Source organism: Lewinella sp. (assembly GCF_050633125.1).
In the GTDB taxonomy this organism is placed as follows: Bacteria; Bacteroidota; Bacteroidia; order Chitinophagales; family Saprospiraceae; genus Lewinella.
The window spans coordinates 1-53488 of the sequence record NZ_JBOEFX010000140.1 but is presented as its reverse complement, the minus strand read 5'-3'; the positions used below and the strand labels follow the sequence as shown (position 1 = coordinate 53488).

The 53488-nt window shown below is 45.6% G+C and carries 40 protein-coding genes; 26 read left to right on the top strand and 14 right to left on the bottom strand.

Annotated elements, in window-relative coordinates; genetic code table 11:
* Positions 1–291: 291 nt before the first annotated feature.
* The 3 genes from der to ACRBG0_RS25505 all read left to right on the top strand — a co-directional run bounded on the left by der (position 292) and on the right by ACRBG0_RS25505 (position 3759).
* Entirely contained in the window at positions 292–1593 is a 1302-nt protein-coding gene (gene der / locus ACRBG0_RS25515; RefSeq protein WP_431489662.1) for a ribosome biogenesis GTPase Der, read from the top strand.
* 197 nt (positions 1594–1790) lie between these two features.
* On the top strand, positions 1791–2375 hold the full coding sequence (locus tag ACRBG0_RS25510) for an RNA polymerase sigma factor (RefSeq protein WP_431489661.1): 585 nt from the start codon (positions 1791–1793) through the stop codon (positions 2373–2375).
* Complete coding sequence (locus ACRBG0_RS25505) at positions 2368–3759, top strand: carboxypeptidase-like regulatory domain-containing protein (protein WP_431489660.1); 1392 nt, start codon at positions 2368–2370, stop codon at positions 3757–3759. Before ACRBG0_RS25510 ends, ACRBG0_RS25505 begins: the two co-directional genes overlap by 8 nt.
* A gap of 381 nt (positions 3760–4140) precedes the next feature.
* Here ACRBG0_RS25505 and feoB read toward each other — a convergent pair whose 3' ends face one another.
* Together feoB and ACRBG0_RS25495 are read right to left on the bottom strand one after the other, a co-directional pair.
* Positions 4141–6285, bottom strand: a complete 2145-nt coding sequence (gene feoB / locus ACRBG0_RS25500) for a ferrous iron transport protein B (protein WP_431489659.1) — start codon at positions 6283–6285, stop codon at positions 4141–4143.
* Positions 6282–6533: a FeoA family protein gene (locus ACRBG0_RS25495; RefSeq protein WP_431489658.1), complete on the bottom strand. Its 252-nt coding sequence runs from the start codon at positions 6531–6533 to the stop codon at positions 6282–6284. Before ACRBG0_RS25495 ends, feoB begins: the two co-directional genes overlap by 4 nt.
* Positions 6534–6752: 219 nt before the next feature.
* Here ACRBG0_RS25495 and ACRBG0_RS25490 point away from each other — a divergent pair, with 219 nt between their 5' ends.
* Positions 6753–8189, top strand: a complete 1437-nt coding sequence (locus tag ACRBG0_RS25490; protein ID WP_431489657.1) for a T9SS type A sorting domain-containing protein — start codon at positions 6753–6755, stop codon at positions 8187–8189.
* Between the two features lie 88 nt (positions 8190–8277).
* On the opposite strand, the gene ACRBG0_RS25485 is transcribed toward ACRBG0_RS25490, so the two are convergent.
* Positions 8278–8637, bottom strand: a complete 360-nt coding sequence (locus ACRBG0_RS25485) for a hypothetical protein (RefSeq protein WP_020538734.1) — start codon at positions 8635–8637, stop codon at positions 8278–8280.
* A 413-nt stretch (positions 8638–9050) separates the two neighbouring features.
* Between ACRBG0_RS25485 and ACRBG0_RS25480 the strand changes: the two genes are divergently transcribed.
* On the top strand, positions 9051–11492 hold the full coding sequence (locus ACRBG0_RS25480; protein ID WP_431489656.1) for a PEP/pyruvate-binding domain-containing protein: 2442 nt from the start codon (positions 9051–9053) through the stop codon (positions 11490–11492).
* Positions 11493–11700: 208 nt separating this feature from the next.
* Positions 11701–15354, top strand: a complete 3654-nt coding sequence (locus ACRBG0_RS25475) for a T9SS type A sorting domain-containing protein (RefSeq protein WP_431489655.1) — start codon at positions 11701–11703, stop codon at positions 15352–15354.
* Between the two features lie 80 nt (positions 15355–15434).
* Here ACRBG0_RS25475 and ACRBG0_RS25470 read toward each other — a convergent pair whose 3' ends face one another.
* Positions 15435–16628: an amidohydrolase family protein gene (locus ACRBG0_RS25470; protein ID WP_431489654.1), complete on the bottom strand. Its 1194-nt coding sequence runs from the start codon at positions 16626–16628 to the stop codon at positions 15435–15437.
* Between the two features lie 242 nt (positions 16629–16870).
* On the opposite strand from ACRBG0_RS25470, the gene ACRBG0_RS25465 reads away from it, so the two are divergent.
* The 6 genes from ACRBG0_RS25465 (at position 16871) to ACRBG0_RS25440 (ending at position 26184) form a co-directional block, all read left to right on the top strand.
* Positions 16871–18514, top strand: a complete 1644-nt coding sequence (locus ACRBG0_RS25465; protein ID WP_431489653.1) for a hypothetical protein — start codon at positions 16871–16873, stop codon at positions 18512–18514.
* Between the two features lie 286 nt (positions 18515–18800).
* On the top strand, positions 18801–20132 hold the full coding sequence (rmuC, locus tag ACRBG0_RS25460; RefSeq protein ID WP_431489652.1) for a DNA recombination protein RmuC: 1332 nt from the start codon (positions 18801–18803) through the stop codon (positions 20130–20132).
* Positions 20133–20143: 11 nt separating this feature from the next.
* On the top strand, positions 20144–21385 hold the full coding sequence (locus ACRBG0_RS25455; protein WP_431489651.1) for a M43 family zinc metalloprotease: 1242 nt from the start codon (positions 20144–20146) through the stop codon (positions 21383–21385).
* A 144-nt stretch (positions 21386–21529) separates the two neighbouring features.
* On the top strand, positions 21530–22267 hold the full coding sequence (locus ACRBG0_RS25450; RefSeq protein WP_431489650.1) for a DUF6438 domain-containing protein: 738 nt from the start codon (positions 21530–21532) through the stop codon (positions 22265–22267).
* 5 nt (positions 22268–22272) lie between these two features.
* Positions 22273–22704, top strand: coding sequence for a YciI family protein (locus ACRBG0_RS25445; RefSeq protein WP_431489649.1), 432 nt, complete (start codon positions 22273–22275; stop codon positions 22702–22704).
* A gap of 582 nt (positions 22705–23286) precedes the next feature.
* On the top strand, positions 23287–26184 hold the full coding sequence (locus ACRBG0_RS25440; protein ID WP_431489648.1) for a zinc-dependent metalloprotease: 2898 nt from the start codon (positions 23287–23289) through the stop codon (positions 26182–26184).
* A gap of 184 nt (positions 26185–26368) precedes the next feature.
* Here ACRBG0_RS25440 and ACRBG0_RS25435 read toward each other — a convergent pair whose 3' ends face one another.
* Positions 26369–27592 (bottom strand): MFS transporter, encoded by a 1224-nt coding sequence (locus ACRBG0_RS25435; protein ID WP_431489647.1) that lies wholly within the window; start codon positions 27590–27592, stop codon positions 26369–26371.
* 228 nt (positions 27593–27820) lie between these two features.
* Here ACRBG0_RS25435 and ACRBG0_RS25430 point away from each other — a divergent pair, with 228 nt between their 5' ends.
* Positions 27821–28264 (top strand): nuclear transport factor 2 family protein, encoded by a 444-nt coding sequence (locus ACRBG0_RS25430; protein WP_431489646.1) that lies wholly within the window; start codon positions 27821–27823, stop codon positions 28262–28264.
* A gap of 120 nt (positions 28265–28384) precedes the next feature.
* Here ACRBG0_RS25430 and ACRBG0_RS25425 read toward each other — a convergent pair whose 3' ends face one another.
* Together ACRBG0_RS25425 and ACRBG0_RS25420 are read right to left on the bottom strand one after the other, a co-directional pair.
* Positions 28385–29665: an NAD(P)/FAD-dependent oxidoreductase gene (locus ACRBG0_RS25425; RefSeq protein ID WP_431489645.1), complete on the bottom strand. Its 1281-nt coding sequence runs from the start codon at positions 29663–29665 to the stop codon at positions 28385–28387.
* Positions 29666–29680: 15 nt separating this feature from the next.
* Entirely contained in the window at positions 29681–30355 is a 675-nt protein-coding gene (locus ACRBG0_RS25420; RefSeq protein ID WP_431489664.1) for a deoxynucleoside kinase, read from the bottom strand.
* Between the two features lie 401 nt (positions 30356–30756).
* Here ACRBG0_RS25420 and ACRBG0_RS25415 point away from each other — a divergent pair, with 401 nt between their 5' ends.
* From ACRBG0_RS25415 to ACRBG0_RS25405, 3 genes are all read left to right on the top strand, one after another.
* Positions 30757–31209: a pyridoxamine 5'-phosphate oxidase family protein gene (locus ACRBG0_RS25415; protein ID WP_431489644.1), complete on the top strand. Its 453-nt coding sequence runs from the start codon at positions 30757–30759 to the stop codon at positions 31207–31209.
* A gap of 139 nt (positions 31210–31348) precedes the next feature.
* Entirely contained in the window at positions 31349–31534 is a 186-nt protein-coding gene (locus ACRBG0_RS25410) for a hypothetical protein (protein ID WP_431489643.1), read from the top strand.
* Between the two features lie 96 nt (positions 31535–31630).
* Positions 31631–33439: a PQQ-dependent sugar dehydrogenase gene (locus ACRBG0_RS25405; RefSeq protein WP_431489642.1), complete on the top strand. Its 1809-nt coding sequence runs from the start codon at positions 31631–31633 to the stop codon at positions 33437–33439.
* Positions 33440–33616: 177 nt separating this feature from the next.
* Here ACRBG0_RS25405 and bshC read toward each other — a convergent pair whose 3' ends face one another.
* Positions 33617–35209 carry a bacillithiol biosynthesis cysteine-adding enzyme BshC gene (gene bshC, locus ACRBG0_RS25400; RefSeq protein ID WP_431489641.1) on the bottom strand — a complete coding sequence of 531 codons (1593 nt, stop codon included), beginning with the start codon at positions 35207–35209 and terminating at the stop codon, positions 33617–33619.
* Between the two features lie 102 nt (positions 35210–35311).
* Between bshC and glpK the strand changes: the two genes are divergently transcribed.
* The 3 genes from glpK (at position 35312) to ACRBG0_RS25385 (ending at position 38156) form a co-directional block, all read left to right on the top strand.
* Positions 35312–36814: a glycerol kinase GlpK gene (glpK, locus tag ACRBG0_RS25395; RefSeq protein ID WP_431489663.1), complete on the top strand. Its 1503-nt coding sequence runs from the start codon at positions 35312–35314 to the stop codon at positions 36812–36814.
* A gap of 43 nt (positions 36815–36857) precedes the next feature.
* Positions 36858–37256 carry a hypothetical protein gene (locus ACRBG0_RS25390; protein WP_431489640.1) on the top strand — a complete coding sequence of 133 codons (399 nt, stop codon included), beginning with the start codon at positions 36858–36860 and terminating at the stop codon, positions 37254–37256.
* A gap of 69 nt (positions 37257–37325) precedes the next feature.
* On the top strand, positions 37326–38156 hold the full coding sequence (locus ACRBG0_RS25385) for an ion transporter (protein ID WP_431489639.1): 831 nt from the start codon (positions 37326–37328) through the stop codon (positions 38154–38156).
* An 8-nt stretch (positions 38157–38164) separates the two neighbouring features.
* Here ACRBG0_RS25385 and ACRBG0_RS25380 read toward each other — a convergent pair whose 3' ends face one another.
* Positions 38165–38929, bottom strand: a complete 765-nt coding sequence (locus ACRBG0_RS25380; protein WP_431489638.1) for a LytR/AlgR family response regulator transcription factor — start codon at positions 38927–38929, stop codon at positions 38165–38167.
* Between the two features lie 89 nt (positions 38930–39018).
* Between ACRBG0_RS25380 and ACRBG0_RS25375 the strand changes: the two genes are divergently transcribed.
* The 4 genes from ACRBG0_RS25375 (at position 39019) to ACRBG0_RS25360 (ending at position 43413) form a co-directional block, all read left to right on the top strand.
* Positions 39019–40692 carry a serine hydrolase domain-containing protein gene (locus ACRBG0_RS25375; RefSeq protein ID WP_431489637.1) on the top strand — a complete coding sequence of 558 codons (1674 nt, stop codon included), beginning with the start codon at positions 39019–39021 and terminating at the stop codon, positions 40690–40692.
* Positions 40693–40780: 88 nt separating this feature from the next.
* Positions 40781–42247 carry a potassium/proton antiporter gene (locus tag ACRBG0_RS25370; RefSeq protein ID WP_431489636.1) on the top strand — a complete coding sequence of 489 codons (1467 nt, stop codon included), beginning with the start codon at positions 40781–40783 and terminating at the stop codon, positions 42245–42247.
* An 84-nt stretch (positions 42248–42331) separates the two neighbouring features.
* Positions 42332–42700 (top strand): hypothetical protein, encoded by a 369-nt coding sequence (locus ACRBG0_RS25365; RefSeq protein WP_431489635.1) that lies wholly within the window; start codon positions 42332–42334, stop codon positions 42698–42700.
* A gap of 224 nt (positions 42701–42924) precedes the next feature.
* A complete protein-coding gene (locus tag ACRBG0_RS25360) occupies positions 42925–43413 on the top strand; it encodes a hypothetical protein (RefSeq protein ID WP_431489634.1) in 489 nt (162 codons plus the stop codon).
* A gap of 48 nt (positions 43414–43461) precedes the next feature.
* Here ACRBG0_RS25360 and ACRBG0_RS25355 read toward each other — a convergent pair whose 3' ends face one another.
* The 3 genes from ACRBG0_RS25355 to ACRBG0_RS25345 form a co-directional block, all read right to left on the bottom strand.
* Positions 43462–44439 (bottom strand): Gfo/Idh/MocA family protein, encoded by a 978-nt coding sequence (locus ACRBG0_RS25355; RefSeq protein ID WP_431489633.1) that lies wholly within the window; start codon positions 44437–44439, stop codon positions 43462–43464.
* Positions 44440–44444: 5 nt separating this feature from the next.
* Positions 44445–45407 (bottom strand): NAD(P)-dependent oxidoreductase, encoded by a 963-nt coding sequence (locus tag ACRBG0_RS25350; RefSeq protein ID WP_431489632.1) that lies wholly within the window; start codon positions 45405–45407, stop codon positions 44445–44447.
* A 201-nt stretch (positions 45408–45608) separates the two neighbouring features.
* Positions 45609–46076 carry a hypothetical protein gene (locus tag ACRBG0_RS25345; RefSeq protein WP_431489631.1) on the bottom strand — a complete coding sequence of 156 codons (468 nt, stop codon included), beginning with the start codon at positions 46074–46076 and terminating at the stop codon, positions 45609–45611.
* A 156-nt stretch (positions 46077–46232) separates the two neighbouring features.
* Here ACRBG0_RS25345 and ACRBG0_RS25340 point away from each other — a divergent pair, with 156 nt between their 5' ends.
* Together ACRBG0_RS25340 and ACRBG0_RS25335 are read left to right on the top strand one after the other, a co-directional pair.
* Positions 46233–47633 (top strand): arginine decarboxylase, encoded by a 1401-nt coding sequence (locus ACRBG0_RS25340; protein ID WP_431489630.1) that lies wholly within the window; start codon positions 46233–46235, stop codon positions 47631–47633.
* 264 nt (positions 47634–47897) lie between these two features.
* Entirely contained in the window at positions 47898–50426 is a 2529-nt protein-coding gene (locus tag ACRBG0_RS25335; protein ID WP_431489629.1) for a gliding motility-associated C-terminal domain-containing protein, read from the top strand.
* Positions 50427–50640: 214 nt separating this feature from the next.
* On the opposite strand, the gene ACRBG0_RS25330 is transcribed toward ACRBG0_RS25335, so the two are convergent.
* Positions 50641–51090: an META domain-containing protein gene (locus ACRBG0_RS25330; RefSeq protein ID WP_431489628.1), complete on the bottom strand. Its 450-nt coding sequence runs from the start codon at positions 51088–51090 to the stop codon at positions 50641–50643.
* 237 nt (positions 51091–51327) lie between these two features.
* On the opposite strand from ACRBG0_RS25330, the gene ACRBG0_RS25325 reads away from it, so the two are divergent.
* A complete protein-coding gene (locus ACRBG0_RS25325) occupies positions 51328–51852 on the top strand; it encodes a hypothetical protein (RefSeq protein ID WP_431489627.1) in 525 nt (174 codons plus the stop codon).
* A 97-nt stretch (positions 51853–51949) separates the two neighbouring features.
* On the opposite strand, the gene ACRBG0_RS25320 is transcribed toward ACRBG0_RS25325, so the two are convergent.
* Positions 51950–53488: DUF7619 domain-containing protein (locus ACRBG0_RS25320; RefSeq protein ID WP_431489626.1), on the bottom strand; the 1539-nt coding region annotated here is incomplete at its 5' end.

Below are 53488 nucleotides of genomic sequence, written 5' to 3'. Positions count from 1 at the left end.
ACAGAGTTTAAGGTGATTTGTCCTGAGTAGTTGTATGGTATAAAGTAGAAGGCAGAACGACTGAATTACCTTCTATTAGGTATATGGATCCCGAATCTTTGGTATAGGCCAAGGTTCGGGATTTTTTAATGGAGGAATCAAAAGCTATGATATATACTCCAACCAAATTATCAATACTCCAACCATTAAACTAATAAAGCCCACCATCCAACCTTTTTCCGTACCTTTGCCCGCTGTTTTGGGATTAGCTAAGAAGTCCTTATTTTCCCGAAGCATAGAATACAAGAAGAAATGGGAAATATAGTTGCAATTGTTGGTCGCCCTAACGTGGGTAAATCTACGCTCTACAATCGAATGGTAGGAGAGCGTCAGGCCATTATTAATGATGAGAGTGGTGTTACCCGCGACCGCCAGTACGGCACCAGTAATTGGAATGGGAAAAACTTTACCATCGTTGATACGGGTGGGTTCGTTCGCAATTCCGATGATGTTTTTGAGGCAGCTATCCGCTCGCAAGTTCAAATCGCGATTGAAGAAGCTGCTGTACTCATTTTTATGGTGGATGTAACCACTGGTCTTACTGACCTCGACGAGCAGATCGCCGCTATGATACGGCGCACCAAGCAGCCAGTTTTGCTGGCGGTTAATAAGGTAGATAACAGCCAACGGCAGCTCGATGCCAATGAATTTTGGAGTCTGGGCTTTGAGCACACTTATTTTTTATCTTCTGTCACAGGCAGCGGTACTGGTGAAATACTGGATGCCCTCGCCGAATTCATTGAAGAAGAGGAAGAAGAGGAGACCGACCTGCCACGTCTGGCAATCGTAGGGCAACCAAACGTAGGTAAATCCAGCCTTACTAATGCACTTTTGGGCGAAGATCGCAATATCGTTACCGATATTGCTGGTACTACGCGAGATTCGATCAATACCCATTACAATAAATTCGACAAAGAATTTCTACTTGTTGATACTGCCGGTATTCGCAAGAAGAGTAAAGTACATGAGGATTTAGAGTTCTATTCCGTCATGCGAGCTATTAAAGCCATTGACGAATCAGACGTTATTATCTTGATGATTGATGCCACTTTGGGCGTAGAATCTCAGGATATGTCGATCTTTAGCCTTATTCAGAAACGAAATAAAGGAGTCGTCATACTGATCAATAAGTGGGACCTCATGGAGAAGGAAACCAACACGGCCCGTGACTACGAAAAGGAAGTTCGCCGCCGTTTTGAGCCTTTTACCGATGTGCCTATTGTTTTCGTTTCTGCCCTCGAGAAGCAACGGATATTCAAAGCCGTTGAAGTTGCGCTGGAGGTCTATGAGAACCGCTCCCGCAGAATTTCTACTTCTGTCCTCAACGACAAGATGCTTACGGCTATCGAACGCCACGGCCCTCCTGTTCACCGCGGGCGTGTTGCTAAAATCAAGTACGTCACCCAATTGCCGATTGCCTACCCTGCATTCGCGTTTTTCTGTAACAATCCTAAACATATCAAGGACAGTTACAAGAATTACCTTGAAAACCAAATCCGGTTCCATTTCAATTTTACCGGGGTGCCAATTAGCGTATTTTTCAGAAAGAAGTAGCGGTTTACGGTAACTGTTCCCATTAATAGTAATAAAAGCATAACTTTTTTAATCACCTCTTTCTTTTACCATTCAGGTGGCCTGTTGTTATTTTTTGGTGTTTACGCTTTGATCATGCCTCCTTTCAGCGAATCACTTCCTATATTGCCAAAAATCTGGCCATGTGGAGTAATCATCGGTCGGGAAAATGAGCTCGCATGTTGCGTTTTTTACGTACTCAAAAGGAGGATACTTCGGATGCTGAATTGCTGACCCGTTTCCAGCAAAAGGAAGATCGTCAGGCCCTGGCCGTCCTTTTCGATCGCTATATCGAACTCATCTATGGCCTTAGTTTACAGTATCTAAAGACGCCCAGTCGTGCAGAAGATGCGACCCTGGCGATCTACGCCGAATTGCAGCAAAAGCTACCTCACCACGAGGTGAAAAATTTCAAAAATTGGCTCTATACCTTTATTCGTAACCATTGTTTGATGCAGTTGCGGAAGGAGAAAAAAATGATTACCGTAAATTATGATCCGGCTTTTATGCAATCCGATGCCAATTGGCATCTAAGCGACGGCCCGTCTGAAGAAGAGGAGCGAGAATCGGCCTTGGATTTCTGTTTGGAGCAGCTTAATGATCAGCAGAAAGCCTGCGTTCAGTTGTTTTATTATAAAGGCCACTCTTATAAAGAAATTGCGACCATGCGTAATGAAGATGTAGGTCGAATCAGGTCTAATATTCAAAATGGTCGACGTAATCTAAAAAATTGTATCGAAGGACAGGAACAGCGGAATGAATAAAAAGGAACAACATATCAGGGATTTACTCCAACGTTGGACCACGGGCGAAATTACCGCCCGGGAAGAAGCTGAGCTGCTTACTGCTGCTAAGCAAGACCCTTTTCTACAAGAAGCATTGGCCGCTTACCAAGGACAAGCTGACCATGATCATGCTGCCCGTTTAGATCGCATTCGAAGTAAAACGTCCCAACGTCAGCCGATTGTACGGATGATTGGCCGTTGGACAGCCATTGCAGCCAGTGTGTTACTACTCGTTACGGTAAGTTGGTGGACGTTGCGCCAACAAGCGTTTAGCGATATGTCCTCGCCTGTTGCGATGGAAAAATCAGCAACAGCTCCTTCTTCTCCTACAACCTCTGAAGACCAGACAGCCGAGTCTCCGGCTTTTGCCGAAGCAGAAGAATTAAGTACAACGGACCCCATCGCACAATCGTCTCCTTTAAAGGAAACGACTACTCTCAAGGATACTCAAGAAGACAAGCTGCTTTCTCGTAAAGATGAATTGCCACCAACAACGGATGCAATAAGGCCACCAGCGACTTATGATTCAGCGAGAGGTTTAGGTGCAGGAGCTGCTTCGGATGAGATACAGGCAGATAGGGAGGAAGAAAATGTTTTCAGTAGCCGTACGCTTTCCGTTGATTCCGAGGCAATTGTTTTGCAAACGAGAGATGCTGTTGAAGCCGATGAATTGTCGCCCCCTCCAGCACCGATGGCTGCTCCTGCTGCAAGTCCAACTTATCCTGCTCAAAACCAAGCTTACGCTCGTCAAGATGACCCTACCCGAATATCCAATAGCGGTATCCCTGTACCAGCTACCGGCTACCGGATCATCGAAGGATACGTGACAGATGCGGAAGGTTTTCCCTTGATTGGCGCTAGTATTGTGACGCCAGGGGCTGCCAATGGAACGGTGACTGACTTGGATGGTTTTTACCGGATTACGGTCGCTAATGAAATAAAGACATTATCTATCAGTTACACGGGTTTTGCATCCACACAGGTTAGTATTGAGGAGGAAAATCAATTAGATGTAGCACTGGCCGAAGCAGTAGCTTTAGACGAGGTTGTGGTAACAGGTTATGCCTCCAAAAAACGGGAACAAGCTCAAGCTAAACCCTCCACAGGTACGGCTCAACCCAGAGGAGGTGCAGGAGCATTGCGAGACTACATCGCTGCTAACACGCCCGATAATACGCCCAGAGCTAGAATTAAGCTCCGTTTTCTAGTACAAGCAGATGGCAGCCTAACAGATTTTGAGGTTCTTAAAAGTACCAATGTTGGGCAAAATAGCCTGGCCATCCAATTACTTGAGCAAGGCCCTAAGTGGGAGGTTACTGAAGGTAGCGCACCTGTAGAAACGGTTTATGTCGTCAGGTTCTAGGAGCATATGACGAATTTAAGAGGACCGTTTTTTTGAACCATATAAGGGGTTCTGAGGATATTTAAGGGCCAGCTTGCTACAGGCAATTCACGAATTTAGCAAATTGTAAGAGGCGTGTCGGTGAAGGTATAACCTATGCCGAACAGAGGCCAGCCTGCACAGGTTAAATTCACGAATTTAACTCGCGCCATTAACGAACCCTACCATCCGCCAATACAGCAATTGCCGCGCAGGCCATGAGGCCGGAGCTCGGCGGACGGAGGAGCAGGACAAGGGATGGGCAGGAGCGGTAGCGACAGACAGCCTGGTGCCGATCCCGTCCCGGCTAGAAAAGTCGGGACGGGAGATGGCATGGCCCCAAATAATAGGAAAAGGCTCAACTTATGCCAACCACTGATATACTGCAAAGCTCGCGAGGTAGGCAATTCCCGTCATTAAGAAAAACTGAAAAATGGGCCACTTCCAGCTTTTGGTTTCCCGCTTAACAACAGCTAACGTACTCATGCACATCATAGCAAAGACGTAAAAAATCAGCAGCGAGGCCGAGGTGGCTGTGGTGTAAACCTGTTCTCCGGTGACGGGATTTCGCTCGTTGGTCAAACGTTCGATAATGCCAGATTCATCATCGGCAGCACTACCTACGCTGTAGAGGGTGGCCATGGTTCCGACAAAAACTTCCCGCGCAGCAAAACTACAGATAATCGCTACGCCCATTTTCCAATCGAAACCCAAGGGTTTGATAACGGGTTCAATATATTTACCCATTTGGCCGGCGTAACTCGCCTCTAGTTTTAGAGATGCCTCCAAGTCTTCTTTGGCGGTAGCATCCAGGTTTTGTGCGGTAGCTATAGCGGTGGTTTGAGCTTCTACAGCGGCCATTTTATCAGCGGGCCCATAGCTGGCAAGTGCCCAGAGAACGATAGATATAATTAGAATAACCTTACCGGCTTCAATCACAAAACTGCGAACTTTATCCCATACATTTAATGTTACATTCCGGAAAAGTGGCCGCCGGTATTCAGGTAGTTCGAGCATGAGGGTACTCCGTTCTTCTGTTTTTAAAATGTATTTAAAGAAAAGCGCGGTGCCCAAGGCTGCTATGATCCCCAATAGGTAGAGTCCCATAAAGGCAAGGCCTTGTTGATTGAAAAAGCCATCGCCATCTCCGGCTGGAACGACAAAGCCGATAAGGACAACGTAGACGGGTAATCGCGCAGAGCACGAAATAAAGGGGGCTACGAGTATGGTGATGAGTCGTTCCTTCCAATTGGCGATTGTACGTGTACTCATGATGGCCGGAATAGCACACGCACCACTGGAAATGAGGGCTACCAAGCTACGGCCATTGAGCCCAAAGAAATGCATCAGAGAGTCGAACATGTAGGCAGCTCTGGCCATATATCCGACCTCTTCCAGAAGGTTGATCAAGAAAAACAGAATGGCAATTTGCGGTATGAAAATGACGACGCCACCTAAGCCTGCGAGTATACCGTCCGTCAATAAATCAGTCAACCAGCCGGCGGGTAACACAGCTTTTACAACATCGTTGAGTTGGCCAAAAATCCATTCGATACCATCCATCGGATAGCCTGCCCAAGCATAGATGGCCTGGAATACGAAAAGCATTAGTAGCAGGAAAATAAGGGGCCCGAAAACCTTATGTGTCAGAATACGGTCTACTCGTTCAGTGAATCCCGGGTTGTCGGTGGCCGTTTCCTTGATGGTTGCTTTTGCTACAGGCTCAAATTGATCAAAACGGGCCATCGTCTCCTGGACCTGGTGGCGTAGTGTTTTGAAATCATGTTCCTCGGTTACTCGTTCGATCAACTGTCGTTTGTCGTCGGAGAGAAAGGGAAGCCATTGATAATGATGGGCGAGCAAAATGTTTTGGTAAATAGTATTGGTAGGAAAAGCCTGTTCCAAATCTAGTGCCACCCGTTTTTCAATCGCATTTGGGCGATAAAAAGCAGTAGTTTTATTGGAGGTTTCTACTTGGGTGAGTTGGTCTATATATCCTTCAAGTTCTTGGAAACCTTCACCGCTGTGGCTACTAAGCACAACTACCGGAGCATCAATTTTTTTACTTAGCAGCGCGGTATCCACTTCTCGGCCACGCTCTTCAGCCATATCTGCCATATTTAGGCCCAAGATAGCCGGTAGGCCAAGATCTTTGATCTGGGTAAAGAGCAGTAAATGCTTCTCCAGGCGAGTGAAATCCGCTATGTAAAGAATAGCATCAGGATAGTTTTCATCTAATGGGTTGGCCAAGGTTTGAACGACAATCCTCTCATCTTGAGCAGAAGGGTAGAAACTATAAGCACCCGGAAAATCAATAAGGTTGATTTTCTCTCCATTGGAAAGCTCGTAACTGCCTAGTTTTTTATCAACGGTAACACCGGGAAAGTTGCCTACTTTTTGTTGTAGGCCGGTGAGTCGGTTGAAAACACTGGATTTACCACTATTGGGGTTTCCTATTAAAGCTAAACGAAACGGACGGGAATGTGTTTGGGAAGAGCTGTTGTTCATTTGCGGATTACTATCGCCTCAAATTCTGTTTGTCTTAAAGCCAGGAAATGATGATCAATGGCCAGGTAAAAAGCTCCTCCGAAGGGAGCACGACGTACATAACGTATTTTACTGCCGGGCAAGACGCCCATTGCCATTAAGCTAGCTGCCAACTCTTGGCGAGTAAAGCCAACGATAACACCTTCTTCGCCAGGCTGTAGCAAATAAGCGTTGGGCTCAACAATAGGGGAAGATAAGATCGCCGTCATGTTTTTTTTCGTTTTTACTTTCTTTACAAAAGTGGCACTATAGCTTGATTATCATCAGGAGTTATCCCGGAATTTCAGCAAAGGTACAGAAAGTTTCTTATTTAGATTAAGTCTAAGTAGGGTCTACAAATTTATTACTTTAGCTTGACTATCTTTGGTGACAAGAATCATCATAAAGAGGGAATAAAACAGCTTTCTTTTTTCTAAAAAAAATATATCATGGTTTCTTCTAGAATTAGCCTTATTGTTTTGTTGGCTGCCTTTGTGTCTACGACGTTGGTTGGCCAGACCTTAATAAGTATATCCTATAAAGGGCAACGTTCCCAAGAGGCGCTTGCCCAGGATTATGGCTTTTTGATCCAGAATGGGGTAGAGATGTGGAAGGTTACCTATACTACTCCAGATGTTTTTAACCAATTGGATACTGCTTCCGGTTTACTGATTTTGCCGGTCAGGGAAGAGACGACCATTTATCCGACGCTGATTTACCAGCATGGCACGGTGGATGGCCCGCAGGATGTGCCTTCCAATCTTCAGGGAGGGTATCAGTTGGCACTTGTTTTTGGAGGTTTAGGTTATGCTACTTTGGCCCCGGATTTTCTGGGAGCGGGCACGTCGAGGGGCTTTCACCCTTATGTACATGCTGACTCAGAGGCATCTGCTGCAATAGATATGCTGCGGGCAGTTCGTGGCTATGCCCCGCAGATTGATCTACTTCTTAGTGATCAATTGTTTGTAACGGGCTACTCACAGGGAGGACATGCCAGTATGGCGCTGCACCGTGCATTAGAACTGGATCTGACCAGTGAATTTAGTTTGACGGCTGCTAGTCATATGTCTGGGCCATACAGTATAAGCGGAGTAATGAGAGAGTTAATGGTGAGTGAAGAACCTTATAATTTTCTGGCTTATTTGCCAAACACTTACCTTTCTTACGATTACGTCTATGACTTTTATGATGATTTGGAGCAGTTCTTTAAACCGACCTACACCAATGCGATTCGGAATTTTTACGAAGGGAATATTGGTTTATCCAATTTGAATAATTTCCTAATCTCTAATCTGACTAATGAGTATGGTGCTCCTATTGCGCGCTATATGTTGCAGGATAGTATTGTGACTATTTTAGAAGACGCTGATCCTAACCATCCTGTGATAGCAGCTTTGGCTGCAAATGACACCTACGAATGGGCACCCCAGCAGCCCACGCGTATTTTCTATTGCACAGCTGATGATCAGGTAAAGTATCGTAATAGTATTGTTGCAGATTCTGTTATGCAGGCTTTGGGGGCTGTAGATTTAATCACTTTCGATGTCAACCCGGATGCCGATCACGGAGGTTGTGTGGAACCAGCCGTTATCCAAACAGCCTTGTTCTTCAATAGTTTTGCCGATTGGACAGTCGGGACGAGAGATCAGTGGGACGATCTGGAGGTGAAGGTATTCCCGAATCCTACGAGCCAGAAGCTACAAATTCATAAATTGTTGGAGGTTGCAGCAGTGAGGGTTCTCAATCAGCAAGGCCAACTCATGCTTACAAAAGAATTGCAAATGGGCAATAATGAACTTATCATCAACAGCCTTTCTCCGGGGATTTACTGGGTTCATATTCAAACTGAAACGGGGCAAGCAATCAGGAAAGTGGTGGTGGAGTAGAAGAAAGAGAGACAAAAAAATGGCCGTTGGCTACTGATCCAAAACAGTAGCCAACGGCCAGAATGGGTATCAAAAAGGATATTGAATCCTAACTCAAATATATCAGTTCTGCATTAGGCAGCTGGTAACGATCCAGTAGGCTCTGTACGAAGGCTTTGTGGCCACGGGGAGCTAGTAGATACAACTTTCCACCTTTCATCGAAGCCATGGTACTTAGTAGTTTCCATTTAGAGACCATAGAGGTCGTGTCTTCATCCTTCATGGCTATTTCGACATAGAATTTCTTAGTTAACCTTCGCCCTGTGATATCAGGCGTATAGGAGATGTCTTCGTCGGCGCGCTGAAAGGTTCTCGGCGCTTCATAACCTTCAAAATTGGCTTTGAGGTCAGAAAGACGGAGTGTTTTTGCCCAATCAATAGCATCGGGGAAGTAATCTATCTTTTCCATTTGGATATATTTATAATGATGAAATAATTGAAGACCAGGAGCTTACTACTTTCGGTTTTGAATGATTCGCAGATGATTTGTATCTGTCAAAACGCTATGAGGAGTTCTCGTGAGCAAAGTAAACAAGAAAAAAGGTAGCGGTTTTTAACCCTTTTTAGTGCTTGAGCAAACTTAAAGCGGAATAAAAATAGGAGACTGTTTAAGCAGGGAAGATAGAACAAAAACCGAAAGATGTTTATTAGCTAGCATACACTTTTAAACAAACTTAGGGCTTAAAATGTTTATTTCCAATGATTTAAATTGAGTTTTTGAACAGTAGAGCTTGGGTTGGTTCCTAATACCCAACCATTTAGCGATAGAGGAGGGTCTTGCCTAAAGCAGTTACTTGATAATCTTCCAGAGACCTATTTCCTATGCCAAAGTCCTTGCCCGCGTTATTGTTGTTATTTTCTTTGCCGCTTCTTTTAAGTGCTCAAGCGATCTACAGTGGACGTATACAGGATGTTGCTAATGGTCATCCAGTCGCTGGTGTAAACATAGCCTTACTTAATAGTTCAGTAGAGCAAACCTCGAACCTCTTTGGCGATTTTGTGCTTAAAAATACTGCACACGACAGCTTGATTCACCCACGGAACAGCTACCGTTTTTATAACAATACGATGCTTTGGGAGGGCGAATTCCCGATAGAGCTGGAAATTTATGCCATTGACGGCCGCTTGGTTCGTCATGAATCCAATTTAGGGAATGCTGGGAGTTATTTATTCCCCAAGTTGCCTTTTGGTATCTACTTGCTCAGGGTAAGTACAGAAGAGGACATTCAAACGTTTAAGGCGTTTTCCAATGGTGATCGTACATCTATTGCAGATAGGGGGGCTACTTGGCATCGCTCTTCGGTGGTTCCTCAACCTGACACACTTTTGCTGAGTAAAGAAGGATACTATTCACGGCTAATTCCATTGGCAGGAAAGGATACTTTGTTGAGGATAAATCTATTGAAAAAGGAAAACGATGATCTTCATTATTTCAATGAACTCATTGATCCTATCGCTTTTGATTTAATCAGTAATCGTCCTTCTCGGACCAATGATGGTGAAGTATCCTCGGTGAAAATTATATATAATCAGGAGGATGGGCTGATGTATTATATGAATACCAAGCGGTATACCTTACATTACCTCTTTGCGAAAGCACAGCTTGGGTTTGATCAAGGGAATAGTGTGTTTAACCAAACCCAGTATCGTCGAAATGATGATCGCTATCTGTTTCCTGCTAACCTCAATTACTATAAAGATCAAGACAAATACGTCCTGTATTTTGTAGCGGCTAATGAAATTAGTTGTGAAGAAATTCAACTGCTTTTTGATAAAATTCTGTCGACTTCTTACCTCGAAGGGAGGCTGTTTTTATTTGCTAATCGTCCGGAATTCAACACCTGTGATGTTCCCCAGATTACACCGGAAGAACTCTATGAAGGCCAGAATTATCAAGCGCTGAACCTGGCAGAAAACTATGGTTATCTGAACAAAGTACCGCTGGAAGATTTGGAAGACACCTACCTTGGGCGCCACGACATTATCTTACTCAACGGTATTCCCAATGACGTATCTGTCGTGGCAGGCATCATTACTACCGAATTTCAGACGCCACTTAGCCACATCAATGTGCTTAGCCACAACCGAAACACCCCCAATATGGCCTTGCGTGATGGCTGGGGAAATCAACAGTTGGATGCATTACTCGGGCGATTGGTATACCTGAAAGTATCCGCTGATTCTTTTGAAATACGCCCCGCTACACTCCCGGAAGCCACTGCATTCTGGGCGCAGAATGAACCGCAGGATAGTATCATTCTGGATAAGAATACGACTTTGCAAGGCCTGGTAGATTTGCAAACCGCCGATTATTCCTTTGTAGATGTGGTTGGTGGTAAAGCAAGCAATTTCGCTGAAATACTCAACACCACGGTCAGTGGCGTGCCCATTCCTACGCCCGAGTCTTCTTTTGCAATTCCTTTTTATTATTATGATAAACATCTCAAAGATGCAGGCTTGGATGTCTTCCTGGAAGAGATGTTGGTGAATGAGCAATTTATCAATAACCCAGCCTACCGCCGTGCCCGCCTCAAAGATTTCCAGGAAAGAATCAAAGATGAACCCCTGGATGCGGAGTTGATAGGCTTGGTAGAGGATCGTATCCACAATTTTGCAGATTTTCCTTCTTTTCGTTTTCGTTCTTCTACAAACGCAGAGGATTTAGAGAATTTCTCAGGAGCAGGCTTGTACAGTTCTTATTCCGCAAAGGCAAATGATCCGGATAAAACCATTGAAAAAGCCATTAAAAAAGTTTGGGCCAGCCTTTGGAATTGGCGCGCTTTCGAAGAACGGAGTTACTACAAAATCTCCCACACCTCCTGTGCAATGGGCATTCTGGTGCATCGCTCCTTTCCAGATGAAGATGCCAATGGAGTAGTGATTACCAAAAATCTGTACAATACCAATCCTGGTTTTATCATCAATGTGCAATACAAGGAATACAGTATTGTGTTTCCGGAACCAGGCATCCTAAATGATCAAATTATGCTGTTTACTTGGTCCATCGTTCCAGGGCAGCAGTTTACTCCGGAATACCTGACATTTTCTAATATTCCCGAATTGAATGGACAAACGGTGCTGACGGATGACGAGTTGATGGAGCTAGGAGCCTATTGCTTGGCCCTCAAAAAACATTTTTACCAAAATGTACCTCATGATTGCAACTGCACCGAGCAAGATTTTGGCCTTGATATTGAATTCAAGGTAGATTCTCAGGTGAGCCAACGGAAGATTTATATCAAGCAGGCCCGGCTGTACAATTAGAAAGAGAAATTTGTGTGCGGGCGCTTTGTGGGTTCTCCTGAGGTCAGGGGGTAATCGTACCAGTGCGATCATACAATCAAAAGGGAATTATCACGCAATGATGGAAGTAGGCTATTTCACACCTGTTTTCTGTGATGTAAAATAGCTGCAACTCATAATCCTGCACTCTCTGGTACTCTTTCGTAACTTAGCAGAAATAAGTCTACTAATGAGCTACGCTACGACCTCCTGCCCATCCCTTTGGCTAATGTTAATCTTCCTGACCTTGGCCACTCCGCTTGTTTCCCAAGACATTGGGGCCATTCTCGCCGTTCAGGAAATAGATACGATGCTTTATTCAGGTGATAAAGACAACCGGATCAACTGGGTGATTCAGAACCGTGGCGATTCTTTCATCGACAAGGATGATTTTACTACACTTTTTGAAAACGACCTACTAAAGGCTTTTGAGCAGGGACATGAATTAGCACAAGTACCTTATGCACAATACCGTGACTTTTTCAATCTCTATTCCTTCTGGTGGCCAGATGCTCCGGATGATAATAACGGCTGGACCTTTGGTACTATCCAGGGATTGCGCGATGCGGTATTTCTGCCTTGGGCAAATGACCGTACCGGTTGGGCAACTTTCTTCTCCTCAACGAAGTACGGTGGCGGCGGCGGTGCGGGCCTTAACAGAGAAGCGAGAGTAGGTGACGGAAAAATGTACGGTATGGGTTGGGAGACCTTCCTGCACGAATTTGGCCATACCATGCCTGGCCTTTTGGATGAATACTCGGCTAGCGGCGAATGGTCGAATAGCCAATGCTGGGAAACGCCCAATACCACCGGACAACTCAATATAGAAGACATTCCCTGGCGTTTATGGATTGAGCCTGGAACGCCGATTCCTACGCCCTACACTGCAGAATACCTGGATAAGTTTGGTGCTTTTGAAGGCGCAATGACCAACTACTTTGGTTGCCATCGCCCTACTGCTCGCGGCTGCTTTATGGGGGCCGGAGGCTTTGGAGAAGATTATGGATTAGAATTGTGCTCACCTTGCATTCAACGGGTGATTTGCTTTTTGTATAAATACGTTGATGTAATTGAAAACCCACAACCAGCAGCTGGTGATCTTACCGTAAATGGTATGGAAACCCTCTCCTTCTCCGTCGATGTGGTGAAGCCAGCGCCCAATACCCAAGCATACGAATGGCGATTAAACGGAAAAGTAATCGCAACAAATACAGAAACTATCGACGTTACTTTTGATGCTTGCGATAGTTACGAGTTGGTTTTCGTGGTAAGGGATAACAACCCACTGGTGCGTTTCGACCCCAAATTTGCGGATACCTACCCCGAGCCCTACCAAGAACTCAAATGGACAATCAATCAGGCAGCCGTGAGTAGCTACACTTTGGCCAGTAACGAAATGATACAAGACGCAGATTGTTCTGGAACGGCCAATGGAAGCGTCGACTTTTCAATCACAGGAGGACAGGCTCCTTATCAGGTTTTCTTGAAAGGAGAATTGCAAAGCAATCCAGTAACAAACCTTACGGCCGGAGATTATAACTTCTTTATTGTTGATGCCAATGGCTGTGGAATTGAGAAGCAAATAAGTATTGCAAGCGAGCTTCTATTTAAACCCGAGATTTGTTCTGCTTACGCCAATAACACTTGGTCTTTAGCCTTGGAAGACGAGAACTATGCTGTTGAGAATCTAAACTATTTATGGTCGACTGGCGTGACGACAGCAACGGTGACCGATTTGCCGGATGGCGATTATTCCGTTACGGTCTCCACCGCTTCGGGGTGTGTGAAAGAACAAGCCATCAGTCTATCGCCAACGGCTGATCCAATAGCTGTTACCGAAACCGTTTTTCCTTCCGGCTTAGAAGAGGCGTCGGGAAGCATTTACCTGGAAATCAGGGGTGGCCAGTCACCTTATACTATTGATTGGTATGACCAACCTAATCGTGATCTTACCAGCCCAACGCCAGCCAGTATCCTTTCTAGCGGCACCACTTGGGGGCACGAGCCCGAATTCGCTTTTGATGATGATCTGAATACCAAATGGTTGCACGCAATGGCGACCAATACCTTTATCGGCTATCGTTTGGAGGAAGCATCTCCGGTGACCTACTACGTCGTTACTTCTGCTGATGATGTGCCGGAGCGTGATCCAAAAAACTGGCAATTTCAAGGCTCTAATGACGGAGAAAACTGGACTGTCCTCGATCAACAGACCAACCAGGATTTCACGAGTCGTTTTCAACGCCGGGGTTTCTTGTTTAGCAATACCACTCCTTTTCTCTATTATCGCTTGTTTGTTCAGGAGAATCACGGAGACATTGCTACGCAATTGCAAGAATTAGAAATTATTGGGGCTGATGCCTCTGCTGATTTCATACGCAATCACCGGGTGCAAGATCAAGCTACTCGCAAGGATCTGACGGCGGGAGCTTATCGTTATGTCGTTAAAGACGGGAATCAGACAGCCTATACCAGTACCCTTTTTGTGGGGTATGCTGCCCCATTTACCGCGTTAGACTTGGTGGTGGTGCAAGATGGGGATTGTCAAGTTAGGATTGAAACGCCATCACCCGATCATACTTATTATTGGTTTGGCGATGCCGAAGCCACGCAGTTTTTGAGTATTGGCACTACTTTTCAAGCTCCCTCTTCAGGGAACTATTACGTTGCTGCTGTCGATAACAATGCCGGTGCGCTCAGTGGAAATATCCAGGGCTTTGCGGTCATTGTACAAACAACGCCCGACGTAGTCGCTTTAAGCGATACGGAACTAGGAATCGTTGACCCTAATCCAGAGCTGGTTTACCATTGGTACGACCAAGAAAGTTGTGGTGTTCCCTTACATACTGGCACGGTCTTCTCCCCTCAGGTAGCAGGCTTCTATTATGTTGCTGCGCAACGGCCAATGAATGCCGTTGTACCTCAAGATCCAGGAACAATTCCCGGCCTGATCATTCGCATGGATGCTGCTGACCTAAACGGTGACGAGGTCGTTGATAATCCCCAATTACCAACGAGTTCGCTATATGGTTGGTCGTTTAGTAATGGTAATAGTTGGGGCAATGGCGCTTGGTATGCTTATCGCTCTAATTATCAAAATGGCCTAGGTGTGGCCGATTTTGCGACCATCTGGTTGCAGGCGCTTTCCGAGGGAGAAACGGGCTATCAAACCATCCTGATGGCTTACGAAGAAAATGCGATAACCTTCCCGAATAGGGCTCCTTTTGAGGGCCTTTCTACTAATATACCGCGCCATTTCGATGCTACTCAGCTCTACAGTGATAGCGCCCCCGTGCGTACCCTCAACGGGATCACTTTCCTTAACGGAGTGCCTGTAGATCCACTAACTACTGCCAACCCGTTGGAGTTTTGTATTCTGGGGACAGTAATGACGGAAAGGTCTTTTGATGAAATTTACTACACGGACACCCACTGGGAAGGGAAAATTGGAGAATTACTCCTCTATGATCGGGCGCTCACCGAGACGGAGATGCTCGCAGCTTCGGCCTACTTGCGCACCAAATGGATCAGTACCGCCGATCTGGAAAGCCCCCGGAAAACTCTCAATTGGGATGGCATGGCTCTGGATAATGAAACCTTGACTGCTGCATATCCCCTGGTCATTCACCCCAATCCTACCTCTGGTAGATTCACCATTGCTGGTTTGCAAGCCCAAGCGGATATCCAAATCATATCCCAAGCTGGTAACATCGTCCAAAATATTCAGTGTTTACCTGGACAAGCAAACCTGGATATTCAACATTTGCCAGCCGGCCTTTACTTCGTCAAAATAAAAGAAGAAGGAGCGAGCAGGCTTACTGTTGTGAGAATGGTGAAGTTGTAAACCTCTTATATTTCCTTATAATCCCTCATATGGTTCAATAAAAACCTCTTAAGTGCCTTTGGTGGTTCAAAAGTAATGGCTTAAACCAACCGCGTCACCCCTGTCTGCGCCACAAAACGAAAATCTTCCGGGCCACTTCCTGCCAATCCTGTCAATAGATTGATTCCAGGTGTTTTACCGACTTCAATACTGCCTAAATCTTCTTCGAATTGTAGCGCTTCTGCGCCGTTGAGGGTCGCCCACTGGATCAGCGTAGAGAAGGGTACATAACTCTGAAAGCGGTGGATCGTTTTGAGTTCTTCCAATACGGACAATTGCCAATTAGAAGTCAGGCTGTCTGTGCCGATAGTCATTTTTGCGTTGGCATCCAGGAAATGCTGGTAGTTGGGTAAGCGGTTTTCAATGTAGAGGTTGGCATTGGCGCAAGTGGCCCAGTAGGCACCATTTTGGGCCCAAGCCTGTGCCGCTGCAATATCTTCAGGAGTTGAGAGGGTATTGTGTACAAATAGTGCTCGGCAGCGCGGATCCATCTGGTCCATCGCATAGTGGATCGCCGTTTTTCCTGTAGCAGAAAATTGTTCCAGCGAGATGTTGAAACCCTCATAAAACTGCAAAAAATCTCCTGTTTTATGTTCAAAAAGCTCGTTCTCCGGCGGGGTCTCCTGGTTATGAATGCTGACGGTGCCTTGTCCCTGGTTCAGCTCGTTCAAGCGACGAAATAATTCTTTAGAAACAGAATAGGGTGCATGGGGTACTGCCGAACGCCGGTTGCCACCACCTTGTGCTTGCCCTTCATAAACAGGAAGATTGTTGGCCACGCATTGTTCTGCCGCCGCATCTTGCAGAAAGTCGAACATTTCCACGAAAGTGTAATACCGAATGGCACTGGCCTCCTTACGAGCAGCGGTGTCCAACTTGTTCGAAATATCACCTACGGCAACAATCCCACCTTCATACATCTCTTGATCCGCCTTGTCAATGGCCGTTGAGATCTCTTCTTCGTCCATATCCCGGAACTGTACCACGTTGGTAATAAAAGGAATCAACTTCGTCCCGGTAGCGACTTTTCCCTTCATGTGCGACAACTCCAGGTGGCAGTGGGTGTTGATAAAACCAGGGATCAGTACCCCCCGGTGGGATTCAACACTCGCTGGATCATGTTGGTCTAGAGGATCTATACTAACGATTTTTCCTGCTTGGTCTACAACAATCACTTGTTGCTGCATCGGGGCACCAGCAGCGGTAAAAATATAGTCGGCGGTAAGTTTACGCATGTTTGTTTGCATTGGATGGCGTTTGAATAATCATCTATTCAAAGCGCCGAAGATACATAACCGCCGTTTTCTAACAAAAGATAACGCAAAGGGGACAGAATTTAACATCCTTTTAAGTGGCTTTATGGCCATTCGTGCGTTCTTTAGTATATTGCTGCACCAGCATCATGATGCAGCGATCCGATTTCGCGAATTTTGACAACTGAACCCCTAAAACTAAAGTCTACTTAATCCAACGTATCATGGACCCTAATGCCACCTTGGTCGCCATCCGGCAGCTAATAGCTGAAGCAAAGAACGAAGCGGCTGCCGAGCGTTTACTCGATTACCTGAATCAAGCTCCCGAACCTGCAAATAGCTGGCGAGACACCGTCAGCAATCTATTGGCGCAGTACAAGCGTATAAAGCTACAGCAACAACGCAATACGATCAGCTTTGACGAAGCTCGCCGCGCGATTAATCAAATCACGGATGGGTTACTCGCTAGCCTCGCGGGTATCGAGCAAGGTCTCCCTGCACCTAGCGTCAAAACGGACGGAGCTGGTAACAATAACAGCAGCCCGCCTTGGCTGGTAATAGGCGTTGTAGTGGCGCTGGTGTTAGCTACTGCTTCCTTCTTTATGTTACGTGGGATTTTCCAAAACAATACGCCTGCTGATCCTCCTTCTACTCTGGTAGATCAAGGTGAATCAGAGGAAGGTAAATGTCCTCCTTATAAGCCCGACTCTGAGTTCAATATAATGGTGTTGCCCTTTCAACCCCTTGATGGAAAGTCGGCCAATATTGATCTCCCTCTCAAAAGTCGTTTGGCAATCGAGATGGACAAATATGGCCTTAAAGGCTCTGTATTTACGAAAAAGATTGATGTCTTTTCCAACGAGTATCCTCTTACCAGTAACCAGGCTTCCAAAATTGGTCTTCCCTGTAAAGCACAACTGATCATCTGGGGTACCACTGAAGAGGATAGAAACGGAAATGATATCGTGACCACCAAGTTTCGCTTTATCGAAAGCAGTCATTTTTCCCTCACCGATTTGGAGATTAATAATGAAGCTACCGTTGATACCGTAAGTAGCTTGTCAAGCATTGCCTCTAGTGCAGTACTGACGGAAGAAATTGAAATGACCATCCAGTTGATTCTCGGTCTGGTTGCCCATGAAACGGATAACCATGCAGTAGCAGCTGCTACGCTTGGTAAAGTGATCGAAGATCGGGGTGGGGTAGCGGCCAATCCTAAATGGGGACTTATTCAGGCTGATAGTTATATCAAAACGGGGCAGGATGAACGCGCCATTGAAGTGTACCGCGAAATGCTGAAAACCGATAGCACCAATGTCCAGGCTCGCCTCCAGAAAGGACTGCTTGAATACCGTGGTGGAAAAACAGAAGTCGCAAGTCAGGACCTGACCAAGGTATTGGAACAAGAGCCTGAAAACACCAAGGCACTCACGGCTCGTGCAGCGGTAAGCGTGAAGCGCAACGACCTGAACCTTGCTCGCCAGGACCTGGATCAATTAGAAAAGTCAACGGACAGAAGCGTAGCTGCTCAGGAAATTAGAAAGAACTATAATGACCGCCACTTGGCAGAACAACAAAAAGTAGAGGCTGCCGACCAGCAAATTCAAGTAAACCCTAACGATACCTCCGCTTGGCGTGTCAAGGCGGAAGCTTCTCAAAATATTGGCGACTTTTCTACGGCCAAAAAGGCTGCGTCGAACCTTTTGCAGATCGACCCCAATAACCTTGCAGCGATCAAAACCCTCCAGTCTGTGATGGCCAAAGTTCCCGATAGTATCGACGTTCGTCGCCAACTGGAAATCGCTATTCCCAAACTTAGCCCAGACCAACTGAAGCGGGTGCGTCCACTTATTCCTCCGCGTAATTAGATTTGTTTTCATGAATCAGCAAAGGCACCCAAGGTTTTTTCTTTAGGTGCCTTTGGTGATTTAGGTATCTTCGTCGGGTAAATTCGTGAATTTGCCATGTTAGGTCTACCTCTTATAACCCCTTATGTTTTCTTATATGGTTCAACATAATCTTGGTGCTTTTGGTGGTTCAATAACCTGGGCCATCTGGCAGGATGTGCATTGTCTGGTTAGGAAAAGTTTAAATATCGATTTATTTAAAACATTTTGTAAATTGCCGTGCGGTTAAATCTGAATAATTAACGATATGGCGGATCCTCTATTACTGGCTTTTTTGTTTTTGGTCATCGGGTTATTGCTGGGCTTCGTGCTTGGTTACTGGTGGCAACGCTTGAAAGTCAGCAACGATTTTGTTTCGAGCGAGCAAATTGCGGTTACTTACGTCTCCAAAGCTGTCCATGAAGCGCTGCTGGAACATACCGATGTTTTACAGGCCAACCTCCACGAAAAAACAGAAACGGAACGCGACCTTTCTTCGGCGCTGGCAACGGAAAAGGCGCGCCTTGAATACCTTCAGGAAAAGCTGGATGTACAGATGAAGGAGATGCAGGAATTGCAGCAGACCAACCGTCTTACCTTCGAATCGCTGGCAAACCGCCTCCTTGAAGAGAAAAGTAAGAAGTTTACGGAGCAAAATCATAGTCAACTCCAACATCTACTGGGTCCTCTGAAGGAAAAAATCAAAACCTTCGAGGACAATATAGAACGTCGCTACCTAGAGGAAACCCGGGATCGCGTAAGTCTCAAAAAAGAAATTGAACAACTCCGCGACCTCAACCAACAACTGAGCCAGGATGCAGGCAACCTTACCGCTGCCCTCAAAGGAGATAACAAAACCCAGGGGGATTGGGGCGAAGTACAGTTGGAACTCCTCCTGGAGAAGGCGGGCTTGCAAAAAGAGGTCCACTATCGCACGCAGTCTTCCTTCCGCGATCAGGAAGGTAAGCTCAAGCGACCCGATTTTATCATCAATTTACCGGAAAACAAGCACCTGGTGATTGATTGCAAAGTATCGCTCACGGCCTACGACCGTTATTGTAGCGCTGAGGATGATCCCCAAAGGGCCAAAGCACTCAAACAGCACCTGGAAAGTGTTCGCGCCCATATCAAAGGTTTGAGCAAGAAAAAATACCAGGATTTGTACCAGATCAATTCGCCAGATTACCTGCTCTTATTCATTCCCATCGAACCTGCCTTTGCTTTGGCGGTCCAACAAGATCAGCGATTGTTTCTAGATGCCTTGGACGACAATATTGTTATCGTTACTAATTCCACCATGTTGGCTACGATGCGGACGGTCTCCTACATCTGGAAACAAGAGAAACAGCAACGCAGTGTACAGGAAATTGCGCGCCAAAGCGGCCAATTGTACGACAAGTTCGTTAACTTCGTAGAAGACCTCCAACTGGTGGGGCAACGCCTCGATAGTACACACAATGCCTATTCGGCAGCCATGTACAAGCTCTCTGAAGGTAAACGTTATAACCAAACCCTGGTTGGGCGTGCCGAAAAACTGCGAAAGTTGGGGGCTCGCACCTCCAAACAGTTGCCCGAGGCCATGCGTCAGGAGGAGGAGTAAAACCTACAATTATGATATACGCGCCATCCACAATAAAGCTTTCTGTCCTTTTTTTCTTGTTGTCTTTTACGATAAATGCCCAGGATTGGTGTGCCAGCCGTACAACGAACCCTTCTCCATGGGTAGAGCTAACTGCTACTCCAGTGACGGCCATTACTATCCCTGTAGTCGTGCATAATGTCTATTATGATGACGCTCAGCGGCTGACCGAAACCCAGATTCAATCCCAGATAGCGGTGCTCAACGAAGATTTTCGGTCAGCGAATGCTGATTTGGATCAAGTTATCAATTGGTACCAGAACAAGATAGCGGATATGGAAATCAATTTTGTTCTCGCAGACCAAGACCCTTTGGGGAACCCTCATTCTGGCATAATTTTCTCGCCCACGTCGATTGATGGGATTGGCAATGATTTTACGAATGGTCGCCGTAACCTTTGTTATGACGACCTGGGAGGAAGCTCTGCGTGGTGTACCGATTGCTACCTAAACATTTGGGTAGCCGATCTTGATTTCAGTGGTGTGGCCGGCATAGGTATCTTCCCTACAGAGATTGCCAGCGGCGAAGTACCCCGTGCTGAAGACGGTGTATACATCCAGTATGATCGTTTTGGTAGGGGAGGGACTGCTACTGCGCCTTACGATTTGGGGCGTACCTGTACTCACGAGATTGGCCATTATCTTAACTTGTTACACTTGTGGGGTAACGTGACCCCACCATCGAATTGTAACCCTGGGACCTGCTGCCCCGACCCCGTTTACGACGATCTGGTAGCTGATACCGAAAAGCAGGTTTGGACCTATGCGGGTCTATGCCCCAGTGGATTTCAAGATAGCTGCCCAGGTAATGGTGGGCCAGATAACTACCAGAACTTCATGGGGTTTGTAGAAGATGCCTGTGCTGTGATGTTTACCCAAGGGCAAAAAGACCGCGTCTGGAATGCCCTGCAAACCTACCGTCCCGGATTATTGAACCCCGATTGTATTGAACAGTGTGTCGTAGGAACGAAGACTCCGCAGCAGGTAAATAACCTGTTTAAGCTAATATATTCCCTCCACGGCGAACTAATGCTGGAAGCTTTAACCCCAGATCTGGATTGGGGACTTTATAATGTGCTGGGGCAGGAAGTTGCTTCTTGGAGGTCTGAGCTTGCGGGTGGCTTTACCCAGTGGGTGCCTATTGCCGTTGAGGGGATGCATTTTTTAGTCGCGCAGAAGGATGGGGCGAGGCAGGTTAGGAAGGTGTTATTGTAACGAAGTAATAAAAGATGATGAAATTAGGCTTCATTGAAAAACCTACTATCAAGACTGCCAGCTAGAGACTCATATTACCCCGCAGAGATTCATTAAATCTCTAAAAATGTTTATCATTGTGCACAAACAAAAGTTTCCCTGATTATGCCTAAGCTACACTTCCTTATCCTGGCCGCCAGTGCTTTTATTTTTCTTGCGGCTACTTGCCGGCCTTTGACGACTCAAGACCTGGATAAGCTTGACCCACGGATAGAAATGTTTAAAGGGCCTTGTTTTGGTAGTTGTCCGGTGTATAAGCTCACTATTTATGAAGGTGGCGTGGTATCTTACGAAGGCCAGCAGTTTACTAACCGTATTGGTTTACACACGAAACTATTGGATCAGGCGACTTACCGCAGCTTAATCAAAGATTTTGAGGAATCCAATTTTTGGAATTTTCAGAATGCCTATAAAGCACAGATTCCGGATTTGGCTACCGTTACCATTAGTTATCACGATGGGGAACAATCAAAATCAGTGAAAGGTAAGGATGGGCGTCCTACAAAAATTATGGAGTTGGAAGAAAAGCTTACCGCTATTGCTGAAAGCGGAGGCTGGGAACAGCAGGCTGCGGGTAGTAACTATGGTATGCCCGATAATGTCATCGCTGATGAGCTGTTGGTTAATTTGTCTACTCAGGTAGACCCCAATGTTTGGATTATTCAGTTTTCTAAGCAAGATATGCAGATCGTAAAGCGGCTGTCGCCCAATAGCCCTTACTGGTTGTTTCGCTTTAATCCTGAACGAATTAATCCGGAAGAAATGCTTGGATTGGTACGCCGCAACGAATATGTGTTGAGTGCCGAGTTCAATAAAACGATGAATCTTTCACCTCGTAACTAACTTTTATGAGATTGCTTCTATTGCTGTTCTTTACCCTGTTGGCGGTAGGGGGTAATGCGGTGTATGCCCAGTCAATGCCTGTTGATACAGCCGGGTTTCAGACGTTTACTCATCAATCCGGAGATACGACCTACTTGATGAAGCAATACTTTATGTGCTTCTTGAAGGTAGGCCCTCGCCGTGATCAGGACGAAGCCACTGCTGCAAAAATCCAAGAGGGACACCTCGCCCATTTGGCAGCGTTAGGGGAGCAACGAAAAATCTGTTTGGCAGGGCCTTTTGCGGATGATAGCGGTATTCAGGGGGTGGTGATTTATTCCACACCCACCTATGAAGAGGCCGCTAGTTTGGCCAATCAAGACCCGGCTGTGCTTGCCGGCCGGCTCGTCGTAGAAATCCATCCTTTTTGGGCCGCAGTGGGTGCGCAGTTGTTTTGATTTTATCTCGCGACGATTTTTGATGTATGGGGAAATATTTTTATAATAATATTTCACATATAATATTATTTACCCTATATTGCCTTCAGACATTAAGTAATACCACATTATTCTGATTCTCTGATATTGTTTGTGTTTGGAGCCAATCGAAAACAAAAATCACGCTTCTTATTAGTTGCTTAAGATTTTTGCTTTAGTTTGACCACAAAAAATATAAGAGAGGCATCATCTTTTACCTATCTGCACTACCGTGCGTCTAACTTTCCTAAGGAATGAGCTTTGCTCATTGTATTTCGCGTAAGAACAACAAACACACTCCCACACCACTGGTGTAGTTGAGACAATTGTCTCTGCTCACCAGGTTTGTTATCAACACTATTTACAACACATCTTTGTTTGAAGTATCTGGAATCGTACTGCCCTTTGGTGCAGTCCTGTTTTCAATGTATTTCCTACATCTGTCTACCTAAAATGATGATTTTGATTGACTTGTTATCCGTAGCGGTAACAGGGTGACTTTGTATTGAACACTATCAACAGCACAAGGCGACTTTTCGATTTTGCACATGAAAAGAAATTACTATGAGAAGCCTGACTTGTGCCTACAAGCTTTTATTTCTATTGTTTTTGGGCCTTCCTTTTGTTGTAACAGGACAAGCCTCGGAGCGCTTTGTTGGAGAGGATGTAACTTTTGAGGTTGCGGAGTTGAACCAATATTTCAGTGAGTATCAACTCATACGTCTTCCTGTCAAGGAGATCAATGATTATGTCCATACCATTGGGGGAAGCCTCCAAATGGATTGGTGCTTTCCTGATGGGATGAATTGGCCATTGCATTTGGAGCCTGCTCCTGTGCGTGCTCCGACCTTCTCTTTGGCATTGATAACACCTCGGGGGAAGCGCGAGGAAAAGCTGCGTGATGACCGTGTTAATACCTTCAAAGGAGTACTTGATGGCAAGGATATTCGACTTACCATTAACGACGACTTCATCTACGGTTATGTACGCACAGGCGATGAGGAGTGGTACATTGAGCCTCTCAAGCGTTTTGTGGATAATGCAGCATCCAATACTTATCTTCTATATCGGACCAGGGACGTTTTGCCCCAATCAAACCTTCGTTGCGGCCAGACGGAAACAGCTCGTGTAACTAGCGAATCAGCAGGTGGCGCGCGGGGCGGTTGCCTGGAGGTCGATTTAGCTGTTGCGGCAGATTATTCCATGTTTGAACATTATGGTTCTGCAGGTGGTGTATTGGCCCATTTGGAAGGGGTCTTGAATAATGTCAATGGTAACTTTGATGATGATTTTTCACAAGGACTTTTCTTTCGTATGTCGGAACTGGTGATGCCAATCGTGGAGAGTAGTGACCCTTGGTACAGCGGAGAAGATGCACTACAATTGTTAGAAAGCTTTAAGGAATGGGGCCACGGAGGTGGCTTTCAGAGCGATTTTGATTTAGGCCAATTCTGGTCGCGCCGTAATTATCAGAGTCAAGGTAGTGGCAGCGTAATCGGCCTTTCCTACGTGGGGACATTCTGTAGTGAAAATGGATATCATATTTTAGAAGATTTCACCGGTAGTGCGGGTTACATACGGGTAATGACAGCTCATGAAATTGGACACAATTTTGGCTGTAGCCACAATTACAACGGGACTCAACTTGAGTGCTATAGTAATAATCGGCCTCCCTATATCATGGACCCCATCGTGAACCTGGCGACAGAATGGTCGCGTGGTATTTGGGGCTTTTGCGAGACAAATTCGGTGAATGTTATCGATAACTATCTGGCTGCAGATGATTGCCTGACTGCTTGTTCGCCGATTTGTGAAACGGTGAATGACTTGATCGCTACGCTTGATGCTTCGGAGCCGGCACTTGGTCTTGATTGGTCTGGAGAAGAAGCCGGCGCGTGGAAAGTATTGTTAACGAATACAGCATCTGGAAAAACGGACACCTTCCTTTGTGCTGAACCTTCCATCTTGTTAACCGAAGAAATAGATTTATGTACCGTTTATCGTGCACGGGTGATGACGGTTTGTAGTGAAAATACAGTGGGCCCTGGCGTCTTGATTGATTTCAATACAGAAAACACTTCCAAGCTGAACCTGGAGGCTGTTCGTACCTCTAATTGTGAACTTGCCAGTAGCACTTACACCCTTGATTTGACGGTCAGTTTTGAGACTGCTCACGAAGAAGGTTTTACGGTTCAGGTGGGCGAACAAAGCTATCCGCAAATTTATGGAACGAGTCCTCAGCAGGTGAGTATTCAGCATTTGCCGGTCACAGAAGCACCAAGTGTAACGGTAAAAGTTATCCCTAATAGCAATGGCTATTTGTCTTGTGGGCAGGTGGCCAAGTACCGAGCGCCTGCTCCAGCGTGCAGGATAGTGGTGGAAGAAAATTTTGATGATTGTAGTCTGCCAGTAGGGTGGCAGTATGAGTCGGCATATTTATCGGGTGCCCAATGGTTGATTGGCGACTCTACCCGGGAGGTATCCAACTTTGGTGGAGTGCAGAATACGATTAACGGCAGTTGTATGCTGTATTTTGACGATGATCTATTAGGTCCTTTTGCGGAAAATACGGGAACGACGTATTTATACTCTGCGGTTTATGATTTCGCGGATTACGAATCAGTTGAGCTTTCATTGGTTTATAACTTTAATGCATTTTACTCTCACCCTTATTCTGCGTTTACGATTGATGTTTTCAATGGCGAAAGTTGGGTAAATGTCCTTACGGATGAAACGACCAGTGGATGTTGGCCTAGTGATGCTTGGGGAATAGCTTGTTTGACGTCTTACCTGAGTGATTTGAGCTCGTTTGCCAATGCTGATTTTCAAATTCGCTTTGGTTACCGGGACGGCGGGCAATGGGCTGAATTTGTGGCGCTGGATGATTTTCGTTTAGACGCCATCAAGCGTTCGTCGATCCTGCCAGTAGAGTGGGGGACGTTTACGGCAAAACCTATAGCTAAAGAAGTTCGTCTGGATTGGGCGACAGTACAAGAATTTAATAATCAAGGCTTTCATATTGAGCGCTCCGGTGATGGTCGGAATTTTGACGATTTGGCATTTGTAGCCAGCGTTGGAGACCATTACGAGTTACAATCATATTTCCATTTTGATACGCGTCCTCTGCCTGGCACTAGTTATTATCGCTTGAGACAGGAGGATCTTGACGGCAGCTTTACTTATAGCGATATAAGAGAGGTTGCGCTTCTTGATCTGACAACTGACTGGCAGGTTTACCCTAATCCGGTAGGCCATGATGGTCAGTTGCAGGTGAATTGGCTACAGGCGGAGGACTATTTTGCTGCTTTTGAGTTGCTCTCGACTACCGGGCAGGTGGTTCGGCAATTTAGGGTAGACACGAGCCCGGGGTGGGCTTCTGCAAGTATTGACCTTTCCGGCTTGCCGTCGGGTGTTTACTTTTTACGAAACGGAGATGGTGGCGTGAAGCGGGTGGTTATTTAACGTGAGGTAGCGATATGAAAAATGATGCAAGTCGTATTGGTGTGGAAGGCGGAGCCTGGAACACGGCGGACGGAGGAGCAGGACGAGCTGGTGAAGTGGTAGTGTGAAGCGCAGCAAACACTAAGAACGGAACAAGCGGTAGCGCCCCGCCGATAGCGGGGCCGCTACGGCCCATAATTATTTTTTAGGCAGCCTTTTCCTTGTCTGTCAGGTTTTTCAAAGCGAAAAGCATGACGAAAAGGATCGCCATCGGGATGAGGGTGTAACTAAAGGCCGTTTCTGCTCCAACTTCTTTGAAGAGGATGCCGATGAGGCGAGAACCCAGGGTGCCCCCAATGGCAGAGAAGATAATAATGAGGCCCGACATAGGGCTGTGTAGTTTTTTGGGCAATGCACTGAGTACGACGGAGTTTAGCAATGGGTAGATAGGAGCAATGAACAAGCCCACCAATGGAAATGCGTAGCCAATAGCTGGAATATCTGCCAGGGTTTCGACGATGCCAATGTCAGCGCTTACGGCCTTGGGCAATACGAAGTACACCATAGCCATAGCACCGATTAAACATCCGCTAAGGACAACAATCCAGGATACGCGCTGTGTCAATACACCCGCCATGATGCGACCAACACCCAAGGAGATCGCCAGGATGCTGGCCATGATGATGGCGAGGTTTTCTGGAAGTTCCAGTACTCGGTTGTTGAACGTGGGGAGCCAGGTCATGATGCCCTGTTCAATCATGACGAAAAGGAAGGCACTGATTACAAAAACGATTACAAGTAAGCGGCTGATCAACCGAAACATGGCCATGAAATCTTCCTTTATGTCAGCGCCAGGTATTTCATAATCTTCATCAAACTTGGCGAAGTACAAAAACAGGAAGGAGAGGATGGACAATCCGGCCAATAGCCAATAGACATTGAGCCAGGCGTTGGGCTGGCCCTCGGTGTTGAAGGCCGGAAAGAGGAAATATGCTAGCGCGATGCCAAACATGAAGACCCCTTCGATATTGCTCATCAGGCTGTTGTGCGCTTTCTCTCCATTGGTGACGAGGCCGATGACGGAATAAACGGATACTTTAATCAGGGCAAAAGATACGCCTACCGAAGCGAAGAGCATTTTGGCCGACCAGAAGGAGTTGCCAAAATACATGCTAATACAGGCAATGGTGACAATAGCTAAGGCCGCAAGCATCGCTTTTTTGTAGCCGATTCTGGGCAAGAAGGAGGCCACTAGAAAGGAAACAATGGCGATGGGTAAGTCTTTGAATAGTTCTAAGGTACTGGCCGCTACTTCGTCGACACCATAGACATTTTGGGATTTTAGGATCACAATACCAACGCTGTTGAGCAGGATGGCAAAGACAAAATAATTGATAAAAAGCGACAGTTTGATGGCCTTATCTTGCATGTTGTTTTTCGTTTTGATCGTATTGGTCAGGTAATACTCACGTCAAGATAGGATTTTCTGTTAATTCGGTATCTTTCGGGCTGTGAATGGTTTTTTAAACACATAGGCAGATTTTTTGAAACACATGAGGGATTATAAGGGCATGTAGGGTAATCTTTGACAGGGTGAATTCACGAATTTACCCGACAGAGAGATTTAAACGACCTAAGGGGTTTTACAAAAAAAGAGATGATGAAGCAGGTTGATTTTTTATATCGGTGTATGATCGTTTTCATGGTGCTTTTAGCACCTTTCGGAGCTGTGCTGGCGCAAGAGCAGGCGGTATTTGAGGCTGAATCTGCTCGGTTTCGGGCTCAGGTAGATAAGGATGGCCTAGCTTTGCAGACTATGCTGGACGACGATTTGTATTACCTGCACTCGAACGGTTTAGTTGAAAGTAAGCAGGATTTTATTACCAGTGTAGCGGGCGGTAAAATTGTCTATAGTGAAATGATGGCTACGGAGCATCGTCTTCGTAGGTATGGTAAAACAGCCATTTTGTATGGCTTGTTGATCGTAAGGGGAATGTATGAGGGAGAACCTTTTGATATACGTTTATACTATACTTCGGTGTACCGTAAAAAGCGAGGTAAGTGGTTGTTGATGAACTGGCAGTCGACGAAGAAGCCTTAGGGGATCAAGAAGTCGGAAGTGGGTAAGCGGAAGTCGGAAGTAATGAGATACACGAGGACTAGGAAGAGAGCTCGCCACTAGTTGGATCAAACTACTTCCGATTTCCTACTTCCCACTTCGTTATTTATCCTTAGTCTTAGCTCGGATGATCAACCTTAAGCCTTGGTCGTAGGTCAGGTAATTCCATACCCAGTTGAGAAAAACGAATAGCTTGTTTTTGGTGCCCAAGATGGCAAACAAGTGAACGAGCAGCCATACAGCCCATGCTGGAAAGCCTTGGAAACTGAGATTGGGTAAGTCTACTACGGCGCGGTTACGACCGACGGTAGCCATAGAGCCTTTATCGTTGTAAACAAAAGGTTCCCATTCTTGGCCTTTAAGCTGGCGTTTGAGATTATGAGCAAGGTTGATGCCCTGCTGGATGGCGACCTGAGCAACTTGGGGGTGCCCTTTGGGAAAAGCTTCTTCCTCCATGTAGGCAATGTCACCTATGGCGTAAATATTGGTGGTATCTTTGACTTTGGAGAAACGATCAACCTCCAGGCGGCGACCATACGTGAGGGCACTTTCTGGTAGGCCGGGGATGCTGTTTCCCTGGATACCTGCCGCCCAGATCACTTTATTACTGCGGATTTTTTCACCATCGCTGAGGTAGGCATATTCGCCATCGTAATTGTTGACGCGGGTATCGAGGCGAACTTCTACGCCCAGGTCTTTAAGATAGGCCAGTGACTTTTCTGAAGATTCTTCTGACATGCCCTTCAATAACTGCGGTGCACTCTGAATGAGGTAGATATCTATTTCGTCGCAATTGAGCTCCGGGTAATCTTTGGGCATGATGTACTTTTTCATCTCGGCCAGTGCCCCGGCTAATTCTACGCCCGTAGGCCCTCCACCTACGATGACAATATCAATATAGCCTTGACGCTCGTCGTAATCGATGGTTGTAAGCGCCTTTTCATAATCAGACAAAATAGAATTGCGTAAGTAAAGTGCTTCACTTACGGACTTCATAGAGAGGGTGTTACGTTCTACTTCTTCATTGCCGTAATAATTGGTGTCTGCGCCAATGCCAATGAGGAGGTGGTCGTAATTGCAGTGGCCCAATGAAGTGATGATCCGGTTGTTTTCTGGCTCAATCGCCTTTACTTCGGTTACTCGAATAAAGACATTGTTGCGCTTACGGAAGAGCTTACGGAAAGGAAAAGCGATGGAGCTGGGCTCTAGTCCAGCCATAGCTACCTGGTAAAACAGGGGCTGAAATTGATGGAAATTGTTTTTATCCAAAAGAACAACTTGGTAATTGGCTTTGGCGAGTTGGCGTGCAGCGGCCAGTCCGGCAAAACCGCCACCAATGATGACGACGCGTTCCTGAGGACTTTCGGGGATATTGATTTTCATAGGTTAGTTATAAGTCTAGCTCAGTTTTTTGGATAACAAATCTTCCGCTTTGAGCTGGTGCATACCTGTGGGGAAGGATTGCTGTAATAGTTGTACAATTGACTGATAATGCTCAGGGTGTTGTACAAAGTCTATAGATTGAACATCTAGAATGACGATAGGGATGTCTTTAACCGTCCGAAAATAATCGAAATATGCCTGTTGGATTTTCAGCAAGTAGTTGGGGTCCATCTGTTGCTCGTAATCCCGTCCTCGCTTTTTAATATTTTCCATTAATTTCTCTACGGGTTGGTGTAGATAAAGCAACAAGTCTGGCTTGGGGAAATTAGTGCTTAGGATATTGAACAATCGCTGGAAGAGGCGAAATTCTTCACTTTTGAGGGTGTTCCGAGCAAACAAAAGGGTTTTTATAAAGATATAATCGGAGATGATCCCTTTTTCGAACAATTGGGGTTGGCCTAGCTCTTCTTGTAGTTGCTTATGCCTTTCGGTCATGAAAAACAGCTCAACAGGGAAAGCATAGCGTTCAGAATTTTCGTAAAAGAAGGGCAGGAAGGGATTGTCTGCAAATTCTTCAAGGATTAGCCGTCGGTCGAAATCCTGCGACAGCATGGTGGAAAGCGTAGTTTTGCCTGCGCCAATATTACCTTCAACAACAATAAAAGGGTGGGGGATGGCCGCTTCCTGCATAGTAGTCAATTACTTTCTAATGGTTGAGGGGCTAAGATCGTAAGTTTGGCAGGGAATTAGAAGTTTAGAAGCAAAAATGATAATTTCGTTTGCCGAGAACCATTCAACTATCCAACAAATAAACCACCTAACCAAACACCGATGAAGATGATCTGGCTTATTTCTATTGTTTTGTTGTTGGTTGTCCTATAGTGGGCAGGCCACGCCGACTGGCACCTCAACCGTAACCAGTACAATGAGCCTCCTGTTGGTCAATTAACGAAGGTAGCGGGAACGACTTACAAGGATGCTGCTGGCCGGATTTGGGAGTCGCAACCTGCCAGTAAAAATATTTTCCATCAGCCGGATGATACTCCGGTTACATTACCCACCGAGCCTTTTTTTGCCAAAAACTATTACCAATGATCTTAACCCCCAAAATCAAAGCCTCCATCTCTAGCAGTATCCTCTGCTGGCTGGCAACGACAGATGGAGATGGCCAGCCCAATGTATCGCCCAAGGAGATGTTTATGGCCTTGGGTGATGACCGGATTATCATTGCGAATATAGCTTCTCCTCAGACCGTGAAGAATATCCGGCAGCAGCCTTTGGTGGCGGTGAGCTTTATTGATGTGCTGGTGCAAAAGGGGTATCAGCTAAAGGGAGTAGCCCGAATTGTAGGTAAAGGAGAGGCTGAGTTTAAGGAATTGGCAGCCCCGCTGAAGGAAATGGCGGGTGAGAAATTCCCATTTTCGACGCTAACGGAAATTAGTATTGAAAATGTGAAACCGATCATTGCTCCGCGTTATTTATTGTTTCCGGGAACGACGGAAGAGGAGCAGGTCGCTACTGCACGTAAGCAGTATGGGGTTTGATGGCTATCAATTTGAACTATATAAGTTCATAAAAGAAAATATAAGAACCTCTTTTTTAACTCCTTAAGATATTGGTTTTGGTCTGGACACGCCCAGCCTGGATTATGGGCAATCCATCTTGTTTGAAAGTCACCAAATCTTGAATGGCGAGAATATTCTGGGTTTTGAGAACCTGGAAAACCTGGAGCTTTTGTTTCCCGTTGGAATTTATGTCATTGCTTTGCCGATGAAAATAGCTGGTGGTAGTAATGGCCCGCTGAGGATTGTGGCCTTGGTAAGAGGTCAGCCTAGTAAGGCATGGCTCCTAATGAACAAGCATGAATAAGTGTGTCAGATCCGTGTCTTATCCTAAGGTTCCAGTAAGGGCTTATACCTATAATCACTATCTTTCCCGCTACTTCCTTCAAAACCAACTATCAAGATGAAAAAACTGTTGACGTTTACCTTTTCTCTCTTTTTTATTCTTCTTCAAAGTCAAAGCTTGGAATTGGTGCCTTATGCTACCGGGTTCACTTCGGCGATAGATGTTACCCATGCGGGCGACGATCGGCTGTTTGTTGTAGAACAAAGTGGGCGGATAAAAATTATTGACGGTACCGGAACGGTATTGGCAACGCCTTTCCTGGATATCAGTAGCCTGACGAATAGCGGCGGTGAACGTGGCCTATTAGGACTGGCTTTTCATCCTGACTATGCGAATAATGGCTACTTTTTTGTCAATTATACCGACTTGTCTGGAGAAACCAGAGTGGTACGCTACAGCCGGAGTATGGATGACCCTAATATTGCTGATCCGAATAGCGATATGGAGGTGATCATGATTGATCAAACGCAAGGCAACCATAATGGCGGCTGTATCAAGTTTGGCCCCGATGGCTACCTGTACATTGGTATGGGCGACGGCGGCGGTGGTGGTGATCAACCTAATAATTCGCAAAACACGGGTCTCCTGTTGGGCAAAATGCTGCGTCTGGATGTAGACGGCGAGACACCTTATGAAATTCCGGCCGATAACCCTTTTGTGGATGACGTAGACGTATTGGACGAAATATGGGCTATCGGTTTGCGCAACCCTTGGCGCTTCAGTTTTGATCGGGAAACCGGTGATATGTGGATCGGAGATGTTGGGCAAAATGCCTACGAAGAAATTGATTTTCAGCCTGCGGACAGCCCTGGTGGAGAGAATTATGGCTGGCGTTGTTACGAAGCCGATTCCCCTTACAATTTGAGTGGTTGTGATGGCGATTACGTGTTTCCTGCTTATACGATTCCGCAAACACCAGGTGGGCCTTGTTCGATTACCGGCGGCTTTGTTTATCGGGGAACCGAATTCCCGGAGCTGATTGGGAAATACATCTTTGCTGACTTCTGCTCGCGCGACTTTTTTATGATAGAACCCGATGGCGACGGCGGCTGGATAGGTGAACTGATAGGGGAGTACCCCTATTCCATTACGTCCTTTGGCGAAGGTGCAGATGGCGAGCTTTACTGTACCCATTACGGTGGACAAGTGTTGCAGGTGACTTATGATGCTTGCTCTAGTTTCTCTACCTCTGTTGAAGTGACTAGTGGTGCTTGTGCTGGCGAAACCAACGGCAGCGCAAGTATTGTTGCCAATGGAGGCAATCCTCCTTATACGATTACTCCTTCATTGGACTATGATAACCTCGCTGCCGGAGAGTATACGTTGACCATTAGCGATGATGGTGGTTGTAGTGTACAGGAATCCTTTTTCATCAGCACCTTGCCGCTTCCAGAGGAGCCAATGGTGCTTGTGGATGGGAATACCTTATCTGTTGCAGGTGATTTTACAACTTATCAGTGGTTGTTTGGTGGCGTTGCGATAGAAGGAGCTACCAGTAATACTTATCTCGCTGCTGAAAGTGGCGACTATTCCTTGATCGTAACAGGAGGGAATGGCTGTAGCAATACTTCGCCAGTTGTCAACGTCATGATTGTGGGCTTGGATGCACCTGCTAGCCTTCAAGAACTAAGGCTTACGCCTAACCCTTTTACGACGGAGCTTAAGCTTTCTTTAGCGGTAACGGAGGCTACCAACTTCCAATTGGGTGTTTTTGCACTGGACGGAAAACTGGTTTACGAACGATCAATCAGTGCTTCTGGTCAGATGACGGAAACACTGCCGCTTGAGCATCTTCCAGCCGGTGTCTACTATTTGAAATTATCTAACCAGGAAGGAGAGGTAATACGGAAAGTGGTGAAGCAGTAAAAGATATTAGGTACTAAGTACCTGGTAATATGGGGCATCTCGGATTTTTATTGTCATTAAAATCCGGGTTGACCAATCCAAAAAAAAACTATAGTTAACAAGAAAACCCCGTGATTTCAACTAGTGAAGTCACGGGGTTTTTATACTAAGTACCTTGTACCACGTACCTAATACCACTTATTCCTCTTCCACCACCACAAAGCCATCGGCTAGTGGGTCGAGGACTTCAATGAGGGTGTCAAAAAATGAACGGCCGTAGCGTACGTAGAAGGCGAGGAAGTTATCGTAGCGTTCTTGTAAGCCATTGCCTGGAAAGAGCTTCTCTTTCAGTTTGCGGATCTGGTTGAGGGCGTTTTCGTGTTTTTGCTTTTCGGCGCGCATCAGGCGGCCTTCGAGGTTGTCTACGCTTTTGGCTTGACGGGTATATTCGGCTTCGATGGCTTTTGCCAAAGTGGGGTCGATATCGCGGGCTTTTTGGGCAATGCTGCTGAAAAGAGCCTCCAATTGTTGCTTTTCTTCCTGTATCGTCAGCTCGTTATCGGTTTGGCTATTGACAAATTTCTTGAGCAAGGCTTCTGTTTCGATGAAGAGATCAGCAACGCTGAGGTCTAGCTTGTCCATCCGTTTGACGGTGCCCGAATCTAGCCACAGTAGTGAATTGCGCCGGATCAGCATGGGGAAGTTTAGCCCAAAGTGTGCAAACTGTTCCTTGCGTTCCAGCCAGTAGGCCAACTCGCCACCACCGCCGATGTAGGCGAGGTTGGGCATCACCAATTCCTGGTACAAGGGGCGCATGATCACGTTGGGGCTGAAAAACTCTGGATGGGCTTCCAGTTCGGCCAACAGTTCTTCTTGTGTGAACCCGTAATCGGTGTTAAGCACTTGATAAAGGCCATTTTCCAAGATAATGCGTTCGCGAATTCCATCGCGCAGATAAAATAAGTTAATGTCTCGGGCGTGGGCTTGTCCTGAAAAGCCAGCGGCTTCCAGCGCTGCCTGTGCTTTTTCGATAAAAGCCTGAGAAGGTTGTTCAAGCAATTCCTGTTTCATGATCGGAACAAACAGTCGCTTCAAGGCAGGTTTATTCATATCTATCACAACCAGTCCTTCCTCGGCAAAGAGGGAGTGTACGTAATCGACGGTCGCCATGCCGTATTTATCGTGTCGGGTGTAGGCGTTTTTCAATTCGGTGAAAACCGACTGTGCTTTTTCGCTATCGCCGAGTATTTCTTTAAGTTCGGCTAAAGGTGCTGCTAAGGAGTCGGTCGACATTTGCCCTACGGCACCACTTTCTTCATTTTGCCATTCCAGCGTTTTTCCGAAAAGGTGCAGGTGATTGATCTCCTCAAAGTCGTGGTCTTCGCCTCCAGTGACAAAGACGGGAACAAAATGCTGTTCGGGATAGCGCTCGTTCAATTGCCGCGCCAGATTGATGGTAGAGCAAATTTTGATAATAAAATACAGCGGCCCGGTAAACAAACTCGGCTGGTGAGCCGTAATGATGGTAAAAGTATTACTTTCCCCCAGGCGTTCTATTTGGGTATTGGCTTGGGCGCTTTCGGCCAATTGGCTATATTGATCACGAAGGGCTGTCACCAAGGCCTGGCGGTCAATGGGCGTTTTGCTTTTATCAGCGATTACTTGTGCAAAAGCCTCAATGGTGGTATCGTATTGAAAAAATGGGCGCAACCGTTCGTCGCGAGAAGCATAAGCTACATCACGGGAAGAAAGCTCGTGGATGTCAGTAAATGGAATGCGATGGATTTTCATACCGAGGGGCGAGATTTTTTGCCAGTTGGTGAGGGAATTCTATTTTTGAGCTTTTGGATCAACTCAGTTATACTAAAGTTTTAAACTTCTAAATAGTTGTCAATCGTGGAAAAATATATTCTAGCACTGGATCAGGGAACGACAAGCTCGCGGGCCATTATTTTCAACCACGATGGCAAGATCGTCGATTCCGCTCAGCAGGAGTTTACGCAGATATTTCCGAAACCAGGGTGGGTAGAGCACAATGCTAACGAGATATGGGAAACGCAGCTGGGCGTTGCCCGGCAGGTACTCGCCAAGACAGGCATCAAAGCCTCTCAGCTTTCTGCTGTCGGGATTACCAATCAGCGGGAAACGACCCTCGTTTGGGATCGCCAAACCGGAGAACCTATCCATAACGCTATCGTTTGGCAAGACCGGCGGACAGCTGCTTTTTGTGATGAACTTAAAGCCAATGGGCATGCCGATTACATTCGTGAAAATACGGGCCTGGTGGTAGACGCCTACTTTAGTGGCACCAAAGTTCGCTGGATACTTAATCAGGTGGAAGGTGCTAAAGAACGCGCCGAAAAAGGAGAACTGTGTTTTGGAACCATCGACAGCTGGTTGGTTTATAAGCTGACAGGCGGTAAGGTGCATGCTACGGATTATTCCAATGCTTCCCGTACCATGCTTTACAATATTAAAAACCTGGAATGGGATAGAAAGCTGCTAGAACTCATGGGCGTTCCTGCCGCGATTTTGCCAGCAGTGAAGCCTTCCAGCGGCTTGTTTGGCGAGGCTGTTGCGGATTTGCTAGGTGCAGCTGTTCCTATTGCGGGGATTGCCGGCGACCAGCAGGCGGCGCTCTTTGGGCAGGTGTGCCATGAGCCAGGGATGGCCAAGAATACCTATGGCACCGGTTGCTTTATGTTGATGAATACAGGCACGAAACTGGTTCACTCCAAGGCTGGGTTGTTGAGCACTATCGCTTGGGGATTGAACGGAGAGGTGACTTACGCACTGGAAGGCAGTGTTTTTATAGCCGGTGCTGCCATTCAGTGGTTGCGTGATGGATTGAAACTGATCGATGATGCGCCCGACTCGGAATATTATGCGATGAAGCGCAGCAGTTCGGAGGGCGTATATGTGGTGCCTGCCTTCGCGGGGCTGGGGGCTCCCTACTGGGATATGTATGCCCGCGGGGCTATCTTTGGCCTCACCCGAGGAACGAGTAAAAGCCACCTGATTCGCGCCACGCTAGAGTCGTTGGCATTCCAAACCAAGGATGTGCTGGATGCTATGGAGAAAGATGCGGGCCGACCACTCACAACGCTCAAAGTGGATGGAGGTGCCAGTGCCAATAATTTGCTCATGCAGTTTCAGGCGGACATGCTGGATGTGCCAGTAGAGCGGCCGTCGATTATTGAAACCACGGCACTGGGAGCTGCTTACCTGGCAGGAATTGCGGTAGGCTATTGGTCACAGGAAGAACTTGCCGCCAAATGGCAACTGGATGCCAGCTTCTCGCCTGATATGACTTCTGTGGACCGCACCAAATTGTATAAAGGTTGGCAAAAAGCGGTAAAACGCACCATGGATTGGGAAGATAAGGAGGAGGCTTAGCGATGAGTTATATGCTATTGGAATATCAAAATCATAATCTAAAGTGAGTAAGTTTAAAAGCATAGACAAAAAAATTAAACAGGTAGCCGAAGAGCTCAATGCTAGACTTTCGATTGATAGACCGAACTATGCTCATCCATTAAGAACTTTCGAGGAAAGAAGAATAGATTGGATTGATGGGGAAGTAAATAAGGCAATCATTATTCAGCCACATTTTAGCTCTACAGGGGTGGACTCATCAAAATGGTATTTAATGAATGTTGCATGGATAAAAAAGAAGGGGATTGCGCAAAAGCCTGGTTGGAGAAAAACCTTGGTAGATAAAGAGGACTTTAAAGAAATTGAATCTAGAATAGATGAACTTTTAGACAAGTCTGTGTCAAACTTACGATCTGTTAGCATAACAGATGTTCAAAATCTATCGAAGGAGGGGCTTCATTGAAGTGACAGAATAGCTTATTCTTATACCGCTACTAACCACTACCTGACAAACTTTTCAACAACCAAAGATATGCTGGCATTCAAAAAACGCATCTTCTTTCTAATCGACGAAAAAGGGCGCAAGGAATCTCCCTGGAATCGCTTCTTCCATCTGTCGATCATGACATTGATCTTGCTCAGTGTGACGGGGATAATATTGGAATCCTTTGGGCCACTGCGTGACCGTTACGGAAAAGTTTTCCAATGGTTTGAATTGGTTACAATTATGGTTTTTTCCATAGAATACCTTCTCCGTATCTGGACGGCGGATCTTAAGTTTACCGAGGATACGTCCTGGCGAGCGAGGCTACGGTTTATGCTATCCCCAATGGGGTTGATTGACTTGTTAGCGATTCTTCCGTTTTATTTACCGTTTTTCTTCCAGTTCGATTTGCGGTTTATTCGGATTCTACGGATCACACGCTTGTTGCGCATCTTTAAACTCAACCGCTACACCCGAGCTTTAGGGCTTTTTACCAGTGTTTTCTTTGAAAAGCGCAATGAGTTGGGGATTACCATGTTTGTTATGTTCCTGCTGTTGCTGATGTCATCAACGATTATGTACTACCTCGAAAGTGATGTTCAGCCCGATCAATTTCCTGATATTATTTCTACTTTTTGGTGGTCGGTCGCTACCCTTACGACGGTAGGTTACGGTGATGTGTACCCCATTACGGGCTGGGGCAAACTGGTAAGTGGTATTATCGCAATTCTTGGTATTGGTTTGGTGGCCTTACCTACGGGTATTTTGAGCGCCGGGTTTATTGAAAAAATAGAAGACAAGCATAAAAAAGAGGCAGAAGAGGCAGCTGATCAGACCAAGCCTTTTAAGTATTGCCCTCATTGTGGGGAGAAATTATGAAAGTCCAGCTAAATATCATTCTTGTATTTTCTACCAATTGGAACAAGGTTTCCAGCCACTTCTACTTCCTGTGCACTTCGCTTCTGGATATGCTGTTGATTGATAATAAATGACCGGTGGCAACGGGTAAATTGATTAGGTAGCTCTTCTTCGAGGCGGGTAAGGCTGGTGCGTTGAAGCAACCGACCACGCGCCGTATGGAAAATCGCGTAGTTACTGTCGCTTTCCACAAAAAATACTTCTTCCGGGGATAGAAAGACCTCCTGCTGGCCATCTTTTACTTTGATGCTGGAAACAGAAAACTTGGAGAATGATTTCCACTGAATAATAACACCTAGGACCAAAGCTGGTAAGTAAAAGAAAAGGGTGTTCATGATTATAGCACCCAAGAAAATATCCAGGTAAATAGGAATGCTCAGGTAATTATAGAAAAGTAGGAAAAATCCTGTATCCAATTGGCTTTCCACTAAGCACACCATTCCTAATAGTGGCAGTGAGCGGCGAAAAAAATGATGGAAATCTGGCTTGCCTTGGCTGGTTATCAAATGAACCGTACCATAGAACAAAAAGGCATTGAGGAGTGCGCCGTAGAGGCTGGGGATTAGCAAGGAGTAATCGTCGCTATGAAAATTACCAATGGTTACTTTCCATGTAGGAAGATTGATGATGACCAAGCCGATGAACCAAAGAAGTTTGTGTATCCACCTGGTTTGTGGAGAAAGCTGATTCAAGACTTTTGTAATTCCAATAAATATTTGCTTGGTCGTTGACATACAATTCTCAGTTGTTTATCCCACTCGCTTTTTTGAGTCGATTTTTTGGTACTAATTCGCAAAAAAAAAATCACTCAAAGATTAACAAGATGAAAAATTACTATTGCTTACTCTTCCTGCTTGTGTACTCCCTTGGCAATGCTCAGGTGGAAACTATATTTACCCGTGCTGCGCAGTATGGTCACTTCAATGGAGTCGTCATCGTTCAGGATTCAGCACAAAGACAGTATGAAATCTGTAAAGGTGACGCCCGCCCCGGAATTCCTATCACTACAGATACGCCTTTTGATATCGGATCATTGACCAAACAGTTTACGGCGGCAGCTATTCTGCAATTGGTGGTCGATGGTAAAGTTGATCTACACACGCCTGTCAATCAGTATCTTGGCGATCTGGCAAGTAAACGCTGGCGCAAAGTTACACTCCATCATTTACTCACACACACCAGCGGTATCCCTAGTTTGTACCAGACAGAACAGGGGCTTGATGTATTTTTCCCTGAGGCGGGGCCAATCACCAGAGCAACGCTTGTCAACCGTTTTCGATTCGCCAAGCTACAATTTTCTCCAGGGGAGGAGTTTGCCTACAGTAACTCTGGCTACATCCTACTAGCAGTGGTGGTAGAGGAAATGTCTGGTTTATCTTTTGGTGATTTTTTGAACCAGAAGATTTTTCAACCCTACGGGCTAACGTCCACAAGTTGGGGCGCTGCCTCAGGGGCCGCGCTTCCGTACTACGGTTTTCGTGTTGATTTGCAGCGTGCTGCTCCGATACATCACCCTTCGTGGATGGTCGGTGCTGGTGGTGTTTATGCATCGGCGGAAGACTTGGCTCGATGGATAGAGGTTATTCAGTCTGACACGTTTTTGAATGGAACGTTGAGAGATGAATATTTGCGTTCGCACACACGAGCAGGAGCGTCGGCTACTTATGCCTATGGGTGGCAACGATCTACAGAAGGTTATGTGGAACACGATGGCATAAATACCGGATTTGCAGCTTTTGTAAGCTTTGACCCCACAACACGGCAGCAAGTTATTATATTGACCAATCGGGGTTTTGAATCCATTCACCTTTACGGAAATAGTGCTGACAAAATTCGCGAGTGGGCCACTTCTATTTGGGCTGATCTGAACGGTGAACCAGCTGAGATGTTACCCGCTAAAGTAGACCGAGCGCTTGCTCATGGGGCATTTGTGTTGCCAGATGGTGATACGTTGCACCTGACCCCCGTTGATACCGTAATTCGTTTGACTATCAAGAACCGTTATCCTAGCAGGATTGTCACTAATACTCCTCTTTCTGAAACTACTGAAATGGGAGAGAAAATGTCGAAACTCTGCAAACTTTTGCAGCGTGGCAAATATTGGAAAGTCGGCAAGTATTGTGATGGTGAGATGAAACTCGTTACTTATACAGGGCTTCTCTCCGTTGGGGTTAATATGATGAAAAAAAGAGTAGGAGACCTTGAGGAAATAATCCCTTATTTCGTCAATGAAGCGTATGGCTTGGCGCGAATGAATGGATCAGAGGGGGTGCAGGATATCATTTTTTATTTTGATGAGGAAGGGCGAGTTCAAGGTATGTTTGAATACGAGTTCTACCTTCCGGAAAAACAAGTAGAGATGTATGCTTATCCTGTGAAGAATGGCTTCTACCTGGATGGGTTTCCTGATGGCGAAGACGCACTGGAATTCTCTTGGAAAAATGATTCCCTTTATTTTCAGCAACATGGCCGGACGGTTGTTTTAACAAAACGCTAATCAAATCAGGGAAAACTTTAGCAACAATAGAACCTGTCTGCTAATTTAAGTGTACTATTGAGAATTACCAATACAGGGAATTTCGAAGATGCATTTAACCATTGAGAATATTTTATTGATAGGGTCCTCGCTATTATTGATCAGCGTAATTGCAGGAAAGACTTCCTATAAGTTTGGTGTCCCAACATTAATATTATTCCTAGCGATAGGAATGTTGGCAGGTTCTGACGGAATAGGAGGGATTGATTTTGACGATCCCAAGATGGCCCAGTTTGTAGGGGTAGTATCTCTGAATTTCATTTTGTTTTCCGGTGGCCTTGATACGAATTGGAATACAGTAAAGCCGGTTCTCAAGGAAGGGTTGGTTCTTTCTACATTGGGCGTTTTTTTGACTGCTGTTTCACTAGGGACCTTCGTTTGGTATGTCTCAGACTTCACTATTTACGAAAGTTTGCTGTTGGGAGCTATTGTGTCTTCTACGGATGCAGCGGCTGTGTTTTCCATTTTGAGGTCAAAGAATATTGCGCTAAAGACCAATTTGCGGCCTACGCTGGAGTTGGAAAGCGGGAGTAACGATCCTATGGCTTATGTGCTGACGATTGCTTTTCTGTCGTTGGTGGTTAATCCTGAGCAAGGGATTCTTATGATCGTCCCGTTTTTTCTGCAGCAAATGATTTTAGGGGGCATTGCCGGTTTGGCTTTTGGGTATGCCAGTAAATACGTAATCAACAAAATTCGCCTTGATTTCGAAGGACTTTACCCTGTATTGGTGATAGCGCTGATGTTTATCACTTTCTCTGGAACGGATGCCATTGGCGGCAATGGTTTTCTTGCTATTTATATTTGTGCCGTCTATTTAGGCAACCAGGATTTGATCCATAAAAAGACCATCCTGAAGATGTTTGATGGGTTGGCGTGGCTAATGCAAATTGTACTATTCCTAACGCTAGGACTTTTGGTGTTTCCTACAGAGATTGTCCCACTGATTGGATTTGGACTGGTTATTTCCCTATTTCTTATTTTTATCGCCCGTCCGCTGGCCATTTTTCTCAGTTTGTCGTTTTTCAAGATGAAGAATAAAAGGCGGTTTTATATCTCCTGGGTGGGGTTACGAGGAGCAGTACCCATTGTTTTTGCGACGTATCCCTTGTTGGCTGGTATTGAGAAAGCAGATATGATTTTCAATGTAGTTTTCTTTATTTCTGTTACTTCTATTCTGTTACAAGGCACGACCCTTTCGGTAGTTGCGAAATGGCTGAAGGTATCTATCCCGGAGACGTCAAAAAAGCTCAATCCCACAGATATGCTATTGGCGGATTACCCCAAAGCAGGTATGGAAGAAATAAAAATAGCTGCGGGCGATTTTGCTGTTGGCAAAGAGATAGTGGACCTGCATTTTCCGAGTAATCTGCTCATTGCCATGATCAAACGCCAGGGGAAATACATTATTCCTAAAGGATCTACGGTGATAGAGCCAGCAGATGAGTTGCTTATATTGGCTGATGACGAAGCATCAATAGAAAACGTCAGGAAAGATTTAGTGCAGGGAGGTTAGTGTGTTCGGCCAGAGGGGAGATTTGCGGTATAAAAATATAGACCTAATGGCTACAAAATATTGATAATTACTTAGTTTTGCCCCGTGAAAAATATTCTTAAATTCTGTGGTATTATTGCCTTAACGGCGATCTATGGTATTGCACTCAGTGTAAGCAATATCGAGTATACGGAGTTTAGGCTTGCTGACAAACCAGCAACGGAAAAAGGATTCTTTTCACCCGTCGTAAATGGCTTGTTCAGCCATACAAATCCTGCCGAAAGCATAGGCGGTCATTCAACGTATTTTTCGTCACCTGCACAGAAGAGTTCGTACCACGGGTATTGGCACTTGACGAAGCAAGCCTATCGACTTTTTAACGCTTTCTTCCTTCAGTATAAAAATAGCATCAATACTTTTCCTGAGAAATCTCGGAAGGCAGATGGTATTTTTCCCTTCCACTATTTTTGGTGATTGTTTATAGAACTACCCCAAAAAGCTTAGCGCTTTTGGGACAAGAATTCTAAATATAAGCCTGTTACAGAGAGAGATAGGATAAACACCTGATAGCTGTTTACTCCCTCTGCCCAAATATGCTGTTTGCTACGGTATAGTTGCTCCATTTAACAGGTCAGAGTGTGTTGGGGGATTTCCCAATACGCTCTAAATCAATCATCGTTTTAGAAAAATATATGTTTATGGAAATCGGAACAGCCATTGTTGGTCTTGTTTTAATAGCCATTGTAGTGGTGCCATTTTTAATGATTAGTAAGGGTAAAAAGGATAAAGAAAAGCGAATGCTTCATTTGCTTACCACAGAAGCTAATCGGGTTGAATGTACAATTACTGAATATGAGTCTTGTGGGAATATAATAATAGGTATTGACCAGGAAGCCGGGATGGTTTTCTTTGTTAAGACCAAAGGAGATGATTCTTTTTCAGAAGCAGTAAATCTTGCTGGTTTTCAGTCTTGTGAAATTGTGGCTAGAAATCGAAACAGGGGAGGAGCGAGTAATGATAGTGTAATTGATAAACTGGAGTTACTTTTTAGGTCAACCACTTCGGGTAAAGCTGATCTTGCATTGGAATTTTATAATGGTGCAGAGAATTTTCAGCTTAATGATGAACTTACAGTCATGAAGAAATGGGCGAAAAGTATTAATAACGAACTGCTTATAAAGGCATAAATGATCATATTACTTCCGGGCAGGTTTACGAACCTGCCCGGAAATGATTCAGTATATAATACCTGCCTCTATCCGAATATTATCTAGCAACTGCGTCATGCGGTAGCTGAAATCGAGTGGCAATTCCGGACATTCAATCAAGCCGGCAGCAAGGCATTCTTGTACGCGTATAGCCTCGTAGCTGTACCCGTGCGTGGTGTGCTCAAAAAAGTAGTTGTCTGGCCCTTGGTCGGGCATCAATACACTGAAATGGCTGGGTTCGTGCCAGCGCCCGTGCCAATGAATACTGCCCTTGCTACCGTGGATGAAAGCCTCTGTTTTAGTGTTGGCGCCAAAGGTGCAGTGCAAGTTGGCGATCTGATCACCGGGGTAGCTCAAGATGATGCTTGTTTCGGTATCAACACCCGTAGGAGCTAACCGAGCAGCTGCTTGAATCTTCGTAGGTGTACCCAAAAGGAGTTGAGATAGAAAAACGGGATACAAGCCTATATCGAGTAGTGATCCGCCACCAAGCGCTGGATTAAATAACCTGCTTTCCAAGTCCATCGTTTTGGCGCGAAAGCCAAAGTCTGCTTTTACACTTTGGACGATACCAATGACATCTTCCTCGATCAATTCGAGAATTTTCTTGGTCGTAGGCAGGAAGCGCGTCCAGATGGCTTCCATGAGGAATACCTTTTTTGTTTGCGCCAAATCGCGCATTTGGGCAGCTTCCGCTTGGTTCATCGCCCAAGGCTTTTCGCAAAGCACGGCTTTCCCTGCCTCCAGGCATTGGAGGGTATAGGTGCAGTGAGAAGTGTGGGGTGTTGCGATGTAGACGACGTCTAATTCGGGCAATGCCAGCATATCAGCTACGTCCGTAAAAGTGTGTGGAGCATTGTAGACATCGGCGAAACGTTGGGCGCGTTCTTGGTTTCTGCCAGCAATGGCAAAAAGCTGCGCGTTGGGCACCTGCTCCAGATCTTGGGCAAATTGGTGGGCTATTTTTCCGGGGCCGATAATGCCCCAGCGGAAAGTCTTTTGCATGATGGTTACTGTTGTCCGTAGGTTTTCTCAATTTTATCAGCCAGGGTCTGTGCGTGGCCTTCTTCGGCCTCATAAGACCAACCGGCAATGTGTGGGTTTAGCACCACGTTGGGCAGCTCCAGCAAACGGTGGAAGGCCGCGGGCTGTAGCTTCGGGTCGAGATGTACAAAAGATTGATCTTCGTACTCAATCACATCTAGTGCGGCTCCGCTTACCCGGCCGTCATCAAGGGCTTGTACGAGATCGTCGGTCTTTACGACCAGTCCGCGAGCGGTATTTACCAACCAGATAGGGTGTTGGAAGCCCGCAAGGTATGCTGCATCCACCAGGTGGTGGTTTTCGGGCAAGTAAGGAATGTGCAAGCTAAGGATGTCTGCCTGTTCTTTTAATTCTTCCAGACTTACGGCGCTGGCATATTCATCGCCATAATTGGTTTTGAATTTATCGTAGGCGATGACTTTACAACTGAAACCTTGCAAACGGCGGGCAAAAGCCTGTCCCATATTACCATAGCCAATGATCCCTACGGTTTTCCCTTTTATTTCATGGCCACGGTTACCGCCCCTGATCCATTTGCCCTGCCGTACTTGGCGGTCGGCCCGAGCGAGGTGGTTCATGAGCATAAGCAACAAACCAATGGTATGCTCACCTACGGCATCACGGCTACCTTCTGGAGAGGTAAAAACAGTGATGTTACGCTGGGCAGCATAGTCCAAATCAATATGCTCTACGCCTACGCCAGAACGAGCAACAAACACGAGTTGCGTTGCTGCATCCAAAAAATTCCGGTCAATATTAAAACGGCTACGGATGACGATACCGAAAGCTTGTGGCAAAACAGCAAAAACCTGATCTTCGGGTGCCTCCTGCATATCTCGACAATCATACCCCAAGGCAGTCAGGCGCTCCCATAGCACGGGTTCTGTAGGAGCGAGGAAAAGAACAATGGGTGCAGGGTTGTTAGTCATGATATTTGTTGTTAAGAATAAAGGCTTTATTGTTCATTGAACTGAATCCATGAATACGCATGGTGCCAGGCGAAGATCAGATGGCGCTTTGGAGGTTCCCCGTTTGGGGTCGTCAAAGTCTTTGAACCTGGTACTTGGCACAGTGGTATTTGCTTTGGATTCTTCTGCTTTTTAGTGAGATAACAAGCTCTAAACCTCACACTACTTTGACAAAAGTCCTGCAATATCGGCAGGCGAATAGTTGATAGATTTCAGTGTTTTGTTATCGCCTTCGCGGTATACCAACCAATGATCACCCGATTGTTGAATGTAGCATTGGGTGCCTTTTTTGCGGTAGTGTTCGGCGGTGGCTTCGGCTTCGGCTTCGGTAGCACAGGTTTTACTCATGTTAGAGCGTTGAACTTCGTCGAAAAGCTCACGGAATTTATCGCCTAAACCAAATTCCAGGACAGCGCCGGAAAGTACATACTGAATATCGCAGAGGGCATCAGCTACTTCTACCAAGTCGTTTGCAGCGATGGCGTCTTCGAGCTCCTGTAGCTCTTCTTGCAAAAGAGAAACCCGCAACTGACACCGTTCAGGAGCAGGAATTAAGGGGGTTTTTTCAATAGGGTGTTTGAAGGTGCGATGAAAGTCTGCCACCTGGTTTAGTGCATCCAATTGTTCCATTATGGTATATTTTGGGGCAAACATAATTATTATCTTCTTAGCAAGCAGAATGAATAACATTTGTAATGACAGAATTAATCAACTAATCGTACTTTTGCGGCGTTTCTGACTTGCTGGATTCCAGCATATTTCTTCATAAAGCTAGATTGTCTGCCCGTGGCTAACAAATATTCCGACCTAATTGACCAGACCTTCTACTTCCCTCAGGAAGGTTTTGAGTTTGAGGATAACTATCTTGAATTTCACGGTATTCCCCTCATTCATTTGATTGAAAAATATGGTACTCCTTTTAAGGTAACTTATTTACCTAAAATTGGTACCCAGATCAAACGTGCGCGTAATCTTTTCAACCGCGCAATGCGATCGCTGGGGTATGCAGGGAAATATCACTACTGTTATTGTACAAAAAGTAACCACTTTAGTTACGTACTCAATGAGGTATTGGATCAAGGGGTCAATTTAGAAACCTCTTCGGCCTTTGACGTGGACCTTATTCGTAAACTTTACGAAAAAGGAAAGATCGATAAAACAACAACCATCGTTTGTAATGGCTTTAAGCCCCAGCGTTATCTGGAGCGGATAGTAGGCCTTATCAACGACGGTTTTGAAAACGTGATTCCTGTTTGTGACAACAAAGAGGAAGTCGATTATTATTCTGCTCACGTTGAGGGTAAATGTAATTTGGGAATTCGCGTAGCTACCGAGGAAGAACCCAATTTTGAGTTTTATACCTCACGGCTGGGGATTCGGGCAGCAGAAGTAGTACCTTTTTACGAAGAGAAAGTCAAGAATAACCCCAAGTTTAAACTGAAATTATTACACTTCTTTGTTGATACAGGTATCAAAGATAGCCTGTATTACTGGGGCGAATTGCGCAAAGCTCTCAAGATTTATTGTGAACTTTGGCAGCATAACGAAGAACTTCACGCCATCAATATTGGCGGAGGTATGCCTATCCGTAATAGTCTTGGTTTTGAATTCGATTATAAATATATGGTGCGGGAGATTGTCAACAATATCCTGGTAGCTTGTGAAGAAGCGGACGTTCCTGAACCTGATATTTTTACCGAATTCGGAAAATACACGGTTGGTGAAAGTACGGCGACGGTCTTCAGTGTATTGACACAGAAACAGCAGAACGATTCGGAAATGTGGTACATGATCGACGGGTCGTTGATGACTTGCCTGCCCGACGCCTGGGGAATAGGAGAGCGTTTCGTTCTATTGCCTATCAACAAATGGAATAATGAATATCGCCGGGTGAACATCGGCGGATTGACCTGTGATAACTCCGATTATTACAATTCTGAAATTCACGAAAGTCAGGTGTATTTACCCATCATTGATCCTACAAAGGAAAAGGAGCCTCTCTATCTTGGGTTTTTTCACACGGGCGCTTATCAGGATAATATTTCTGGTTACGGAGGTATCAAGCACTGCCTGATTCCTTCTCCCAAACATATCCTTATTGATCGGGATAAAGAAGGAAACCTTGTCTCTACCCTCTATCGGGAAGAACAGTCGCCGGAGAGTATGTTGGAAATATTGGGGTACTAGGGGTTTTTATTGTCAAAAACATTAATCAGCCCTTACCTCTTTTAAATGAGGTAAGGGCTGTTGTTTTAGGTACTTAATGACCTTGTAATTGTTATTATGGTTTAGCGGAGTTTCGATGAGAAAGTCTTTTTGCCAACTTTCGGACAGCTACAGCTATTTACTATTCGCTTATATTAGCTTTTTATTATAGAGAAGCGTATTTGCTTGTGTTAAAGCAGATCATAAGTGCATGTTCTTATTTGTAGTTGAGTTAAAATTACCCCGATGAAGTATTGGTTCCTGATAGTAAACTTCGTTTGTTTTTTTGCGGTCAGCCTGCTTGCCCAAGAGCCATTGGATTGTGATGGAACCGTTTATTGTATCATTGAACCTACTAATGAGTTTGGTCGTGTTTTTATTAATCCGGCCAATAACAGTGTTTCCTTAATTCCAATAAATAGCTTGGGTGCCTTGGATATTCATGCCATTGGTTACCGAAGCACAGATCAGTTGATCTACGGAGTGGGACGAACAGATCATCGGCTCTATCGGATTGATGCCTTAGGGGATGTGGAGGATTTAGGACCACTGGCTTTGGGTAATAACCTGGTGTATGAAGCTGCCGGAGTTACTCCCAACGGAGAGTTCCTGTATACCACGGGTTCTCTTAATGGCATAGATCAACACCTTGCGAGGGTCAACCTAAACGACTTCAGCGTGACGATTCTGCCGGTGGCCGGAAACATCAATTTACTTGATATTGCTTTCCATCCCTACACGGGAGATATGTGGGCGTATGATTTTAATAATCAATCTTTTTTATCGCTAAACCTGGGCACTTTAATGTTTACGGGGTATAATGTCACCTTGTTTGAGAATAAAATCCAGGGCGTCTACATTGATGCTTCGGGCAAGATTTATGGTTATGGGACCTCTGCCTTTGGCGTAGCGGGGGCTATTTTTGATCTCCCTCCGGAAACCGGGCAGGAAAACCGCCGAATTACCGGGCCAGTAGGCATTATTACCGATTTGGCAGGATGCCCTTACGGCTTGGAGGTATTGGCCGATGCGGCACCGAAAACACTCTTTCCTTGTGAGGAGTTGGAGTTTACCTATTTAGTAGGAAATGGTACCGGAGGCGACCTGCCGGGTGTTGATTTTGAGCACAATTTCCCCGCTGGTTTTAATGTTCAATCCATCGTCAGAAACCCCTACGGAGGTACAGTCACAGGCATAGGAAGTGATTTTCTACAGATTGATAACATGAGTATCTCTCCTGAGATTGACAGTATTGTCGTTTTGGTAGAGTTGGATGATATTGCAGGTGGACAATATAAAAGTCAGGCAAAACTAACAGGTCTACCTGTTGCTTTGGGGGGGACCCGACTTTCTGATGATTTCAAGACCTTTGCTCCGGGGGATTCTACGTTTGTCAATGTTAACAGGATTGAGGAAGACAGCATTTTTCGTTCTTTTTTCTCTTGTATTGGTAATGAACTGGACCTAGATGCCAGCGAATTTGGTGCAAATATTGAATGGAATACAGGAAGTTCTGATCAGGTAATAACGGTTAATACAGAGGGGCTCTACTATCTTAATGTGGGTGGCGGCTGCCAGGAAGTGTACGTTGAATTCGATGTAACCTATGCCTCCTGTCCGTACACCATCGAAGTACGCCACGAGACGGAACCACGCCAAGCACTGCCATGTAGTGAGGCTGTTTATCACTTTTATATTGAGAATTCTTCAGGTTTTCCGCGTAATGATATCACGTTTATCGACACCTTGCCGCTTGGGTTTACGCCCGTAGAAATTCTTCAAAACCCTTACGGTGGGGCATTGGTCAATACCGGCAATCCTCAGCTGATAAAAATAACGGGGATGAACATTCCTGTAGGTACGGATACACTTGATATCCTGGTAGAAGTGGGCGATCTGCCTCCCGGAGAATACCCCAATCAGGCACGTATCGAAGGGTTTCCGGCAGAGCTAGGTCCATTTCGTCTTTCTGATGACCCCAATACCCAAGCGGTAGATAGTACCATTATTTTTGTACTGGGGGTGCCAACCGATAGTTTTTACGTAGATACCATTATTTGTGCTCGTGCGGAATTGGATCTAAATGCAGCACCTTTTGGTTTCAATTATCTATGGGACAATGGTTCCACTGACTCGATCAGAACCATTACTCAACCAGGCGATTACAATGTGACCATTTTGGATGGTTGTGATCCGTCTTATGTGTTTTTTACCGTTACCGAAGGTACGCCAATTGATCTTTTTGTAGAAGATGAGGTGATGGTGTTTTTGGGTGAATCCTATCAGTTTTTGCCCTCGGTGATCAACTTGGGCGATTCTTTGCTTGTAGAGTGGGTGGCCGAGGTAGACAGTACCTTAAGTTGTTTGGATTGTCTTTCTCCTTTGGCCCGGCCGCTAATTACGACCGTTTATACCCTCAAGGTGAGCAATGGCACCTGTACGGATAGTAGCTTGATAGATTTTGTGGTAGACAACACCCGGCGGGTTTTTGCGCCTAATATCTTTTCAGCCAACCGAGATGGTATTAACGATTGGTTTTACCTCCAAAGTCCGGATTATGGTGTGATAAGAAACCTGCGGATCTATAGCCGATGGGGGAGTATTATATACAGTTCTACAAATAGTGAACTCAATTTTGAGCAAACAGGATGGAACGGAAAAGCAGATAACAACGGGAAGTTTCTTGAACCGGGTGTGTACCTCTGGCAAGCCGAAATCGAATTCCTGGATGGCCTGACGGAGACCTTGTCAGGGGATGTGATGTTGATTCGGTGATCCTTTTGAAGGATGAAAGGGATTACGGGTAGGGTTTTTATCACATAGACATATAGCGAGTGCCTTTTATGACATAGGCACATAGAAGAGGGGGGGACTTAAATGTGTATTTTGTCAAGCTCTTATTGATTTTCCCACAAACAAAACTTATGTGTCTATGTACTGAAAGCCTCTGTGACTATGTGATAAAAAACAATTGCAATCGACATGTTCATTAATCGACTTTTTGGAAGACCAGGATTTCTTTTTTGCCTTCAAATAAGTAGAGTTTCAGTTCCTTGAGACGGTAGGTTTGAGCCTGTTGGAGTAGGGTGAGGAAATTGTTTTCCAACTCCATGAGGTCTCTGCAAAACATCTTAGTGGTACCTACATTGCGGAAGGTGATCTCCTTGCCCATACCATCCATTTGGCCAAAGAACTCGTTACAGCCACCGCTACCAGTGATACGGCCTTCGCCGGGGTAGAGTTCTAGGCGAGGGCGAGGTTTGGTGCGATCTAGTTCTTCTCCATTAATTGTGGTGAGCACCCAAATGTCATGCAGGCGCACATCGAGCGGCGCGAATTTAGAATCTTCAGGAGCGACCTCTGTTACTGTTTTCTTTGCTTTGCAGGCGGTTAGTACTAGGATACCTGCCAGTAGGAAAAGGAAGAGATAGTTTTGCATAGGATTGGTTTTTTGAGACAGCACAAACATAATGATTTGACGGAGAAAAGCCTTACAGAGGCAAACAGATGAGCATTAAATATTTTTTTCAAAAAAATCACAAAAAGCACTTACCTCGCCACACCCTTTTGACATTAACCCACGAAACGGCACTGTTGGAAGATCAACCGTTGCCTATTTACACTTCACTTTTATTTTGAAAAACGGACAAACAAGTCCCCATAAAAACACACATTGATGAAAAATCTATTTTTTGCTTTAATTGCGATGATTGCTTTCACCGTATTTTCTGGTTGTAACAAAGATGACGACGACATGGGCACCACGGTGAAAAACGAATTCACCTATGATGGCACCACTTATAGCTTGGCTAAGGGGTACTTAAATGATGTAGGTCCTAATTTTAATGGCACCCATGATTTTGATGTTTACCTTGCTAGTACCGGGGTTTCAACATCTGGCTCTTCCCTTACAGGAACAGGAGAACTGATTTACCTCGACTTGAATACTAATTCAGCCACCGGGTTGGAAGTGGGTACCTACAATTGGTCAGATACTCGTACCGCATTTTCAATTGTTCCTGGCAGCGAAGCTTATATTGATTATAACTTAGGTAGTTTTACTGGGACGAGGATTTCCGCTACAGCTGGCACTGTAGATATTGCCATTGATGGTATGGAAACAACTGTCACGTTCAACCTTACTACATCAGAGGGAAAGACGGTAACAGGTGAATGGAAGGGCGTACTAGAAGATATCTAATCAGAGCAATCGCCCTCTGAGAACACAATATCCCGAATACCGGCAACTGCTGGTATTCGGGATGTTTGTTTTGAGGTGATAATGCGCTATCCGCTTATCAACGTACGACTTGTAAACGCCGCCTAATTTGCCCATTCTCAAACAACAAACGCAATTGATAGCTACCACTAGCAAAAGGTGTAACCGGTAGCTCGAAGGATTCCGTCGCCCCCTTGGGGATAAGGATATGCACTAGCTGTCCTGCACTATTAATGATTTGTATTTGCTGCAAAAGTTGGCCGCTACGCCAATGTATTTGCGCAACAGTTGTCGCCGGATTAGGATGTAGCTGTAAGCGTAAATTAGCTTCCAATTCATTCACTGCTGTGAGAATACTGATGTCATAATTGACAAGACTATCACAACCGTTTTCGGCAATGAATACATGCTGGATGAGGGTGTCTTGTTGGATGAAAATCCCTTCCCATAAGTCTGGTTCAGCCAATTCTATCGGGATTGTAGTGATTGGGTTAGACAAAACATTAAGGTGATAAAAGGTCGTACTATCGTACGCTGAAAAGACCAGTGTTTCGCGGAGAATGGTATCGTTTGTGATGACCTGGTTGAGGTATTCCTCGCCACTGCAAAGTTCTAGGAATATACTGGCCGACCGCTGTGGCTTGCGGATACGGTGTTGCGTAGTACCGGTACGGATCGGCGCATTAAAATCAAAGAATATATCAGCAAAGTTGAGGATGTCTGTTTCAAAAGGGGTATCTGACTTAGGTTTTATGCGAAAGCTAAAAAAGCCATGACTACCGACTTCGTTGCTGGTGCTGTCCGGTAGGTTGATGTCGAGGAAAATAACACGTAGCACGCGCTCATCGGAGATACGCCAATCGTAATCATGCGAAGCAATGAGTGGACTGAAGGTGCTCAAGTCCAAGTAGGGCGAGAGCGTATCTTCAAGGATTACATTGCGGGCGCGATCACTCCCCACGTTCTGAAACTGGATCGTATAGTCCAGTGGCCATTCACGCTGAATGTAGTGCGCCTCCGTCAAACCAATAGGCAGAGCGGTCTTGTCATTTGGATCGTAAGGCCCAACCACCTCGCGGCAAAGAACCACCCGAAACGGATCGCCAGTACCCGTAGGCAGCAACTCGGGGATATGTGGTGAGTCATCAGAACTACAGTTGTTGGTGAACAAGCCAATGGGAACAGGGTAGGGGTGGCCTACCGTTTGCTGGAGTTGCAAATACCAGGTGTCGTCTCCGGGAGGAAGAGGAATGGTATCGGATTCGCCCGGCCCCAGAATGACGGTGCCATCCAGGTAGAGGATAATATCATCATTGACGATACTTAGTTGATAACTGACGGGCATGGAGGTGGCTCCTTCGCCGGTATTACTGATGCGGTAAGCCGTGGCATCATCGGTGCAAAGTACATTCGCTTCCAGGTTGGCGCCGTCCCAATTGAGAAGCATTTCGTCGCAAAGTTCGTTGGGGGTGATACTGGCCTCGAAGCATACTTCCTCGCCAAGCATTAATTCTTCACAGGCAGGTTCAAACTGAATGCTGAGAAAACCACGTTCGCCAACAGCTACGTCAGCAATGGGAAAGGTAAGCGTGCTATCTGTCGCCATACTCCAGGTCAA

Bases quoted from the DNA above. Each gene is read 5' to 3' on its own strand.
- der (WP_431489662.1), top strand. From the start codon at position 292: ATGGGAAATATAGTTGCAATTGTTGGTCGCCCTAACGTGGGTAAATCT.
- ACRBG0_RS25510 (WP_431489661.1), top strand. From the start codon at position 1,791: ATGTTGCGTTTTTTACGTACTCAAAAGGAGGATACTTCGGATGCTGAA.
- ACRBG0_RS25505 (WP_431489660.1), top strand. From the start codon at position 2,368: ATGAATAAAAAGGAACAACATATCAGGGATTTACTCCAACGTTGGACC.
- feoB (WP_431489659.1), bottom strand. From the start codon at position 6,285: ATGAACAACAGCTCTTCCCAAACACATTCCCGTCCGTTTCGTTTAGCT.
- ACRBG0_RS25495 (WP_431489658.1), bottom strand. From the start codon at position 6,533: ATGACGGCGATCTTATCTTCCCCTATTGTTGAGCCCAACGCTTATTTG.
- ACRBG0_RS25490 (WP_431489657.1), top strand. From the start codon at position 6,753: ATGGTTTCTTCTAGAATTAGCCTTATTGTTTTGTTGGCTGCCTTTGTG.
- ACRBG0_RS25485 (WP_020538734.1), bottom strand. From the start codon at position 8,637: ATGGAAAAGATAGATTACTTCCCCGATGCTATTGATTGGGCAAAAACA.
- ACRBG0_RS25480 (WP_431489656.1), top strand. From the start codon at position 9,051: ATGCCAAAGTCCTTGCCCGCGTTATTGTTGTTATTTTCTTTGCCGCTT.
- ACRBG0_RS25475 (WP_431489655.1), top strand. From the start codon at position 11,701: ATGAGCTACGCTACGACCTCCTGCCCATCCCTTTGGCTAATGTTAATC.
- ACRBG0_RS25470 (WP_431489654.1), bottom strand. From the start codon at position 16,628: ATGCGTAAACTTACCGCCGACTATATTTTTACCGCTGCTGGTGCCCCG.
- ACRBG0_RS25465 (WP_431489653.1), top strand. From the start codon at position 16,871: ATGGACCCTAATGCCACCTTGGTCGCCATCCGGCAGCTAATAGCTGAA.
- rmuC (WP_431489652.1), top strand. From the start codon at position 18,801: ATGGCGGATCCTCTATTACTGGCTTTTTTGTTTTTGGTCATCGGGTTA.
- ACRBG0_RS25455 (WP_431489651.1), top strand. From the start codon at position 20,144: ATGATATACGCGCCATCCACAATAAAGCTTTCTGTCCTTTTTTTCTTG.
- ACRBG0_RS25450 (WP_431489650.1), top strand. From the start codon at position 21,530: ATGCCTAAGCTACACTTCCTTATCCTGGCCGCCAGTGCTTTTATTTTT.
- ACRBG0_RS25445 (WP_431489649.1), top strand. From the start codon at position 22,273: ATGAGATTGCTTCTATTGCTGTTCTTTACCCTGTTGGCGGTAGGGGGT.
- ACRBG0_RS25440 (WP_431489648.1), top strand. From the start codon at position 23,287: ATGAGAAGCCTGACTTGTGCCTACAAGCTTTTATTTCTATTGTTTTTG.
- ACRBG0_RS25435 (WP_431489647.1), bottom strand. From the start codon at position 27,592: ATGCAAGATAAGGCCATCAAACTGTCGCTTTTTATCAATTATTTTGTC.
- ACRBG0_RS25430 (WP_431489646.1), top strand. From the start codon at position 27,821: ATGATGAAGCAGGTTGATTTTTTATATCGGTGTATGATCGTTTTCATG.
- ACRBG0_RS25425 (WP_431489645.1), bottom strand. From the start codon at position 29,665: ATGAAAATCAATATCCCCGAAAGTCCTCAGGAACGCGTCGTCATCATT.
- ACRBG0_RS25420 (WP_431489664.1), bottom strand. From the start codon at position 30,355: ATGCAGGAAGCGGCCATCCCCCACCCTTTTATTGTTGTTGAAGGTAAT.
- ACRBG0_RS25415 (WP_431489644.1), top strand. From the start codon at position 30,757: ATGATCTTAACCCCCAAAATCAAAGCCTCCATCTCTAGCAGTATCCTC.
- ACRBG0_RS25405 (WP_431489642.1), top strand. From the start codon at position 31,631: ATGAAAAAACTGTTGACGTTTACCTTTTCTCTCTTTTTTATTCTTCTT.
- bshC (WP_431489641.1), bottom strand. From the start codon at position 35,209: ATGAAAATCCATCGCATTCCATTTACTGACATCCACGAGCTTTCTTCC.
- ACRBG0_RS25385 (WP_431489639.1), top strand. From the start codon at position 37,326: ATGCTGGCATTCAAAAAACGCATCTTCTTTCTAATCGACGAAAAAGGG.
- ACRBG0_RS25380 (WP_431489638.1), bottom strand. From the start codon at position 38,929: ATGTCAACGACCAAGCAAATATTTATTGGAATTACAAAAGTCTTGAAT.
- ACRBG0_RS25375 (WP_431489637.1), top strand. From the start codon at position 39,019: ATGAAAAATTACTATTGCTTACTCTTCCTGCTTGTGTACTCCCTTGGC.
- ACRBG0_RS25370 (WP_431489636.1), top strand. From the start codon at position 40,781: ATGCATTTAACCATTGAGAATATTTTATTGATAGGGTCCTCGCTATTA.
- ACRBG0_RS25360 (WP_431489634.1), top strand. From the start codon at position 42,925: ATGGAAATCGGAACAGCCATTGTTGGTCTTGTTTTAATAGCCATTGTA.
- ACRBG0_RS25355 (WP_431489633.1), bottom strand. From the start codon at position 44,439: ATGCAAAAGACTTTCCGCTGGGGCATTATCGGCCCCGGAAAAATAGCC.
- ACRBG0_RS25350 (WP_431489632.1), bottom strand. From the start codon at position 45,407: ATGACTAACAACCCTGCACCCATTGTTCTTTTCCTCGCTCCTACAGAA.
- ACRBG0_RS25345 (WP_431489631.1), bottom strand. From the start codon at position 46,076: ATGGAACAATTGGATGCACTAAACCAGGTGGCAGACTTTCATCGCACC.
- ACRBG0_RS25335 (WP_431489629.1), top strand. From the start codon at position 47,898: ATGAAGTATTGGTTCCTGATAGTAAACTTCGTTTGTTTTTTTGCGGTC.
- ACRBG0_RS25330 (WP_431489628.1), bottom strand. From the start codon at position 51,090: ATGCAAAACTATCTCTTCCTTTTCCTACTGGCAGGTATCCTAGTACTA.
- ACRBG0_RS25325 (WP_431489627.1), top strand. From the start codon at position 51,328: ATGAAAAATCTATTTTTTGCTTTAATTGCGATGATTGCTTTCACCGTA.